The organism is Streptomyces sp. NPDC002564 (assembly GCF_042889645.1).
Taxonomy (GTDB): Bacteria; Actinomycetota; Actinomycetes; order Streptomycetales; family Streptomycetaceae; genus Streptomyces.
Genome location: NZ_JBIARE010000009.1, coordinates 225932 through 282408 on the forward strand (window position 1 = coordinate 225932; position 56477 = coordinate 282408).

The 56477-nt window shown below is 73.0% G+C and carries 51 protein-coding genes and 1 riboswitch (2 of these 52 running past the window's edge); of the genes, 27 read left to right on the forward strand and 24 right to left on the reverse strand.

The window, feature by feature from the left end:
* From ACFYXE_RS29165 to lpdA, 5 genes are all read right to left on the reverse strand, one after another.
* Window positions 1–325 carry the start of an RNA polymerase sigma factor gene (locus tag ACFYXE_RS29165; RefSeq protein ID WP_389317384.1) on the reverse strand. The gene continues 908 nt to the left of window position 1, outside the view, so 325 of the gene's 1233 nt are visible here — the first part of the coding sequence; it begins with the start codon at window positions 323–325; its stop codon lies beyond the left edge, outside the window.
* Window positions 322–738 (reverse strand): YciI family protein, encoded by a 417-nt coding sequence (locus ACFYXE_RS29170; protein ID WP_389317387.1) that lies wholly within the window; start codon window positions 736–738, stop codon window positions 322–324. The genes ACFYXE_RS29165 and ACFYXE_RS29170 overlap by 4 nt, the downstream gene beginning before the upstream one ends.
* A gap of 203 nt (window positions 739–941) precedes the next feature.
* Window positions 942–2471 carry an MFS transporter gene (locus ACFYXE_RS29175; RefSeq protein WP_389317390.1) on the reverse strand — a complete coding sequence of 510 codons (1530 nt, stop codon included), beginning with the start codon at window positions 2469–2471 and terminating at the stop codon, window positions 942–944.
* 344 nt (window positions 2472–2815) lie between these two features.
* Window positions 2816–4987, reverse strand: a complete 2172-nt coding sequence (locus tag ACFYXE_RS29180; protein ID WP_389317394.1) for an MMPL family transporter — start codon at window positions 4985–4987, stop codon at window positions 2816–2818.
* A 129-nt stretch (window positions 4988–5116) separates the two neighbouring features.
* Window positions 5117–6520, reverse strand: a complete 1404-nt coding sequence (gene lpdA, locus ACFYXE_RS29185; protein WP_389317397.1) for a dihydrolipoyl dehydrogenase — start codon at window positions 6518–6520, stop codon at window positions 5117–5119.
* 277 nt (window positions 6521–6797) lie between these two features.
* Here lpdA and ACFYXE_RS29190 point away from each other — a divergent pair, with 277 nt between their 5' ends.
* Window positions 6798–7655: an SAM-dependent methyltransferase gene (locus ACFYXE_RS29190; protein WP_389317400.1), complete on the forward strand. Its 858-nt coding sequence runs from the start codon at window positions 6798–6800 to the stop codon at window positions 7653–7655.
* Window positions 7656–7732: 77 nt separating this feature from the next.
* Window positions 7733–8620, forward strand: a complete 888-nt coding sequence (locus tag ACFYXE_RS29195; RefSeq protein ID WP_389317403.1) for a hypothetical protein — start codon at window positions 7733–7735, stop codon at window positions 8618–8620.
* A gap of 37 nt (window positions 8621–8657) precedes the next feature.
* Here the strand turns inward: ACFYXE_RS29195 and ACFYXE_RS29200 are convergent, their stop codons facing one another.
* On the reverse strand, window positions 8658–9707 hold the full coding sequence (locus ACFYXE_RS29200) for an aldo/keto reductase (RefSeq protein WP_389317406.1): 1050 nt from the start codon (window positions 9705–9707) through the stop codon (window positions 8658–8660).
* Window positions 9708–10009: 302 nt separating this feature from the next.
* On the opposite strand from ACFYXE_RS29200, the gene ACFYXE_RS29205 reads away from it, so the two are divergent.
* Window positions 10010–10939, forward strand: a complete 930-nt coding sequence (locus ACFYXE_RS29205) for a TauD/TfdA dioxygenase family protein (RefSeq protein ID WP_389317410.1) — start codon at window positions 10010–10012, stop codon at window positions 10937–10939.
* On the opposite strand, the gene ACFYXE_RS29210 is transcribed toward ACFYXE_RS29205, so the two are convergent.
* Window positions 10933–11445, reverse strand: a complete 513-nt coding sequence (locus ACFYXE_RS29210) for a GNAT family N-acetyltransferase (protein WP_389317414.1) — start codon at window positions 11443–11445, stop codon at window positions 10933–10935. The genes ACFYXE_RS29205 and ACFYXE_RS29210 overlap by 7 nt on opposite strands.
* Window positions 11442–12182 carry an IclR family transcriptional regulator gene (locus ACFYXE_RS29215; RefSeq protein ID WP_389317417.1) on the reverse strand — a complete coding sequence of 247 codons (741 nt, stop codon included), beginning with the start codon at window positions 12180–12182 and terminating at the stop codon, window positions 11442–11444. Before ACFYXE_RS29215 ends, ACFYXE_RS29210 begins: the two co-directional genes overlap by 4 nt.
* Before the next feature lie 158 nt (window positions 12183–12340).
* Between ACFYXE_RS29215 and ACFYXE_RS29220 the strand changes: the two genes are divergently transcribed.
* Both ACFYXE_RS29220 and ACFYXE_RS29225 read left to right on the forward strand, forming a co-directional pair.
* The gene (locus tag ACFYXE_RS29220; protein WP_389317420.1) at window positions 12341–13504 is read left to right on the forward strand and encodes an acyl-CoA dehydrogenase family protein; all 1164 of its coding nucleotides are present in this window, start codon (window positions 12341–12343) and stop codon (window positions 13502–13504) included.
* Between the two features lie 16 nt (window positions 13505–13520).
* A complete protein-coding gene (locus ACFYXE_RS29225) occupies window positions 13521–14753 on the forward strand; it encodes a CaiB/BaiF CoA transferase family protein (protein WP_389317423.1) in 1233 nt (410 codons plus the stop codon).
* Between the two features lie 126 nt (window positions 14754–14879).
* Here ACFYXE_RS29225 and ACFYXE_RS29230 read toward each other — a convergent pair whose 3' ends face one another.
* From ACFYXE_RS29230 to ACFYXE_RS29245, 4 genes are all read right to left on the reverse strand, one after another.
* Entirely contained in the window at window positions 14880–15641 is a 762-nt protein-coding gene (locus ACFYXE_RS29230) for a cupin domain-containing protein (RefSeq protein WP_389317426.1), read from the reverse strand.
* A 203-nt stretch (window positions 15642–15844) separates the two neighbouring features.
* Window positions 15845–16285, reverse strand: a complete 441-nt coding sequence (locus ACFYXE_RS29235; RefSeq protein WP_361173313.1) for a subtilase-type protease inhibitor — start codon at window positions 16283–16285, stop codon at window positions 15845–15847.
* A 302-nt stretch (window positions 16286–16587) separates the two neighbouring features.
* A complete protein-coding gene (locus ACFYXE_RS29240; RefSeq protein WP_389317431.1) occupies window positions 16588–17775 on the reverse strand; it encodes a diaminopropionate ammonia-lyase in 1188 nt (395 codons plus the stop codon).
* A gap of 49 nt (window positions 17776–17824) precedes the next feature.
* Window positions 17825–18268, reverse strand: a complete 444-nt coding sequence (locus tag ACFYXE_RS29245; protein WP_361173316.1) for a DUF3093 domain-containing protein — start codon at window positions 18266–18268, stop codon at window positions 17825–17827.
* A 186-nt stretch (window positions 18269–18454) separates the two neighbouring features.
* Between ACFYXE_RS29245 and ACFYXE_RS29250 the strand changes: the two genes are divergently transcribed.
* Window positions 18455–21274 carry a hypothetical protein gene (locus ACFYXE_RS29250; protein WP_389317435.1) on the forward strand — a complete coding sequence of 940 codons (2820 nt, stop codon included), beginning with the start codon at window positions 18455–18457 and terminating at the stop codon, window positions 21272–21274.
* Window positions 21275–21370: 96 nt separating this feature from the next.
* Here the strand turns inward: ACFYXE_RS29250 and ACFYXE_RS29255 are convergent, their stop codons facing one another.
* Entirely contained in the window at window positions 21371–22279 is a 909-nt protein-coding gene (locus tag ACFYXE_RS29255; protein ID WP_389317438.1) for a S41 family peptidase, read from the reverse strand.
* 58 nt (window positions 22280–22337) lie between these two features.
* Between ACFYXE_RS29255 and ACFYXE_RS29260 the strand changes: the two genes are divergently transcribed.
* A complete protein-coding gene (locus ACFYXE_RS29260) occupies window positions 22338–22874 on the forward strand; it encodes an ArsR/SmtB family transcription factor (protein WP_389317441.1) in 537 nt (178 codons plus the stop codon).
* 105 nt (window positions 22875–22979) lie between these two features.
* A complete protein-coding gene (locus tag ACFYXE_RS29265) occupies window positions 22980–23477 on the forward strand; it encodes a GNAT family N-acetyltransferase (RefSeq protein ID WP_389317444.1) in 498 nt (165 codons plus the stop codon).
* Here the strand turns inward: ACFYXE_RS29265 and ACFYXE_RS29270 are convergent.
* Both ACFYXE_RS29270 and ACFYXE_RS29275 read right to left on the reverse strand, forming a co-directional pair.
* Entirely contained in the window at window positions 23385–24230 is an 846-nt protein-coding gene (locus ACFYXE_RS29270; protein ID WP_389317447.1) for a slipin family protein, read from the reverse strand. The two genes, ACFYXE_RS29265 and ACFYXE_RS29270, sit on opposite strands and share 93 nt — an antisense overlap.
* 141 nt (window positions 24231–24371) lie before the next feature.
* Window positions 24372–25205 carry a hypothetical protein gene (locus ACFYXE_RS29275; protein ID WP_389317450.1) on the reverse strand — a complete coding sequence of 278 codons (834 nt, stop codon included), beginning with the start codon at window positions 25203–25205 and terminating at the stop codon, window positions 24372–24374.
* Between the two features lie 151 nt (window positions 25206–25356).
* Here ACFYXE_RS29275 and ACFYXE_RS29280 point away from each other — a divergent pair, with 151 nt between their 5' ends.
* Window positions 25357–26088 carry a class I SAM-dependent methyltransferase gene (locus ACFYXE_RS29280; RefSeq protein ID WP_389317453.1) on the forward strand — a complete coding sequence of 244 codons (732 nt, stop codon included), beginning with the start codon at window positions 25357–25359 and terminating at the stop codon, window positions 26086–26088.
* A gap of 26 nt (window positions 26089–26114) precedes the next feature.
* On the opposite strand, the gene ACFYXE_RS29285 is transcribed toward ACFYXE_RS29280, so the two are convergent.
* The gene (locus ACFYXE_RS29285; protein WP_361181211.1) at window positions 26115–26591 is read right to left on the reverse strand and encodes a VOC family protein; all 477 of its coding nucleotides are present in this window, start codon (window positions 26589–26591) and stop codon (window positions 26115–26117) included.
* A gap of 121 nt (window positions 26592–26712) precedes the next feature.
* On the reverse strand, window positions 26713–27495 hold the full coding sequence (locus ACFYXE_RS29290) for an arylamine N-acetyltransferase (RefSeq protein WP_361181210.1): 783 nt from the start codon (window positions 27493–27495) through the stop codon (window positions 26713–26715).
* 506 nt (window positions 27496–28001) lie between these two features.
* On the opposite strand from ACFYXE_RS29290, the gene ACFYXE_RS29295 reads away from it, so the two are divergent.
* Entirely contained in the window at window positions 28002–30221 is a 2220-nt protein-coding gene (locus tag ACFYXE_RS29295) for an MMPL family transporter (protein WP_389317458.1), read from the forward strand.
* Window positions 30222–30370: 149 nt separating this feature from the next.
* Here ACFYXE_RS29295 and ACFYXE_RS29300 read toward each other — a convergent pair whose 3' ends face one another.
* Window positions 30371–31369, reverse strand: a complete 999-nt coding sequence (locus ACFYXE_RS29300) for a DUF3048 domain-containing protein (RefSeq protein WP_389317461.1) — start codon at window positions 31367–31369, stop codon at window positions 30371–30373.
* A gap of 197 nt (window positions 31370–31566) precedes the next feature.
* Between ACFYXE_RS29300 and ACFYXE_RS29305 the strand changes: the two genes are divergently transcribed.
* From ACFYXE_RS29305 to ACFYXE_RS29330, 6 genes are all read left to right on the forward strand, one after another.
* Window positions 31567–32343: a PTS sugar transporter subunit IIA gene (locus tag ACFYXE_RS29305; RefSeq protein ID WP_389317464.1), complete on the forward strand. Its 777-nt coding sequence runs from the start codon at window positions 31567–31569 to the stop codon at window positions 32341–32343.
* A 27-nt stretch (window positions 32344–32370) separates the two neighbouring features.
* The gene (locus ACFYXE_RS29310) at window positions 32371–33939 is read left to right on the forward strand and encodes a PTS ascorbate transporter subunit IIC (RefSeq protein WP_389317467.1); all 1569 of its coding nucleotides are present in this window, start codon (window positions 32371–32373) and stop codon (window positions 33937–33939) included.
* A gap of 151 nt (window positions 33940–34090) precedes the next feature.
* A riboswitch (cobalamin riboswitch) is annotated at window positions 34091–34275 on the forward strand.
* A 29-nt stretch (window positions 34276–34304) separates the two neighbouring features.
* The gene (locus ACFYXE_RS29315; protein WP_389317470.1) at window positions 34305–35015 is read left to right on the forward strand and encodes an energy-coupling factor ABC transporter permease; all 711 of its coding nucleotides are present in this window, start codon (window positions 34305–34307) and stop codon (window positions 35013–35015) included.
* Window positions 35015–35458: an energy-coupling factor ABC transporter substrate-binding protein gene (locus tag ACFYXE_RS29320; RefSeq protein ID WP_389317473.1), complete on the forward strand. Its 444-nt coding sequence runs from the start codon at window positions 35015–35017 to the stop codon at window positions 35456–35458. The genes ACFYXE_RS29315 and ACFYXE_RS29320 overlap by 1 nt, the downstream gene beginning before the upstream one ends.
* A gap of 6 nt (window positions 35459–35464) precedes the next feature.
* Window positions 35465–36214, forward strand: a complete 750-nt coding sequence (cbiQ, locus tag ACFYXE_RS29325; protein WP_389317476.1) for a cobalt ECF transporter T component CbiQ — start codon at window positions 35465–35467, stop codon at window positions 36212–36214.
* On the forward strand, window positions 36211–37116 hold the full coding sequence (locus ACFYXE_RS29330) for an energy-coupling factor ABC transporter ATP-binding protein (RefSeq protein WP_389317479.1): 906 nt from the start codon (window positions 36211–36213) through the stop codon (window positions 37114–37116). The genes cbiQ and ACFYXE_RS29330 overlap by 4 nt, the downstream gene beginning before the upstream one ends.
* A gap of 24 nt (window positions 37117–37140) precedes the next feature.
* Here the strand turns inward: ACFYXE_RS29330 and ACFYXE_RS29335 are convergent, their stop codons facing one another.
* The 4 genes from ACFYXE_RS29335 to cynR form a co-directional block, all read right to left on the reverse strand.
* Window positions 37141–37968: an endo alpha-1,4 polygalactosaminidase gene (locus tag ACFYXE_RS29335; protein WP_389317628.1), complete on the reverse strand. Its 828-nt coding sequence runs from the start codon at window positions 37966–37968 to the stop codon at window positions 37141–37143.
* Between the two features lie 193 nt (window positions 37969–38161).
* The gene (locus ACFYXE_RS29340) at window positions 38162–39043 is read right to left on the reverse strand and encodes an SGNH/GDSL hydrolase family protein (protein ID WP_389317486.1); all 882 of its coding nucleotides are present in this window, start codon (window positions 39041–39043) and stop codon (window positions 38162–38164) included.
* Between the two features lie 317 nt (window positions 39044–39360).
* The gene (locus ACFYXE_RS29345; protein ID WP_389317489.1) at window positions 39361–39876 is read right to left on the reverse strand and encodes a lytic polysaccharide monooxygenase auxiliary activity family 9 protein; all 516 of its coding nucleotides are present in this window, start codon (window positions 39874–39876) and stop codon (window positions 39361–39363) included.
* Window positions 39877–39971: 95 nt separating this feature from the next.
* Entirely contained in the window at window positions 39972–40892 is a 921-nt protein-coding gene (cynR, locus tag ACFYXE_RS29350; protein WP_389317492.1) for a transcriptional regulator CynR, read from the reverse strand.
* Between the two features lie 181 nt (window positions 40893–41073).
* Between cynR and ACFYXE_RS29355 the strand changes: the two genes are divergently transcribed.
* From ACFYXE_RS29355 to secD, 11 genes are all read left to right on the forward strand, one after another.
* A complete protein-coding gene (locus tag ACFYXE_RS29355; RefSeq protein ID WP_389317495.1) occupies window positions 41074–41670 on the forward strand; it encodes a carbonic anhydrase in 597 nt (198 codons plus the stop codon).
* Window positions 41671–41764: 94 nt separating this feature from the next.
* Window positions 41765–42235, forward strand: coding sequence for a cyanase (gene cynS / locus ACFYXE_RS29360; protein ID WP_389317498.1), 471 nt, complete (start codon window positions 41765–41767; stop codon window positions 42233–42235).
* A 384-nt stretch (window positions 42236–42619) separates the two neighbouring features.
* Window positions 42620–43756, forward strand: a complete 1137-nt coding sequence (locus ACFYXE_RS29365; protein WP_389317501.1) for an ABC transporter substrate-binding protein — start codon at window positions 42620–42622, stop codon at window positions 43754–43756.
* Complete coding sequence (locus ACFYXE_RS29370; RefSeq protein ID WP_389317504.1) at window positions 43753–44727, forward strand: carbohydrate ABC transporter permease; 975 nt, start codon at window positions 43753–43755, stop codon at window positions 44725–44727. Before ACFYXE_RS29365 ends, ACFYXE_RS29370 begins: the two co-directional genes overlap by 4 nt.
* 16 nt (window positions 44728–44743) lie before the next feature.
* Window positions 44744–45556, forward strand: coding sequence for a carbohydrate ABC transporter permease (locus tag ACFYXE_RS29375; RefSeq protein WP_389317507.1), 813 nt, complete (start codon window positions 44744–44746; stop codon window positions 45554–45556).
* A gap of 33 nt (window positions 45557–45589) precedes the next feature.
* Complete coding sequence (locus tag ACFYXE_RS29380; RefSeq protein WP_389317510.1) at window positions 45590–48802, forward strand: alpha-mannosidase; 3213 nt, start codon at window positions 45590–45592, stop codon at window positions 48800–48802.
* A gap of 98 nt (window positions 48803–48900) precedes the next feature.
* Window positions 48901–50634, forward strand: a complete 1734-nt coding sequence (locus tag ACFYXE_RS29385) for a class I mannose-6-phosphate isomerase (protein ID WP_389317513.1) — start codon at window positions 48901–48903, stop codon at window positions 50632–50634.
* Window positions 50631–51518, forward strand: coding sequence for an ROK family protein (locus ACFYXE_RS29390; RefSeq protein ID WP_389317516.1), 888 nt, complete (start codon window positions 50631–50633; stop codon window positions 51516–51518). The genes ACFYXE_RS29385 and ACFYXE_RS29390 overlap by 4 nt, the downstream gene beginning before the upstream one ends.
* 49 nt (window positions 51519–51567) lie before the next feature.
* Entirely contained in the window at window positions 51568–52641 is a 1074-nt protein-coding gene (locus ACFYXE_RS29395; RefSeq protein WP_389317518.1) for a LacI family DNA-binding transcriptional regulator, read from the forward strand.
* 119 nt (window positions 52642–52760) lie between these two features.
* Window positions 52761–53159 (forward strand): hypothetical protein, encoded by a 399-nt coding sequence (locus ACFYXE_RS29400; RefSeq protein WP_389317521.1) that lies wholly within the window; start codon window positions 52761–52763, stop codon window positions 53157–53159.
* Between the two features lie 68 nt (window positions 53160–53227).
* Window positions 53228–55570, forward strand: coding sequence for a protein translocase subunit SecD (secD, locus tag ACFYXE_RS29405; protein WP_389317524.1), 2343 nt, complete (start codon window positions 53228–53230; stop codon window positions 55568–55570).
* 48 nt (window positions 55571–55618) lie between these two features.
* Here secD and ACFYXE_RS29410 read toward each other — a convergent pair whose 3' ends face one another.
* Together ACFYXE_RS29410 and ACFYXE_RS29415 are read right to left on the reverse strand one after the other, a co-directional pair.
* Window positions 55619–56260, reverse strand: coding sequence for a TetR family transcriptional regulator (locus tag ACFYXE_RS29410; RefSeq protein ID WP_389317527.1), 642 nt, complete (start codon window positions 56258–56260; stop codon window positions 55619–55621).
* A 64-nt stretch (window positions 56261–56324) separates the two neighbouring features.
* Window positions 56325–56477, reverse strand: partial view of a DUF1206 domain-containing protein gene (locus ACFYXE_RS29415; protein ID WP_389317530.1) — the 3' portion only. The gene runs 690 nt beyond the window's last position; only the last 153 of its 843 coding nucleotides appear in the window; its start codon lies beyond the right edge, outside the window — the gene reads right to left on this strand; it ends in the stop codon at window positions 56325–56327.

A 56477-nucleotide genomic window follows, 5' to 3' on the forward strand; every position in this document is an offset into this window, starting at 1 on the left:
CGTCGTCCGCCGGGGCGCGGCTCTCGCCGGGCGGGGGAGCGGTGAACGCGTCGCGGGGCGTGAGCAGTGCCGCGTCCTCCTCGCGCCGCCGGCGCGCCTCGTCGGCGCGCAGCTGGTCCGTGAGGCGGCGCGAGGCGACCTTGATCAGCCAGCCGCGCGGATTGCCGGGCACTCCCTGCTCCGGCCACTGCCGGGCCGCCGCGAGCAGTGCCTCCTGTACGGCGTCCTCGGCGGCGCCGAAGTGTCCGTACCGGCGCACGAGGGCGCCGAGGACCTGCGGCGCGTGCAGGCGCAGCAGGTCCTCGACGCCCGTCGCGGGTCTCAACACTCGCCTCCCGAGGAGTCCTGCACGGGCCGGATGACCACGGGCGGCTCCACCAGGCCCTCGGGCCCGGGGCACTCCAGGACGCGCCGGGCGATCGCGGTGACCCGCTCCAGGCTCTCGCACTCCAGGAGCCAGTACCCGGCGAGCACTTCCTTGGTCTCGCCGTAGGGGCCGTCGGTGATCACCGGGCGGCCGTCCTTGTCCTTGCTGACGAAACGGGCCTGCGCGGGCTCGGTGAGTCCCTGCGCGTCGATGAGCTCGCCCGACTCGGCGAGATCGTTGGTGACCTCGCCCATGAAGGCGAACATCGCCTGCAGTTCCTTCTCGCTCCACACCGGGCCGTCCTGCGGGGCCTTGCCGGACATGGCCTCGTAGTCGGCCTGCGAGCCCTGGACCATCACCAGATACTTCATGACTTCGCTCCTCGACTGCGCCGTCACCCCTGGTGGGCGACGCTCACAGGGGACGTCGGAGCGGACGGCGCGTTCTCGACAGCCCTTCGGAAAAAGATGTCCGGTGCGGGGCGGCGGAAGAGGGCTGACGTCCCCAGCCTAGCGACGGGAGGCGTCGACTTCCTGGCGGACGGCCAGTGGCCGGGAACCCGTCCGCCCCGGCCTCAGCCCAGGTGGACGGGGGCGGCGCCCTCCGGCGACTGCTGCCGGCCCGCCGTGATGGCCAGGACGGTGACGAGCACGCCCGCGAGGAACATCACGCCCGCTCCGACGAAGGCCATGGTGTAGCCGTGCGTCAGCGCCTCGGCGCCCTTCGCGGCCGCGGCGCGGTCGTGGGTGGCGAGCGCCCGGTAGAACGACGCCGCCGCGTCGGGCAGCCGGTCGTTCGCCGCCGAGGCGGAGACCGTCGACAGGACGGCGAGGCCCAGGGCGCCGCCGATCTGCTGGGCGGTGTTCAGGAGCGCGGAGGCGATGCCCGCGTCCTGGTGGTCGACGCCGCTGACCGCGCCGAGCGTCATCGGGACGAAGCCCATGCCGAGGCCGAGCGCCGTCACGAACATCGCGGGCATCAGGTGCCCGGCGTACGACGAGTCGGGGGTGAGCGTGGCGAACCAGAACATGCCGATCGCCGCGACGAGCAGGCCGGGACCCGCGATGGCGCGCGGGGCGAGCCGGGTGACCAGCTTGGCGCTCAGGGCGGCGGCGACCCCCATCCCCAGGCTGAACGGCAGGTTGGCGAAGCCGGTCTCGACCGCGCTGTAACCGAGGATCAACTGCAGGTAGAGCGTGAGGAAGTAGAACGTGGCGATCATGCCGGCGCCGATGAACAGCATCGTGGCGTAGGAGCCCGAGCGGTTGCGGTCCCGGAAGAGCCGCAGCGGCATCATCGGGTGCGCGGTGCGGCTCTGCACGGCGAGGAAGGCGACGAGGAGGACGGCCGCCAGCGCGAAGCACGTCAGGGTCGGTGCCTCGGTCCAGCCGTGCTCGCCGCCGCGGGTGATGCCGTAGACCAGGGCGATGAGGCCGCCGGTGCCGGTCAGGGTGCCGGGGATGTCGAGGCGGCCCCGGTCGCGTTCGGCCTCCACGAGCGTGCGGGTGCCGGCGAGGACGGCCAGGCCGATGGGGATGTTCACGAAGAACACCCACCGCCAGTCCAGGACGTCGGTCAGGACCCCGCCGAGGAGCAGGCCGACGGTCGCGCCGATGCCGGCCATCGCGGCGTAGACGCCCATCGCCCTGTTGCGCGGCCCGCCCTCCGGGAACGTGGTGGTGATCAGGGACAGGGCGCTGGGCGCCGCGATCGCCGCGCCGACGCCCTGCAGCACCCGTGCGCCGATCAACAGGCCCTCGTTCGGGGCGAGTCCGCCGAGCAGCGAGGCCAGCGTGAACAGCACGATGCCGACCTGGAACATCCGGCGCCGCCCGAAGAGGTCTCCGGCGCGTCCGCCGATGAGCAGCAGGCCGCCGAAGGCGAGCGCGTAGGAGTTGACGATCCAGGCCAGGTTCGCGTCGGACACGTCCAGCGCGGTCTGGATGCTGGGCAGCGCGATGTTGGTGATGGTGCCGTCGAGCACCACCATCAGCTGGGCCGCGGCGATCACGAAGAGGGCGAGGCCCAGGTGCCGGCCGGCGCCGGGTGGCGCGCCGGTCGCGTCCGTCGGTACGGGGGTGACAGCCGTGCTGTCAGCAGACATGAAGAAACTCCAGGGCGAGGTGGCAGGGTTTTCCGGCCGGATGAAATGGCGCTGGTGAACCGCGTCGAGAGCGGGAACACCGCAAGACGTTCCGAGTGGAGCGGCGGCAGGAATGCGGCCGGGAGCGGAACGAATGGAAACCCTAACACCCCCATCACCACTGGTCGGGGCCCTGTGGGGGGAGTTTTTTGATATCGGTCGACGGGCTTGACATTTCCCGTCGATTCCAGGCTACGAGTTTTCCCGGGTTTATGGATTTCGCTTGCTTTTCCCTTGCGGGTGTGAGCACGCGCCTTCTTGTGTCGCGTTTTCGTGCTCACACTTTTCGCGCGTTGGCAAATTCCCTACCGGGTGCGGGGGGACGCGCCGGGTGACTCCGTGCCGGTGTCCGGGGGCGGTGTCGTCCCGCCGGCGCCGCTCCGCCTCCGGTCCCCGTGGCCGGGCCACCAGGCCGCGTGGCCGATCAGGGCCGTCAGCGCCGGGGTGAAGATCATCGCCATGACGAAGGCGGCGATGAGGATGCCGAAGGAGAGGGAGAAACCCATCTGCGAGAGCGTCGAGTTGCCCGCGAGCATGAGCGTCGCGAACGTGCCCGCGAGGATCACGCCCGCCGAGCCGATCGTCGGCCCCGAGTGGCGTACCGCCGTGCCCGCCGCGTCGTGCGGGGTGCGGCCCTCGCGGGCCTCCTCGCGCAGCCGGGACACCATGAGGATGTTGTAGTCCGTGCCGAGCGCGACGACGAACAAGTACATGATCACCGGCAGCATGAACATCAGCCCGGGCTGGCTGCCGATCTGCTGGAAGATCAGCGAGGTGGCACCGAGCGTGGCGCCGAAGCCGAGCGCGACGGACAGCATGAGGTACCAGGGCGCCACCAGGCTGCGCAGCAGCAGGCCGAGGATCACCATGATGGCCAGTGCCGCCACCGGGAAGACCACCGAGTAGTCGCGGTCCACCGCCTTGTTGATGTCCACGTACACCGCCGTCGTGCCGCCGACGAGCGCCTGGGTGCCGGCCGGTGCCTGCTCGTGCGCCGTGGGCCGCAGCCTGTCCTTGACGGTCGCCAGCGCGTCGTCGGAGGCGGGCGGGTCCGAGAGGATCACCGAGTACGAGGCGGTCGTGCGGTCCGGGCTGGGACGCGGCGGCCCCACCTCGCCGACGCCCGGGACGTCCGAGAGCCGCTTGCGGAAGGCGGCGGCCTGCTCGGGCGGCACCGGCCGGTCCGTCGTCGAGCTCAGGTACACCGAGGTCGGGTCGGTGGTGCCCGCGGGGAAGCCCTTCTGGAGGTCGTCCAGGGCGACCATCGACTCCTTGTCCTTGGGCAGCGAGGACCCGGCGAGGTCGAAGTTGGCGCGGTAGCCGAGCGCGCCGAGCGTGAGCGCGCCCATGAACAGCGCCGACACCAGCGCCCACACGGCGGGCTTGCGGGCGATGGCCGCGCCGAGCCGGGCGAACCCGGTGCCGTGCGGCTCGCGCTGCCAGGACTTCGAGGGCCAGAACACCTTCGTGCCCAGGAGCGACACCACGGCGGGGACCAGGGTGAGACCGGCGAGCAGCGTCACGAACACGGCGATGGCCAGGGCCGGGCCCATCGACCGCAGCATGCCCAGCGAGGACAGCGTCAGCGCGGCGAAGGCGACGATGACCGCGCCCGCCGCGGACGTGATGGCCTCGCCGACCCGCTCCACGGCGTGCACCATGCCGCTCTTGGGATCCTCGCCCGCCCGCAGCGCCTCCCGGTAGCGGAAGAGCAGGAACAGGATGTAGTCCGTGCCGACGCCGAACAGGACGACGGTCAGCAGCTCCTGGATGGAGGAGTCGGCCTTCATGTCGAAGGCCTTGTTGGCGGAGGCGATCAGGCCGGTGGCCATCGGCGAGATCAGACCGATCAGGACGACGGGCAGCAGCGCGATGATGGGGCTGCGGAAGATGACCAGCAGCAGCACGACGATGATCACGATCGTGCCGACGCCGACGAGCAGACCGGCCCGCTCGGACGCGTCGCTCTCGTCGAGGGCCTGCGCGGCGGAACCGGTGATCCCGGCCGTCAGACCGGTGCCCTTCAGCTCCGGCTTCAGGTCGTCCCGCAGCGTCTTCACCGCGTCCTGCTGGGCGGTGTCCTCCGGGTCGGTGATCTTCGGCATGGCGACGACCGAGGTCTGCACCAGCTTGTTCGGCGACACCTCGCCCGGCACGACGGCCTGCACCTCGGGGACCTTCCGGTCCTGGAGCTCCCGGGAGACGCGGCCCACCGCGGCGGAGTCGGCGGCCGTCAGCTTCCCGCCGTCGGAGCGCTGGAAGACGATGATCGCGCCGATGTTCTGCTGCTTGGGGAAGTCCTTCTCCTGCACGTCGGCGGCGCGGATGGACTCGTAGTGGTCCGGAAGGAAACTCGCCTCGTCGCTGCTGGAGGTGAGCTTCGGCGCCAGCGAGATCACCGCACCGGCCGCCACCACCCACGCCAGGATGATCCACCAGGGGCGGCGCACCACGAATCGGCCCAGGCCAGAGAACATCGGCTACTGCCTCTCCTCGCCCCCGAGGCACATCAGTCGTGTTCGCAAGGATCGGCCGGACCGGACGGCCCCGCCACTCGAGCCGACCCGTTCGGGTCGCTCGGGCACGGCGGGGCCGCCCGGGACGCCTCAGAAGTTGATCATGTGTCCGGCCAGGCCGTGCACGGCCTCCTTGACGGCCTCGCCCAGCGTCGGGTGCGCGTGGACGTTGCGCGCCACCTCGTGGACCGTCAGGTCCCACTGCTGGGCCAGGGTGAGCTCCGGCAGCAGCTCGGTCACGTCCGGGCCGATCAGGTGGGCGCCGATGATCTCGCCGTACCGCGCGTCGCTGATGATCTTGACGAAGCCGACGGTGTCGCCGAGGCCGTGCGCCTTGCCGTTCGCCTGGAAGGGGAACTTGGCGACCTTGACGTCGAAACCCTTCTCCTTGGCCTGCGCCTCGGTCCAGCCGAGGCTGGCGATCTGCGGCTGCGAGTAGGTCGCGCGCGGGATCATCGGGTAGTCGAGCTCCATCGTCTCGGCGTCCGCGAGGGTCTCCGCGGCCACGACCCCCATCGACTCGGCGGTGTGCGCCAGCATCAGCTTCGCGGTCACGTCACCGATGGCGTAGATGTGCGGCACGTTCGTCCGGCAGCGGCCGTCGACCTCGATCGCGCCGCGCTCGGTGAGGGCCACGCCGGTCGCCTCCAGGCCGAAGCCCGTGACGTTCGGTGCGAAGCCGATGGCCTGCAGGACCTTGTCGGCCTCCAGGACCTGCTCCTTGCCGTCCTTGCCCGTGACGGTCACCCGCACCTTCGCGCCGGACTCGTCGATCGACTCGACGCGCGTCGAGGTCAGCACGTCGATGCCGAGCTTGCGGTACTGCTTGGCCAGCTCCTTGGAGACGTCCGCGTCCTCCAGCGGCGCGACGCGGTCGAGGAACTCGACGATCGTGACCTTCACGCCGTAGTTGTGCAGGACGTACGCGAACTCGATGCCGATCGCGCCCGCGCCGGCGATCACGATGGACTCCGGCAGCGAGTCGGAGAGGATCTGCTCCTCGTACGTCACGACGCGCTCGCTGCGGCTCGTGCCGGGCAGCAGGCGGGGCGTGGCGCCGGTCGCGATGACGCAGTGGTCGAAGCCGATCGTGGTGGTCGTACCGTCGGACTTCGCCACCTGCAGCGTGTTCGCGTCCTGGAAGGTGCCCCGGCCGTCGAACTCCGTGATGCCGTTCTTCTTCATCAGGAAGTGGACGCCCTTGACGCGGCCGTCCGCGACCGTACGGCTGCGGTTGAACGCGTCGCCGTAGTCGAAGGTCACCTGACCGTCGACCTTGATGCCGTACGTCTTCTGCTCATGCGTGAAGAGGTGGGCCAGCTCGGCGTTGCGCAGCAGCGCCTTCGTCGGGATGCAGCCGACGTTGAGGCAGACACCGCCCCAGTACTTCTCCTCGACCACGGCCACCCGCTTGCCCAGCTGGGCGGCGCGAATGGCGGCTACGTAGCCGCCGGGTCCTGCTCCGAGCACGACGACGTCGAAGCGGTCTTCCATGGGGAGGTCCTCTCTGGGTGGTACGGATCCGGTGGTGCGGATGGCTCTCTGACACGATCATCCGTCATGCGCGGGGCCCGGCGGGCCGCGGGTGGGACACACCACACTCCGCCCCCCGGAGCATGTGCGAGGAAGGCTTCCGGTTACCGCCCCAATCCCCCTTTCCCGCAAGCGTGTTGGAGATTTCCCGGACGGTTCACCCGAACGTGGATCACCGGATAGTGTCCCGGCAAGGAACACGTTCCGTCAGGGCCACGGGAGAGGTGGAGAGCGCGCTGTGGAGAGTGAGAACCAGCCCGAGACGATGTCCATTCCCTACGACGTGCCGACCTCGGCCCGCGGGTACGGGTGGATGCTGGGCGGCAAGGACAACTACGAGGTCGACCGCAAGTTCATGCTCTCCACCGTGCCCTCGTTCCCCGAGGTCGTCGACATCTGCCGACAGAACCGGGAATTCCTCTACCGCGCGGTGCGCCACCTGACGCGCGAGGAGGGCATCCGCCAGTTCATCGACATGGGCTGCGGGCTGCCCACCGACAACAACGTCCACCAGGTCGCCCAGCGCTTCGCGCCGGACGCCCGTGTCGTCTACGTGGACATCGACCCGATCGTCCTCGCGCACGGCCGCGCGCTGCTCGCCGACGACTCCTCGACGACGGTCATCATGGCCGACATGCGCGACCAGGACGCGATCCTGGACCACCCCGACGTGGCACGCCTCATCGACTTCGACGAGCCCGTCGCCTCGCTCTTCCTGTCCGTGGGGCACCACCTCGTCGACGCCGACGACCCGCGCCGCGTCCTGCGCACCATCGTCGACCGCGCGGCGCCCGGCAGCTTCGTCGGCTTCTCGCAGGTCATCTGCGAGGACCCGGTCCGGGGCGCGACGATGACCGAGCACATCGCCGGCGGCGGCGTGCCGTGGCAGACGCGCACGCCCGCCGAGGTCGACGTGCTCCTGGAGGGCCTGGAGCCGGTGGCACCCGGCGTGGTGAACCTCGTCGACTGGCGTCCCGACCCCGACCAGCCGCCGCTCGCGCCGGTCGACCCCGACCTGGTGCCCTACCTCGGCGCGACGGCCACCAACAAGGAGATCTACGAGTACGGGGGAGTGCTCCGCAAGCCGGGGGCGTAGGTCCGCGGGTGCGGGCCGCACGGCGGGGCGTCCGAAACGTTCAAGCCGGGGGCCCGCGCCGGTGCCATGGTGGCCCCATGACCGCAGATCTCTCCGCCGCCGCCTCGTTCATGGCCACGCACGCCCGACTCCTCGACCGCCGGCGCTTCGCCCTGCTGCTCGGCGCCGCCGACACCGACGCGGTGCTCGCCGCCGTCGACGGCTACCGCAACCCGGACGGCGGGTACGGCTGGGGCCTGGAACCCGACCTGCGCGCGCCCGAGAGCCAGCCCGCGGGCGCGCTGCACGCCTTCGAGGTCTTCGAGGACATCGCTCCCGTGACCACCCCGCACGCGGTGCGGCTCTGCGACTGGCTGGAGTCCGTCTCTCTGCCCGACGGCGGGCTGCCGTTCGCCCTGCCCGTCGCCGACCCCAGCGGCTGCGCGCCGTTCTGGGCGCAGGCCGACCCGAAGACGTCCACGCTGCAGAGCACGGCGTTCGCGGCCGGCGTCGCCCTGCGGGTCGCCGCGCACGACCCGGCCGTCGCCGCCCACCCCTGGCTCGACCGGGCCACCCGGTACTGCCTGGCCGCCGTCGAGGCGATCGGCGACCGGCCGCACGCGATCGAGCTGTCGTTCGCGATCCGGTTCCTCGACGCCGCGTCCGACACCCGCGCGGAGGCCGGCGGCCTGCTGGACAGCCTGCGCCGGTTCATCCCCGACGACGGACTGCTGCCCGTCGCGGGCGGCGCGGCGGACGAAGTGATCCGTCCCCTCGACGCGGCCCCCGACCCCGGCCGTCCCGCCCGCGGTCTGTACGACCCGGCCGTCATCGACGCGGAACTCACCCGGCTGGCCGCCGGGCAGCAGGACGACGGCGGCTGGCGCGTCGACTTCGCCAGCTACTCCCCGTCCGCGTCCCTGGAATGGCGTGGCTACCGGACGGTGGGCGCGGTCTCGCTGCTCCGGCGCAACGCCCGCCTCTGAGCCGACGGCCGGGAGGCCCGGGGCGGGCGGGGGCGCCTCAGGCCGCCGGCCGCTCGGCCGTCGTGCGGCGGCGGAGGGCCGGGTCGGTCAGGGCCGGTGGGGTCCAGGCGCCGTCCGGCGGATAGAGGTCCGTGCCGGGCGGGACGATGGCGTCGATGCGGTCGAGGGCCGCGTCGTCCAGGGTCACCGAGGCGCCCTTGAGCGTGGCGCGGAGCTGCTCCATCGTGCGCGGACCGATGATCACCGACGTGACGGCGGGGTGGGCGAGCGGGAAGGCGGTCGCCAACTCCGGCAGCGTGCAGCCGACTTCCCCGGCCACGGCCACGAGCTGCTCGACGGCCGCCAGCTTCGCCGCGGTCCGCGGCGCGGACGGATCGAAGCGGTCCGGGTTGAGGGTCGGGCGCCCCGAGCTCAGGTCGAGGTCCTGGCCCTCGCGGTAGCGCCCGGTCAGGAAGCCCGAGGCCAGCGGGCTCCAGGTCAGCATCCCCATGCCCAGGCGCCGCGTCACCGGCAGCACGTGCCGCTCGATGCCCCGGGCGAGCAGCGAGTAGGGCGACTGCTCGGTGCGGAACCGCTGCAGCCCGCGCCGGTCCGCGACGTGGTGCGCCTCGACGATCTCGTCCGCCGGGAACGTGGAGCAGCCGAACGCCCTGATCTTGCCCTGGCGCACCAGGTCGGTCAGGGCGGAGAGCGTCTCCTCGACGTCCGTCGTGTGGTCGGGACGGTGCACCTGGTACAGGTCGATCCAGTCCGTACCGAGCCGCCGCAGACTGTCCTCGACCTCGCGCACGATCCAACGCCGGGAGTTGCCGCCCCGGTTGGGCCCGTCGCCCATCGGGAAGTGGACCTTGGTCGCGAGGATCACGTCGTCGCGCCGCCCCCGCAGCGCCTTCCCGACGATCGTCTCCGACTCCCCGGCCGAGTACATGTCCGCCGTGTCGACGAAGTTGATGCCCTCGTCCAGCGCGGCGTGGATGATCCTCGCGCAGTCCTCGTGGTCCCCATTGCCGACGAAGCCGAACATCATCGTGCCGAGGCAGTAGGTACTGACCTCCATGCCGGTCCCGCCCAGAACGCGGTAGCGCATACAACTCTCCTCGGATCCCACCGTCGTGAACGGCGTGACCTTACGGGCTGGAGTGCGCTCCAGGGCAAGCGGTTCGGCGGACCCGCACGGTGGGCCGCCCCAGGTGGGCGCGCCAAGGGGTGGTTGACCGGGAGCCCGGCCGCGCCCCACAATGACGACCATGATCCAGCACCTGACCGCCGCCGTACGGACGTTCGACGTTCCGTGGCGGTGCGGGTGTGAGCGATCGGGCCGCTAGCTGTCGGTACGGAGCCCGCTCCGCACGTCCGCCCCACCCGTTCCGCCTCCGAAGGATCACACCCATGACGGTCACCACCCCCGCCTCCCTGCGTCCCGCGCAGGTCCCCGCCGACGGCATGTACGAAGGCCGCCGCACCCTGCGCCGCCTGCCCGACGGCTGGCAGGAGCGCCCCTACGAACTCCTCGACGTGGTGCCCCAGGGCCGCGTCATCGGCGCCGAGATCCGCGGTGTCGACCTCGCGCGCGAGCTGACGCCCGCGCTGCGCGCGGAGTTGAACCGCGCCCTGCTGGAGTGGAAGGTGCTCTTCTTCCGCGGCGCCGACCTCACCTCGGACCAGCAGCGCGCCTTCGCCCTCAACTGGGGCGAGCTGGAGAACAATCCGCTGCTCGCGCGCGGCTCCGCCGACGACGTCGCCCGGTTCGAGAAGGGCGGCGACGCCACCCCCACGTACGAGAACGTCTGGCACACCGACGTCACCTTCCGCGAACGGCCCGCGCTGGGCGCCGTGTTGCAGGTGCGCGAGGTGCCGCCGTTCGGCGGCGACACCATGTGGGCCGACATGGCGGCCGCCTACGACAACCTCCCCGACACCGTCAAGGTGCGCATCGACGACGCACAGGCCGTGCACGACTTCATCCCCGGCTTCGCCCGCTTCTACGGCCCCGAGAAGCTCGCCCCGCTCCAGGACCGCTTCCCGCCCGTCACCCACCCCGTGGTGCGCACGCACCCGGAGACCGGGCGGCGGATGCTCTTCGTCAACACCTCCTTCACCACGCACATCGTCGGCATGGAGCGCGCGGAGAGCGACCGGCTGCTCGGCTACCTCGTGCGCCAGGCGCACGTGCCGGAGTACCAGGTGCGCTTCCGCTGGCAGGCCGGGGACGTCGCCTTCTGGGACAACCGCGCCACGCAGCACTACGCGGTCGACGACTACGCGCCGCACCGCCGGGTCGCCGAGCGCGTCGCCATCGCGGGCGACCGGCCCTACTGACCCCGGCCCGGCGCCGACTGCCAGCGGACCTCGCCGTCCTGGACCACGTCCGTGGCGGCGAGACCCGCGGCCCGCGCGACGGCCGCGGACGCCGCGTGACCGGGGTGCACGTGCGCGACCACCGTGCGCACCGACCGCTCCGCCAGCCATGCCACCAGGCCCCGCGCGGCCTCCGACGCGAAACCGTGCCCCTGCCACGGCGTGCCGACCACCCAGGCGATCTCCGCGGACCCGTCCGCGCCGACGGTCGCCTGGACCGTGCCGATCAGGCACGCCCGTTCCCCGTCCCGGAGCTTCAGCACCCAGTTGCACCAGGAGACCCCCGGTTCGGGGGAGCCCGCGAGCATGCGCCGGTAGCGGGCGCGGAGAGCGTCGGCGTCGTCGGGGGCGCCGCCGATGAAGGTGTGCAGCGCGGGATCGCCCAGGACGGCGGCCATCTCCTCGGCGTGCCCGACGCGCAGCGGCAGGAGGTCGAGGCGGGCCGTGCGGATCTCGGTGGGGATCATGGACGCATTGTGCCGAGCCGCGCGGCGACGGCGGAAGCCGCCCCCACGAGCGCGTCGGCGATCTCCGGCAGCCGCTTCGCGGTGCGCGAGGTGGGGCCCGCCACCGCGATCACCCCGCGGAGCTGCCCGCCGACCAGGACGGGCCGCGCCGCGGCGGTCACGTCCGGCAGCGTCTCGCCGCGGTTGAAGGCCACGCCCGTGGCACGGACCTCGGCCAGTTCCGCCAGCGCCGCCCGGCACGCGTCGGGGTCGTGGATCAGCGCACGCACATAGCTCTCCCGCCACGCCTGCGCCCGGTGGGCGAGGAGCACCTTGCCCGCGCTCGGCGGGAAGAGCGGGCGGCGGGTGCGCAGCGGCGCCGAATAGCGGATGAGCTGCCGTGACTCGGCGGCGGTCGCGTACACCAGGGAGTCGCCCACGGCGGTGCCGAGCATGGCCGTCTCGCCGAAGCGGTCCCGCAGCGCCTCCAGCGCGGGCAGCGCGGCACCCGCGAGGTCCTGCGCGGGGCGCGGCAGCAGACTCCCGAGGGCCGGTCCCAGCCGGTAGACGCCGTCCGTCTCGACCAGATAGCCGGTCGAGACGAGCCCCTTCACCAGGCCGAACACCGACGACTTGGGGGCACCGAGGACGTCGGCGAGCTCCTGCATGCGGGCGCCGCCGCGCCGCGCGACGCACTCCAGGATGCCCGTCACCCGGCTGACGGTCCGGTGCTCCTTGGGCGCGGCCCCTTCGCTCACGGTCCGACTCCCCTTCGACGGGCGGCTGGTAACCGGCGGGTGCCGCGCGACGGTCGGTGGCCGCGCGGCAGGGACGCCCTTGACCGCTCGATCATACGGCTCCTAGCCTCACGCATATCCGGCTCGGCAATCGTATATACGAACTGGGGCAGTGATCCATGGACTTCGCGCCGACCGAGGAGCAGGAGGACATCCGCCGCGCCGTCGCGGGACTCGCCGCCCGGTTCCCCGACACGTACTGGGCGGACCACGACGAACGGGCGGCGTTTCCCCAGGAGTTCTACGACGCGTTCGCCGACGGCGGCTGGCTCGGCATCGCCATCCCCGAGGAGTACGGCGGGGGCGGGCTCGGCATCCAGGAAGCCGCCCTGCTCCTGGAGGAGATCGCCGCATCCGGCGCCGGCATGAACGGCTGCAGCGCCCTGCACCTGACCATCTTCGGCCTCAACACCCTGGTGAAGCACGGCAGCCCGCGCCTGCGCGAGGAGATCCTGCCGCGCGCCGCCGACGGCTCGCTGCACGTCTGCTTCGGCGTCACCGAACCCGACGCGGGCACGGACACCACCCGCATCGGCACCGTCGCCCGCCGCGACGGCGACACCTACGTGATCAGCGGCCGCAAGGTCTGGATCACCAAGGCGGGCCACTCCCAGAAGATGGTCCTCATCACCCGCACGGCGCCCCGCGACGCGCAACGGCCCACCGACGGCATGACGCTGTTCCTCGTCGACATCGACTCCGACGCGGTCCGGCTGCGGGCCATCCCGAAGATGGGCCGCAACGCCGTCGCCTCCTACGAAGTCGACATCGACGAGCTGCGGGTGCCCGCGAACTGCCGCATCGGGGAGGAGGGCCACGGCTTCCGCCATCTCCTCGACGGCCTGAACCCGGAGCGGATCCTGCTCGCCCACGAAGCGGTCGGCATCGGCAGGGCGGCCCTGCGGCACGCCGTCGACCACGCCCGCACACGGGTCGTCTTCGACCGTCCCATCGGCCGGAACCAGGGCATCGCCTTCCCGCTCGCCGAGGCCGCCACCCGCCTCGACGCCGCCGCGCTCATGGCGCGCAACGCCGCCTGGCGCTACGACCGGGGCCTGCCCTGCGGCAAGGAGGCCAACATGGCCAAGTGGCTCTGCGCCGACGCGGGGTACCGGGCGTCCGACCAGGCCGTGCAGACGCTCGGCGGCATGGGGTACGCCAAGGAGTTCCACGTCGAGCGGTACTTCCGGGAGGCGCGGCTGCTGCGCCTGGCCCCGGTCAGCCAGGAAATGATCCTCTCCTACGTCGCCCGTCACGTGCTGGGTCTGCCCAGGTCCTACTGATGAAGAGGTCCTCCCGATGACGACACCCTCCACCGCCCCCACCGGCGCCCTCGCCGGGATCAGGGTGCTCGACCTGTCCCGGGTCCTCGCCGGCCCCTACTGCGCGCAGATGCTCGCCGACCACGGGGCGGACGTCATCAAGGTCGAGCCCCCGGCCGGTGACGAGACCCGCGGCTGGGGGCCGCCGTTCGTCGCGCCGGACACCTCCGCCTACTACCAGAACCTCAACCGCGGCAAGAAGAACATCGTCGTCGACCTCGCCGCACCCGAGGGGCGGGAGATCCTCGACACCCTGCTGGGCGGGGCCGACGTCCTCGTCGAGAACTTCAAGGCGGGCACCCTCGCCAAGTGGGGCCTCCCCGACGACGAGGTGCGCCGCCGCTTCCCCGCCCTCGTGCACTGCCGCATCACCGGCTTCGGCACCGACGGGCCGCTCGGCGGACGGCCCGGCTACGACGCGGTCCTCCAGGCGTACGGCGGACTGATGAGCGTGAACGGCGAGGCCGACGGGCCGCCACTGCGCGTCGGCGTACCGGTCGTCGACCAGGTCACCGGGATCCTCGCCTTCTCCGGCATCCTGCTCGCCCTGCACGAACGCCACCGCTCCGGGCTCGGCCAGCTCGTCGACTGCACGCTCCTGGACACCGCGGTCAGCCTGTTGCACCCGCACTCGGCGTCCTGGCTCGCCGACGGCACCGTGCCCCGCCGCACCGGCTCCGCGCACCCCAGCATCGCCCCCTACGACTCCTTCGCGACCGCCGACGGGCCGCTGTTCGTCGCGGTTGGCAACGACCGGCAGTTCACCGCGTTCACGGACGTCCTGGGGGTGCCGGAGCTCGCCGCCGACCCGCGCTTCCGGACCAACCCGGACCGCGTACGCCATCAGAAGGAGCTGCGCGCCGCCCTGGAGCAGCCTGTCGCGGCCCGGCCCCGCGCGGAACTCGCCGCGCTCCTGACGGCCCGGGGCATCCCCGCCTCACCCGTGCACGACGTCGCCGAGGCGCTGACGTCCCCGCAGGTGCGCCACCGCGGGCTGGTCGTCGAGGGCGGCTCCTACCGGGGGCTCGCCTCGCCGGTGTCCCTCTCCCGGACACCCGCGCGGGTGCGCCCCGAGGTGCGGGGCGCGGGGGCGGACACCCGCGAGATCCTCGCGGAGGGCGGGCTCGACGGCCGGGCTGTCGAGGAGGCCGTGGCGTGCGGTGTCGTCCGCGCGCCGGACGGGCCGGGGCCCGAGGGCGGCCCGGCATGATCCGGAGGCCGCCGACCCGTCGCGACCTGCTCAACTACGCCCCGCGCGCCTGACGTTCACCCGGCGGCCCCGACGTTACGCCGCAGGACCGCCCGCCGCCCGGGACACGACGGAGACGCAGGGCGCTCACGCCACGTCGTAGACGTCGAGCCGCCCGCACATCCCGAACCGGCCCCGCTCGACGGGCTGTTCTGCGCGGACCACGGCGTGCGCCAGGTAGTCGGCCTCGCCGCGCTCCAGCCGGTCGAGCTGCGCGGCGGTCGTCCCGGCCGCCGCCGCGGCGCCCGCCCGCCACCGCTCCCGCCACTGCGCAGCGAGCGGCCGGACCAGGGCGAGCGCCGCCCGGTGGAAGGCCGCCAGCGGCTCCGGGTCGCCGGCCTCGGTGGCCGCGCGGAGCGCCGTGAAACCCTCGACGGCCAGGTCGCGACGGCGGCGGGCCGCCGCCGCCAGGTCCGCCTCGTTCCCGTCAGCGGGCAGGGTGACGGCGGCGCGATAGGCGGCCGGGTCGGCGAGCAGGCGCGGCGGCAGGGTCAGGACGGCGTCCCCGGCCTCCGGGAGCCCGCAGTTCTGCATGAGGACGTGGAGGGTCAGTTCGCCGTCGCTGACCAGACGGTGGATGGTGCCCGGCGTGAACCAGACCAGGGCGCCGGGGGAGAGGGGCGTTTGCCGGAAGCCGTCGGCGGTCAGGGTCTGCACGGAGCCGCTCCCGCCGGTCACCGCGTACCCCTCCGAACAGGTCAGGTGCAGATGGGGAGTTCCGCCGCGCAGGCCGTCGGCGGCCGGCCAGTCGTAGACGCGCAGCCGCGACACCCCGATACCACCGGGGAGGCCTGCGTAGGGGCTGGGGCGGGGGGCTTCCCGCGGTGCGGGCGCGGCGGGCTGGTTCACCGTGGACTCCTCGCGACGTCGGCCGACGGGCGGCTGCTTCTGGGGCGGCGGCGCCGGCGGTCCGGCCACCGCCGTGGCGACGGGGACGACACTACGGCCCCCGGTGTCACCCGACACCGGGGGCCGCCCCGCGTTCCGGCCGCCTTCCCCCACGAAAGGTGACCGGAACTTCCCTTTTTGAGTGTGGTTCAGAGGTGGTTCCGTCAGAAGGTCAGCGCGGCACCCTGCCCGAGGCCGGCCTGCATCTCGCAGCGGTTGCCGAAGGTGGCGGACCAGCTGACGTGCCGGCCGTTCCAGACGCCGCCGACGCTCACGGTGACCGGACGCCACTCCTTGGTACACGCCACGGTGGGCTCCGCGGTCACGAGCATGCCGAACTGGCCGTTGACCTTGGTGAGTTCGGCACACGCGGCGGCGGCCGCCGGGTGGGTGCCCGCCGGGCGCGGCGCGCAGGTGAGCGTCACGGCGCGTTCCACCGTGGCGGAGGCGGCGTCCTCGCCCTGGCCGACCGTGAACACCAGGGCGGTGGGCGCGTAGAGGCTCTTGGTCTGCGGGGCCTGGGCCTGCGCGGTGCCTGCTGTCGCGGCGAGGACGCAGGCGGCCGCCGCGGTGGCGGTTCCCACGGCCTTGAGGGTGCGACGCATGGTGAACTCTCCTTCGAGTCGATGCGGTTGGTGACTGCGGTGAGGAGTCTTGCCGGTGCGGAGAGTGAGTGCCATGCGGATGGTCGATTTCCGGATGTGGGCGTCCGGTGAGCGGACTCGCACGATCGTTCGGGCAGCTCAGGGGCTGTGGGAGCGCTTCCGTTCCGACTGTCCAGTATGTGGACAGGTGGCATTGGTATAAGTCGGAACCAACTGCTGACCTGCGGGAATGGAAAATTGGTTCGCGCTTCGACGATCTGTATCGACCGGAAATCACCCCTGAACGGACCGCCGCATACGCTTTATTGACGTGCTGTTCGCTCCGCGGACCCCGGATTGGCATCCGTTCCCTCGGTGCTGATGAGGACGAGGGTGGCGTGCGCGTCGAGGCCCAGAGCCGCTCGCCGCTCGGCACGGCCCGCTCCGGTGAGGGCGGCGCGGACACCGGCCAGGGCCGCGGCCCCGCACGGGCCCGCGGCGACGCCCGATTCCGCCAGGTCACGCACGGCCGTCGCGGCGGCCGCGTCCGTGACCGCGGTCGCCGCGTCCAGACCGGCCCGCAGCACCGGCCAGGCGAGGGCGGAGGGCGTGCCGCAGTTCAGCCCGGCCATGGCCGTCACGCCGGTCGGCACGCTCGTGAGCCGCCCCGTGCGCAGGCTCTCCAGCACGCAGGCGGCCCCCACGGGCTCCACCGCGAGCAGAGCGGGCGCGGCCCGCCCGGACGGCCTGTCCCCGGACGCGGGCGCGCGCGATCCCCGGCTGCGGTAGTGCGTCACGGCGGCCTGGGCGAGCGATCCCACGCCCACCGGGACGGCGACCAGGCCGGCCGACGGCGCCCCCACCGCCTCCAGTTGGGCGTCGACCTCGGCGAACAGGGTCGCGTATCCCTCGACGATCAGCGAGGGAATCTCCTCGTACCCGTCCCACGCCATGTCCTGGACGAGGACCGCACCCGGCGCCGCGGCCGCCGCCCTGGCCCCGCTCACCGCCGCGTCGTACGACCCGGGTACGGCGGTGACCTCGGCGCCCTCGCCCCGGATGGCCGCCACTGCCGCCGGGTGCACGCCGTCCGGGACGAAGACGTGGGCCCGGCGGCCGAGTTGCCGGGCCAGCCGGGCCACGGCCCGTCCGTGGTTGCCGTCGGTGGCGGTGACCAACCGGACGGGGCGGTCGTCCACGGAGCGCGCGGTGCCGTCGTTCGCGCGGGGCGCGAGGATCCGGTCGATCGCCCAGGACGCGCCGAGCGCCTTGAAGGCGGGCAGCCCCAGCCGGGCGGACTCGTCCTTCACGAAGACGCGCGCCACCGCGAGTTCCCGGGCGAGGGCGGGCAGTTCGTGCAGTGCCGTAGGGGCGTAGCCGGGCAGCGCGGCGTGGAAGCGCCGGGCGTCCGGCGGGGGAGCGGCGCAGGTCCAGGCGCGCGCGGCGGGCCGGGCGTACCAGGGGAGGGGCGAGGGGGATCCGGTCGCGGGGCCGGTCTCTTGATCGATCACGGGACCAGCGTGCGGCCCGGCCCGGGTCCGGTCCAGTGCGCGCCGCCGGTCAGCCCCGGGAGAACGCCAGCACCGCCGCCAGGTTCATGGGCTGCCGCGTCGACACATAGACATAGGGCGCGCCGCCCCAGGCGTTCCGCAACTCGATGCGCAGCGCGGTCGGGACGTAGGAGCGCAGGAGCAGCAGCGCGTACGGATTGGCGCGGACGGTGCGCCACTCGAACGCCTCCCGCTCGTCGAGGATCTCCGTCGCGCCCAGGGCCTCGATGGGGATGGTCCGCCCGCCGACGACGAGAGAGCCCGGCGTCACGAGAATGCGCACGCTGCCGTGCAGATGGACGAGCACGGCGGACACGGAGATGCCGACGGCCGCCGCCGTCACCGCGGCGATCGGGCCGAAGGGGATCGCCCCCAGGGCGAGGCCGAATCCGCCCAGCGCGACAAGCCCCCACCAGGAGCGGGGGACGCTGAGCCGCTCTTCGTAGATGTGCATGCACGCATCCTGGCAGGCGGGCACGCGGCGGGCGGCGCTGGGTTGGTGTCCGGCGCGCCCCATCTGCGCGGCTCCGTCGAACTTTTGGCGCCCGCACAGGTCGGGAGGCAACTATGGGCCATGGATTTCCGTCATCCAAGGAAAAAGCGGGGCACGTGAGTTCGGATGCGTGCCCCGATTCATGTGATGACGAGGAGAGACACGTTGAGAGGTGTCGCACGAGTGGCGACCGCCGCGCTGGCGGTGCTCGCGCTCACGGCGGTGGCGCCGGGCGCGGCCCACGCCGGACCGGCCACCGACCCCCCGGTGTCCGCACCGCCCCCGGTCCCCGCGGCGGCGGGCAGTGACGGCGAGGGGCTGCCCGAAGGCTGGCGCACGGCGGGTGAGGGCAACGGGAAAGAGCTCGTGTGGGCCTCGCCCGACCCGGTGCCGGTGGGGAACGCGCGGGTCGAGTTCTACTCCGGAAACCGGCTCCTCGGACGGCCGGTGGCCGCGCAGGACCGGCGGTCCTTCCGGCTGCCGCTGAACGGGGCGCGCATCGGCCCCGCCGAGGAGCTGAAGGTCCTGGCCGCCGGGCGCCGCCTCGACGAGGACGGCGCCGATGCGCAGGCGCGCGGCCCGCGGCCCGCCCCGGGCGCGCAGGCCGCTCCGCGCCCGCCGACGAATGCCGTCGACCCGGGCGTGCCGGGCCGCTACCGCACGGTCAAGGGCACGTACACGCTTGACTCCGTGCGGCTGCCCGGCTTCCCGGAGCCTGTGGAGATGCGGGCCGACGTGGTCGGTCCCGCCGACGCGCCGGGGAAGCGGCCGCTGGCGCTGTTCCTGCACGGCCGCCACTACACGTGCTACGGCACGGGCGACGCGCAGGAGATGGGCTGGCCCTGCACGGGCGGCACGAAGCCGGTCCCCAGCCAGTCGGGTTACCAGCGTGCCCAGAAGCTGCTGGCCTCGCAGGGGTACGTCACGGTGTCCATCGCCGCGAACGGCATCAACGGCCAGGACGACCTGGCCGAGGACGGCGGCGCGCAGGCCCGATCGTCGCTGGTCCGCCAGCACTTGGCCCGCTGGGCGGAGTGGGCGCAGAAGCCGTCCACCGCTCCGGCCGCGGTGCGCGCGCTCGCCCCCGCCGACCTCTCCCGTGTCCTGCTGGTCGGGCACTCCCGCGGCGGCGAGGGCGTCAACCGGGCCGCGCTCGACAGCCTCACCCCGCCGCCCGCCGACCAGGACGGCTATCGCGGGCCGGTGCGCTGGAAGATCCGCGGCAACGTGCTGATAGGCCCGACCGTCTTCGGTCAGAACCCGGTGCCCGACGTGCCCTCCGCGACGATCCTGCCGGGCTGCGACGGAGACGTCTCCGACCTCCAGGGCGAGATCTACGTGGACGGGACGCGCGGCGTCAGCCGCGGCGCCGCCCTGCACAGCGCGGTGTACATGGTGGGCGCCAACCACAACTTCTTCAACAGCGAGTGGACCCCGGGGCAGTCGAAGGCCCCCTCCGAGGACGACTTCTCGTCCGACGACACCACGGACCGCGTCTGCTCCAAGGGCACCGCGACACGGCTGAGCGCCACCCAGCAGCAGGCCGCCGGCGCGACCTACATAGCGGCGGCGGCCCGGTTGTTCGTCGGCGGCGACGACCGGGTGCGCCCCCTCCTCGACGGCTCGAACCGCCGCGCCGCGTCGGCGGGCCCCGCCCGGGTGCTGACCCACGCGGTCGGCGCCCACCGTACGCAGGCCCTGCTGCCGAGCGCGTCGACCAAGGTCACGGGCGGCCGGCTGTGCGCCCAGGTGGACCCCCGCGACTCCCGCGCCTGCCTGCCCTCCGGCACGAACGGCGCCTCGCCCCACTTCGCGGGCTGGGAGGTCTCGCCCGAGCCCGGCCGTGACGCGGTGGCGCTGCGCTGGACGCGGGCGGGTGAACCGGCGCGGATCAGCCCGGCGCGCCCGTTCTCCCTGTCCGGCGCCAAGGACGTGGCGCTGCGCGTCATCGTGCCGCCCAACAGCACGGGCACCCGCCTCGACGTCTCACTCGTCGACGCCGCGGGCAAGCGGGCCAGGCTCGGCGGCGTCCGCGTCGACGGCCTCCCCGGCACCGGGCGCACCGCCTCCTACTGGGGTCGCGAGGTCCGCGTCCCGCTGTCGCCGTCGCTCCGCGACAAGCTCGACCTCACCCGGGTGAAGACCCTGGAGCTGACCCCGCGCACCCGCTCGGGCAAGGCCTGGCTGATGGACGCATGGGGCCGGCGCCCGGGCACCCCGGCCGTGCAGCCGGTCGCGCTGCCGCGCGTCGACATCGGCCGGCTGACGGTCGAGGAAGGCGACTCCGGAGTGCGCACGTACAACGTGCCGGTGCGCGTCTCGGGCCGGGGCAGCGGAACGGTCCGGCTGTTCGTTCCCGATCCGGGCACGGGCGCGAGCACGCACCGGACGGTGAAGGTCAGTCCGGGCACCCGTGTCGACGTGCCGGTCCAGGTGCGCGGGGACACCCGCTACGGCTACGACGTGCGGTACGACGCGCTGGCCAAGGCGGTGCGCGGCGCGGTGGTCGGCTCGCACCACGGCGGGGTGACGGCGAAGAACGACGATCCCATGCCGAAGGTGACGCTCGTACCCGTCAAGGACCGGGTCACCGAGGGCAAGACGCTGCGCTGGCGGATGACGCTGGCGGAGTCCGTCGACGTCGACGTGATGGGGGTCTTCGACTTCCGGCCGGTCGACGGCGGCAAGGAGCTCTCGACGCTGGACGTGGACCCGCGCTGGCTGAGGGCCCAGTTCGGTGCGAAGCCCCGTCCGGAGCGGAAACTGTCCACGGTGGCGAAGGACATGGGCCTGTTCGTGACCGTGCCCGCCGGGAAGAGGACCGTCGAGGTGAGCGTGCCCACCATCAAGGACGCGGTGCGTGAGCCGGACGAGTTCGTGAAGGGCCGGCTCTCCGTGTACGACGACCGCTGGAACCCGCAGCCGGACGGCCCGACGGTCAAGGGAACGGTGCGCGACGCTTCGTAGCGGGAGCGATCTCGCCCAGTGAAGGCAGGCGCCTGAGGGCAGGCGCCCGGTGACGGAGGGGTCCCTCTCCTCCGCCCGCGGCGTCCGCCCTCCGCGTCACTCCGTGAGCCGCGCCCGGGCCAGGGAGGCCGCCTGCTCGACCGCGTCACCCGCCGCGCACGGCACGTCGGGACGTACGCCCGTGCCCTCCCAGTTGGTGCCCGAGACGGGATTGACCGCCCGGCCCACCGGGATGGACGCCTCCACGTGGGGATGCACGGTCCAGCCCCCGCGCGGATGGGCCCCGCCGACGGTCGTCTCGCCGACGACGACGGCCCGCCCCAACTGTTGGAGGTCGTAGGCCAGTTCCTCGGCCGCCGAGAAGGTCGTGCCGCTGGTCAGGACGTAGAGCGGCTTGCTGCCGCCGAACCGGGCGCCGGGCACGTGCGCCGGACTCCAGGACTGCTCGACACGCTCGCCCTCGCGCCAGTACATGGAATTGAGATGGGTGCGCTCGTCGAGCAGGTACCCGCACACGAACGCGACCGCGTCCGGGTCGCCGCCCGTGTTGGCGCGCAGGTCGATGATCAGTGCCCCGGCGCGTGCGACCAGATGGAACGCGGCGCTCAGCACCTCCGCCGACCAGTCCAACGGGAAGAGCTTCGAGGACAGTTCGACGAGGGCGACCCCGCCCTCCCGCAACTCCACCCGGGGGACGCCGCCCAGCGTGGCGTCGAACTCCTCGCGCATCGCCGCCAGGACGGCGGCGCCCTGCTCCTCCGGCACCGGCTGGGCGTGGTGCTTGAGCCGCAGGTGCCGGTCGCCGTTGAGCGACTGCAGGTCGTCCGTGACCAGTCGGGCCAGTTCGGCGGGGTCCGTGACGTCGTACGCCCCGTCGGCCAGGCGGCGCCGCAGGAGCGGGGCGAGCTCCTCGGCGATCTCGGGGAACGTGTAGTGATCCAGCAGGAGTTGGGCGGTCTGCTCGACGGCGGCGGTGAGGGCGGGCTGCTGTGTGGCGGTGGTCATGACAGGGGAGTAGAGCAGCCCACTTCCCAAAGCGTCAAGAACATTGGACACTTGATGCATGTCCGAGGAGAAGAACCCGCCCCAGTCGCCCCCGCGGAGCCCGGTGTTCGAGGTCGAGTCGCCGGAGCAGCACGCCGCCCTGGCCCATCCCCTGCGCCAGCGGCTCCTCTTCGTGCTGAACCAGCAGCCGTCCACCATCAGCCAGTTGGCGGCACAGCTGGCCACCGGCAAGGGGAACGTGTCCCATCACCTCAAGGTGCTGCGCACCGCCGGACTCGTGCACGTCGCCGAGACCCGCAAGGTCAGGGGCGGCACCGAGCAGTACTACCAGCGTTCGGCCGAGCGTCTGTCCGTCGCCGAGCCGCAGGCCGCGGGGACCGCCGCGATGCTCGGCGCGGTGGCCCAGGAACTGGACCGGTCTCCGCAGACGGCCCTCTCCCTGCGCCACGTGCGCCTCAGCGCCGAGAAGGCGCGGGAGCTCGCCGAGACGCTCGTCCGCCTGGTCGACGAGGCGGCGGACGAACCGGACGAGCCGTCGGTGCACGGGGTGCTCGTGGCGCTGTACGAGCAGGTGCGGCCGACGGGCACCGACTGACCGGCCGGCCGCCGGACCGGCGGGCCGCACCGAAAGGCCACACCGGCGGGGCCGCACCGACAGGCCGGTGCGGCCCCGCGCGCCGTCGCTCCGTATGGTTCTGCCATGACCACCCCCTCAACAGGCCCTGAACTGCAGCTTCTTCGGCCCGATCATGCACCCGCGCTGCTCTCCTTCGAGGAGGCGAACCGCGCCTACTTCGCCGCCGTGGTCCCCGACCGCGGGGACGCCTACTTCCGCGACTTCGAGGCCCGCCACGCGGCCCTGCTCGCCGAGCAGGCCACGGGGGACTGCTTCTTCCATGTGCTCGTCGGCGACGGGGGAGAGATCCTCGGGCGGGTCAACCTCGTCGACGTGGCGGACGGCGGCGCCGAGCTCGGCTACCGGATCGCGGAGAAGGCCACGGGGCGCGGGCTCGCGACCCGTGCCGTCCGACAGGTCTGCGACCTCGCCGTCACCGCGTACGGCCTGACCGGGCTGCGCGCCGGGACGACCTTCGACAACCCCGGCTCACACGCCGTGCTGCTGCGCACCGGATTCGTGCCCGGCGGCGAGATCCGGCTTGACGGCCGGCGCGGGACCCGGTACTCCCTGGCGCTCTGACGCCCGCTCCAGGAAGCGCAGGAGTTCGACGGGGAAGGGCAGTACGAGGGTGGAGTTCTTCTCGGCGGCGACGGCCACGACGGTCTGCAGGAGCCGGAGTTGGAGCGCGGCCGGTTCCTCCGCCATTTCATGGGCGGCCTCGGCGAGCTTCTTGGAGGCCTGCAGTTCGGCGTCGGCGTTGATGACCCGGGCCCGCCGCTCGCGGTCGGCCTCGGCCTGGCGGGCCATCGAGCGCTTCATGGTCTCCGGCAGGGACACGTCCTTGATCTCGACCCGGTCGATCTGCACGCCCCAGCCGATCGCCGGGGAGTCGATCATCAGCTCAAGGCCCTGGTTCAACTGCTCACGGTTGGACAGCAGATCGTCCAGGTCGCTCTTGCCGATGATGGACCGCAAGGACGTCTGCGCCATCTGCGACACCGCGAACCGGTAGTCCTCCACCTCCACCACCGCGTTGGCGGGGTCGACGACCTTGAAGTAGATGACCGCGTCCACCCGGACCGTGACGTTGTCCCGCGTGATGCCGTCCTGCGCGGGCACCGGCATCGTCACGATCTGCATGTTGACCTTGCGCATCCGGTCGATGCCCGGGACCACCATGGTGAGCCCGGGGCCGCGCACACTGCCCGCGAGCCGGCCGAGGCGGAACACGACGCCCCGCTCGTACTGCTTGATCACGCGCGCCGCCGCCATCGCGTAGAGCAGACAGGCGGAGCCGACCGCTGCGCCCGCCGTCAGCAGTTCCTGGACCATGGCGCGACCCCCTGACGTCCGAGTCGACCAGTTATTCAACGATATGCCCGAATGTGCCTCTGGGGCGAGCCTTCGGACGTCAGGGTTCGCGCGGTCCGGCATCAGTGCGTGCGGTCCGATGTCAGTGCGTGCGCTCCGATGTCACGCCGTACGCGGGCGCGACTCGTGCAGCCGCGTGTGGTAGCGGCCCTCGGCCTCGTGCCCGGCGGGGTCCTCGCCGGCGAGGGTCACCTGACGGAGCGCCTCGGCGCGCTCCTCGGGGCTGGTGAAGAGCCGCTGCGTGTAGGTGCGGGAGGTGTCCGTGACGGTGTCGAGGCCGTGCGCGGCCAGGGTGTCCGCGATGGGCCCGTACGGCACGGTCCGCAGGACGAAGGCGCTCACCCAGACCGGCAGCCGGGCGCTGTCGAGCAGGGCGTCGAAGGTGCGGTGCGTGATGTACCCGATCCCGCCGGTGACCGTGATCAGGCCGGTCCGGGCGACGGCGCGGCGCAGCTCCTGGCTGGGCGGGTGCCGTTCGAGGTTCTCCGCATACGCCTCGTCTAGCAGGCCCGCGTCCAGGGCGTAGCGGGTGGCGTTCTCCGCCGTGTCCAGGCCGATCACCGGCGAGGCGTCCGCGCGCCGCCTGGAGGCGTAGAACTCCTTGTCCCGCTCGACGAGTTCGGCCGGCGTGAGCGCCGCGGCCTCGTCCGAGGTGTAGTGCGCGTAGAGGTCGGCGAGCGTCAGGTCGTGGTTGAGCAGCGCCGCGTTGATCCCGTAGGAGCAGCACACGTCGAGGACCGTCACCGACCCCTCCGCCCCGGCCAGCCGGGCGCGCAGGTCGCGGGTGCGGCGGAAGACGGCCTGGGCGTGCTGCGGTATCTCGTACTCGTAGGGCGCCAGTGTCCGGAAGTAGGTGCGCGGGTCCGGCCGGTCGTAGATGTCGTCGAAACGGGTCTTGCCCGATGCGGTCCTTGTCCTGTGCCGGTCTGTGGCCATGGGGCACCTCCGGGAGCGGGGAACGGGTCTGGGGCTGACGTGCAGCTCTACCCGACCGGTGCACCCCCCGGTAGACCTCGTGGCGGTATCCGGCCACCGCACCGGCCCGCCGGGCGCCCCCGCGGACGCCCTTCTGGCTACCCTGAAGCCGATGTTCTCCTCCCAGGGTCCCACGCTGCGTGAGCTCGCCGTTCAGGCTCTCTCCTCCACCGAGCACGGGTACGACCTGCTCGCCCCGAAGTTCGACCGCACGCCCTTTCGTACGCCTGGCCGGTTCTTGGGGGCGGCGGCGGACGCCTTGCGCCCCCTCGGCCCCTTCGTGTCCGGCCTCGACGTGTGCTGCGGGACGGGTGCGGGCGTCGAGGCGCTGCTGCCGCTGTGCCGGGAGCGCGTGACGGGCGTGGACTTCAGCGCGGGGATGCTGGCGGCCGCCGAGCGGGCGGTGCCGGGGCCCGGTCCGGACGGTCCCGCGGTCGAGTGGGTGCGGGCCGACGCCCGGGCCCTGCCGTTCGCCGGCGGCTTCGACCTGGCCGTGAGCTTCGGGGCGTTCGGTCACTTCCTGCCCGCCGAGCGGCCCGCCCTCTTCGCCGGGGTGCACCGGGCGCTGCGCCCCGGCGGGATCTTCGCGTTCCCGATCGGCGCCCCGCAGTCCTTCGCCTCGCCCTGGTACTGGGCGCTGCTCGGCTTCGACGGCGTGATGCGCGCGCGGAACCTGCTGTGGCGCCCGCCGTTCGTCATGTACTACCGGACCTTCCCGCTCGGCGGGGTGCGCGCGGATCTCGTCGGCGCCGGGTTCGACGTGCGGCTGCGGCCCCTGGAGGAATTCGGGCGGGGCCGCGACGGCAGTCCCCGGTGGCGCCTGGTGGTGGCCACGAAGGCGTAGGGGCGCCACGGGGGTGCGGGCGGGGGCTAGGCGGTGCCGTCGGCCGCCGCCTGGAGCGCCGCCACGTCCAGCTTCTTCATGCCGAGCATCGCCTGCATGGCCCGCTGCGCACGCTCCGGGTCCGGGTCGGTGATCAGCTCGCCGAGCACGGCGGGCACGACCTGCCAGGACAGGCCGTACTTGTCCTTGAGCCACCCGCAGGGGCCCTCCTCGCCGCCCTCGGACAGCTTCGTCCAGTAGTGGTCGACCTCTTCCTGGTCGGCGCAGTCGATCTGGAAGGAGACGGCCTCGTCGAAGGTGAACTCCGGGCCGCCGTTGATCGCCGTGTAGGGCTGGCCGTCGAGGACGAAGTCCACGGTCAGGACGGTGCCGGCCGGGCGCGGGGCGCCTTCGCCGTAGTACGAGACGTTCTTGATCCCCGAGTTCGGGAAGACCGAGACGTAGAACGTCGCCGCCTCCTCGCTCTGCAGGTCGAACCAGAGGTTGGGCGTGATCCTGGGCATGGCGCTCTCCTGTCGCGTACGCGGCGGTCCTGTCCGCCCTTCATGTCTGCCTATGTGGACCGTCGCACCGCCGGGAACTCATCGCCACACGGTGACCGTTCCGGGTGGCCGGTGGGCCGGGTCAGCCGCCCTCCCGCACCCGCGGTTCACGGTCCAGGGTGATGCCGAACCGGTCGGCGTACGCCGCGAGCACCTCCGCCTCCGAGGCGAGCTCGGTGGTCTGCCGCTCGCCCTTGACGGTGGTGGTCAGGGTGCGGCCGCCGAGGGTCACCCGGCCGTCCTCGGTGAGCAGGGAGCACACCAGGGAGCGGGTGAAGTGGGAGTCCGGCGAGGTGCGGTGGTACCAGGCCCCCGCCCTGAAGTCGGCCAGCGCGCGCGGCCGCAGGTCGAGGAGGTACTGAGGCTTGCCGTCCTTGAGGACCTGGAGGTCCCCCTCCGCGGCCCCGACGAGGCGGAACGTGCCGCCGGGGTCGACCTGCTCGTCCGGGTCGCCGAACGCGAGCGGCAGGTGGCTGTGCGCGCCGAAGCCGACGTCCGCGAGCAGGTCGCCGCCGTCCTCGGTGCGTACGCGCAGGGCCAGGTGGTCATAGGGGATGCCGGGCCGCGCGTCGTCGTCGTACACCCGCGCCTGCAGGAGCGTCACGTCGAAGCCGAGCGCGGCGAGCAGGGCGGCGAACGCGCCGTTGAGTTCGTAGCAGAAGCCGCCCCTGCGGGCGTCCACGACCTTCGTCACCAGGGCCTTGTCGGTCAGCTCGATGTCCTGGCCGAGGTGGATCGAGAGATTCTCGAAGGGCACGCCGCGCAGATGTGCCAGGTGCAGGTCGCGCAGGGCCTGCGCGGTCGGGGCGGCGGGGCGGTCGGCGCCGATGCGCCGCAGGTAGGCGTCGATGCGTTCGGTGTCCATGGCCCCAGTCTGGTGGGCGCCGCGGACCCCGGCCACGGCCCCGGGACGGCCCCGGCACCGGCCGTGGGTCCTAGGACCCGGGGCGGAGGAGGGAGGACCGGACGCGGGAGCGCTCGGCGGCCTCCCGGCAGGCCTCGACGGCGACTTTCGGCCACCGGCCGTAAACCGCGCTCGGACGGACATGTGCGTGTGGGGTGCAGACATGTGTCCGGAGCTGGGAGTAGATGGAAGGGGAGTGGATGGTTCCGCGCCAATGATGTCGGAACTGTTGACACGTGACTGCACCCTGTGGCCTAGAAACGGAGATCGGGTCTCCTCCCAGGGGATGACTCCGCGCCCGACGCAGTACAGCGACCGTGGGCCGATAGTCCGGCTTGCAGGCGGACTTGTGTCCCGCATTCGGCAGTGAGGATGGAAACCGATCCTGCTGGACCCGCTGACGTGCGCCGATCGCACCGGCAGAGGGTCGTCCGCGCCTGCCGAATCCGACGGGAGTCCCTTTCGCCGTGGCTACGTTCCTGTACAAACTAGGCCGCCTCGCCTTCCGGCGACGCCGCTATGTGGCGCTGCTGTGGGTGGTGCTGCTGGCGGGGGCCGGCTTTGCCGCCTCGGCCGCTCCCGCCCCGCCCGAAGACTCCTTCTCGATGCCGGGAACCGAGTCGCAGAAGGCCTTCGACCTGCTTGAGAAGCGCTTCCCCGACGCCAGCGCCGACGGTGCCAGCGCCCGAGTCGTGATCCGCGCCCCCGAGGGCGAGAAGATCGACGACGCTTCGTCCAAGGCCGAGGTCGAGAAGCTGGTCGCGGCCATCGGCAAGGGCTCGCAGGTCGCGAGCGTCGACGACCCCTACAAGGCCAAGACGGTCAGCAAGGACGGCAGCACCGCCTACACCGCGGTCACCTACAAGGTCGCCGCCACCGAGCTCACCGACAAGGCCCGGGACGCGCTGACCGACGCGACCGACAAGACCCGTGACGCGGGCTTCACGGTCGAGACCGGCGGCGACGCCGTCATGGCCGAGCAGGAGATGGGCGGCAGCGCCGAACTCATCGGCATCGCGATCTCCGCGGTGGTCCTGATCCTCACCTTCGGCTCGCTGGTCGCCGCGGGCATGCCGCTGCTCACCGCGATCATCGGCGTCGGCATCGGCATCTCCGGCATCGGCGCCCTCGGCAGCGTGCTCGACCTCTCCGCCACCACCTCCACGCTCGCGATGATGATCGGCCTCGCCGTCGGCATCGACTACGCCCTCTTCATCGTCTCCCGCTACCGCGCGGAGATAGCCGAGGGCCGTACCCCCGAGGAAGCGGCGGGCCGGGCCACCGGCACCGCGGGCTCCGCCGTGGTGTTCGCCGGGCTCACCGTCGTCGTCGCCCTCTCGGGCCTCGCGATCGTCAACATCCCGATCCTCACCAAGATGGGCCTCGCCGCGGCGGCGACCGTCGTGATCGCCGTCCTCATCGCGCTCACCATGATCCCCGCGCTCCTCGGCTTCGCCGGCCGCAAGGTGCTGCGCCGCAAGGACCGCAAGAAGCCCGCCGGTTCGCTGATCGACCCGAACGCCAAGCCGAAGCTCGGCACCCGCTGGGCGCGCTTCGTGCTGCGTCACCCGCTGTCCGTGCTCCTGGTCGCCGTCCTCGGCCTCGGTGCCGTGGCCGTCCCGGCCGCCAGCCTGGAGCTCGGCCTGCCCGACGAGGGCACGTCGGCGCCGGACAGCACTCAGCGCAAGGCCTACGACATGCTGTCCGAGTCCTTCGGCGCAGGATTCAACGGCCCGCTGATGGTCACCATCAGCAAGGACACCGACGTGGCGGGCGCCGCCAAGACCGTCGGCGACGCGATCGGCAAGATCGACGGCGTCGCCGCCGTGACCCCGGCCCAGGCCAACAAGGCCGGCGACACCGCGATCATGAACGTCGTCCCGAAGACCGGGCCGAGCGACCACAAGACCGAGGAACTGGTCAAGTCGATCCGCTCGACCGCGGACGGCCTTGGGTCGGACACCGGCTCCGAGATCCTGGTCACCGGCCAGACCGCGATGACCATCGACTTCTCGCAGACCCTGGACGACGCGCTCCTGCCCTACCTCGGGCTCGTGGTCGGCCTGGCGTTCCTGCTCCTGATGCTCGTCTTCCGATCGATCCTGGTCCCGCTCAAGGCCGCGCTCGGCTTCCTGCTCTCGGTGGCCGCCGCGCTCGGCGCCGTGGTCGCGGTCTTCCAGTGGGGCTGGCTCGCGGACATCGTGGGCGTCGACCAGCCGGGCCCCATCATGTCGATGATGCCGATCTTCATGATCGGTGTGGTCTTCGGCCTGGCGATGGACTACGAGGTCTTCCTCGTGACCCGGATGCGCGAGGCGTACGTCCACGGGGCGCGCCCCGGCGAGTCGGTCGTGACCGGCTTCACCCACGGCGGGCGGGTCGTGGCCGCGGCCGCGATCATCATGATCAGCGTCTTCTCCGGCTTCATCATGGAGAACGACGACATGATCAAGATGATGGGCTTCGGCCTGGCCATCGCCGTCCTCTTCGACGCCTTCGTCGTCCGCATGGCCATCGTGCCCGCCGTCCTCGCCCTGCTCGGCAAGGCGGCCTGGTGGCTGCCGCGCTGGCTGGACAAGGCGCTGCCGAACGTGGACGTGGAGGGCGAGCAGCTGCACAAGAACCTCGGCGACACCGTGACGCCCGACGCGGAGACCGACCGGGAGCTCGAGCCCGTGGGTCGGTGACCCACCGCCCCCTCCGGTGACGGGCCGGCCGGGACACCACCCCGCAGGGGAGTGTCCCGGCCGGCCCGTTTTGCGTGACCCGGCCCGCCCTCACGGAGGCGGGCCGGGTCACGCCGTCGCGGTGCGCCGCGGGCCGTCGGGCGCCCGGGTCAGCGGTCCGCGAAGACCATCCAGACCTGGCCCGGCGCGAACGGCATCGGCTCGCCGTTCGGCCGGGTGAAGGTGGTGCCACCGGTCGCCGCGGACCGCTTCCAGCGCGTCGCGTAGGCCTTGCCGTCCCGCAGCACGGTGGCCTTGCCGCTGCCGACCGTCTCGATGTACGGGGTGACCGCGCCGTTGACGTCCTTGAAGCGCGACGGGCGCATGGTCACGTGCTGGATCACGATGGTGCGGGCACCGAGCTGCGCCCCCGCCGTGCTGCGCGCGGGAGCGCCGTCGAAGGACGCCAGCCAGCGGCCCTCCCGCGGCGACCAGCGGAAGGAGTGGCTCGCCGAGGCGTATCTGACGGTCCGCACGTCGGCGCGGGTGCCGCCCTGCGGGGCCGCGCCGAACCGGAAGCCGATGTCGTTCGGCCGGTCCGCCTTCGGCGCCGACCGCAGCAGCGCCTTCGGACGCAGGAACAGGTTGTGCGGCGCGGCGCGGCCGCCCTCACGGAAGTAGGCGCCGGGAACCCGGCCGTGCGGGCGGGCGTACAGCGGCGAGTCCCTGAGCGTCTTCTGCAGCGCGCTGCGCACGCCGGAGTAGGCGAGCGCGGGGCGGCCGAACTGGCGCAGGAGCTCCACGTCGGACTCGCGGGCGCTGCGCACCGGTCCGACCGCGCGCGGGTACTTGCTGGAGTACACGCCCATCAGGCGGCTCATGCCGCCCTCGACCTTCTCCACGTAGACGATGTCGGCCTGGTCGAGGCCGGTGTGCGGCCGGGCTCCCCGGGCGTTGTCGAACTTCACGGCGAGGACCGGCCCCTGATCGGCCGTGAGACCGGTGAACGGCGAGGTGCGCGGCGCGGGAGCGTCCTCCCTGGCCGGTGCCGGGGCCGGTGCGCTCGCCCAGGAGGGGGCACCCACGGTGAGCGTCGCCGTGGCGACCAGCGCGAGCACTTTCGCGCCGAGGCGGGTGCGGCGGGTGGCCCGGACTGTCGTTGCTGCCATCTAGGCGTCTCCATTCGTGACGGAACCGGTCGTTGCACACCGGCAGGCGCACATCTACCTCCCGGGGCCGTACCGCCAACCGCCGCTGGGGCCATCCACCCTGGTCACGTCACTCTTTCCGGGGGCACCCCGCGTGGCTGCGCCCCGAACGGCGGCGCCGACGTGCCGGGCCCCGCACGTCGGAGACAATCATGGGCATGGCAGCGCTGACCGAGATCCTCCCCGTGGAAGCCGTGCTCCTCGACGCCCCGGCGGCGAACTGGCGCGAGGCCGTCCGGCGCGCCGGCGACCTGATGGTCGCCACCGGTGCCGCCACCGACACGTACACCGCGGAGATGATCGAGAACGTCCAGGAGAACGGGCCCTACATCGTCATCGCGCCGGGGCTCGCCTTCGCCCACGCCCGCCCCTCGCCCGCCGTCCTGCGCACCGGCATGTCCTGGGTGCGCCTCGCGGCCCCGGTCGCGTTCGGGCACGACACCAACGACCCCGTCGAGCTGGTGGTCGGCCTCGCCGCGAAGGACGCCTCCGAGCACACCGCGGCGATGGGCGCCCTGGCCCGGCTGCTCGCCGACCCCGGCACGGCCCGTGCGCTGCGCGAGGCGACGACGCCCGCCCAGGTGCACGCCCTCCTCGGCGATGGCCCCGCGCCCGCCCGGCCGCGCGGACGGGCCGCGCGCGGCGGGGACCTGCACAAGATCCTGACGGTCTGCGGCAACGGCGTCGGCACGAGCCTGTTCCTCAAGCAGACCGTCGAGGGCGTCCTGGACCGCTGGGGATGGGGCCGGTACGTCACCGTGGAGGCGACGGACACCATCTCGGCCAAGGGCAAGGCCGACGAGGCCGTCGCCATCCTCACCTCGCGGGAGATCGCCAGGACCCTCGGTGACGTGGGCGTCCCGGTGAAGGTCGTCGAGGACTTCACCAGCGCGGCGGAGGCCGACCGCGTGCTCAGGGACACCTACGACGTCTGACGGCCCCGCGCCCAGGAGGGAACCACCATGGACTGGCTCGTGTCGATCGCCGAGTTCCTCGTCAACGAGATCCTCAGCCAACCCGCGTACCTCATCGGCCTCATCACGGCCGCGGGTCTGATCGCGCTCAAGAAGACCGCCGGGCAGATCGTCGGCGGCGCCATCAAGGCGACGCTCGGCTTCCTGCTCATCGGGGCCGGCGCGACGCTCGTCGTCGGCGCCCTCGCCCCGCTCGGCGAGATGATCCAGGGCGCCACCGGGGCGCACGGAGTGATCCCCACCAACGAGGCGATCGTCGGCATCGCGCAGGAGCAGTACGGCGCCCGCGTCGCCTGGCTGATGATCCTCGGCTTCGCCGTCAGCCTGCTCCTGGCCCGCTTCACCCCGCTGCGCTATGTCTTCCTGACCGGGCATCACATGCTGTTCATGGCGACCCTGTTGACGATGGTGCTGGCCATCGCGGGCCAGGCGTCATGGGTCGTGGTCGTCGTCGGCGGCGTACTGCTCGGCATCCTGCTGGTCGCCATGCCCGCCTTCGCGCACCCCTGGACCAAGCGTGTCACCGGCAACGACAGCGTCGCGATCGGCCACTTCGGCACGGCCGGGTACATCGCGGCGGGCGCGACCGGACAGCTGGTGGGCAAGCGCAGCCGCAGCACCGAGGAGATGAACCTCCCCGAGGGCCTGCGCTTCCTGCGCGACTCGATGGTCGCCACCGCCCTGTCCATGGTGCTCATCTACCTGATCATGTCGCTGGTCTTCCTCGGCAAGGTGGGCAAGGCGGCGGCCTTCAAGGCCTTCGGCGAGAACGGCGCGGCGGGCGCGACCGGCGTCGGCGACTACGTCATGCAGTCCGTCATGCAGGGCCTGCAGTTCGGCATCGCCGTCGCCGTGATCCTCTTCGGCGTCCGCACGATCCTCGGCGAACTCGTGCCCGCCTTCCAGGGCATCGCGCAGAAGCTCGTGCCCGGAGCCCTGCCCTCCCTGGACGCGCCCATCGTCTTCCCCTATGCACAGAACGCCGTCCTGATCGGCTTCATCGCCAGCTTCATCGGGGGTCTCGTCAGCCTCGGGCTGCTGGCCTGGGTCTTCCACCCGGCCCTCGGGCTCGCGCTCGTGCTGCCCGGCCTGGTCCCGCACTTCTTCACCGGCGGCGCGGCCGGGGTCTACGGCAACGCGACCGGTGGCCGCCGCGGCGCCGCACTCGGCGCCTTCCTCAACGGCGTCCTCATCACCTTCCTGCCCGCCCTGCTCCTGAAGGTCCTCGGCGCCTTCGGGGACGAGAACACCACCTTCGGCGACGCCGACTTCGGCTGGTTCGGCACCCTCATCGGCTATGCGGCGAAGGCGGGCGAAACCGGCGGGATCGTCCTGATGCTGCTGATCGGCGCGGCCGTCCTGCTCGGCGCGATCGTCGTGCAGAAGCGGGTCGTGGAGACCGGCTGGGACCCCGGCGCCCGCCGCGACGCGCTGCTCCCCGCCGACCGGGCGCTCACCCCGGCCGCCGCTCCCGCCGGTTCCCCCGTCGCGTACGCGAAGATCGCACCCCCGCGCGGCGCCCCGAAGCCGCCCCCGCCGCCGGACGACGGCGCCTGACCACGGACCGCGCGGACCTGCTCCGACCACGCGCGCACCTGCTCCGAACCGGCGCGCACCCGCTCTGAACAGGGGCGCACGCGGTGGTACACGCGCTCGCGTGTGACATCACGGCGCAGCGGCCGCAAGTTGTCAGCAGATCAGTTGAGCACTAATGTCACCACGCCTTGGTGCACGGGAAATCCGGTGTGATGCCGGTGCGGCCCTCGCCACTGTGATCGGGAAGTCCGGCTCCAGCCCTCGCGGCAGCCACTGGGTACTCGCGTACCCGGGAAGGCGGAGTCCGGTCGGTAAGACCCGTCAGCCAGGAGACCGGCCAAGGCACGTTGTCCATCCACGAGGTGCTGGAGAGGGTCTGCTGAGCCATGCACATAGCCGAGGGTTTCCTCCCACCCGCGCACGCGATCGCCTGGGGCGTCGCGTCCGCGCCGTTCGTCGTCCACGGAGTCCGCTCCCTGACCCGTGAGGTCAAGGAACACCCGGAGAGCACCCTGCTCCTGGGTGCCTCCGGAGCCTTCACCTTTGTCCTTTCCGCACTGAAGATCCCGTCCGTGACGGGCAGTTGCTCCCACCCGACCGGAACCGGGCTCGGTGCGATCCTGTTCCGGCCGCCCATCATGACGGTGCTCGGCACCATCACCCTGCTCTTCCAGGCGCTGCTGCTCGCCCACGGCGGGCTCACCACGCTGGGCGCCAACGTGTTCTCGATGGCGATCGTCGGACCCTGGGCCGGATACGCGGTCTACCGGCTCCTCAAGCGGTACGACGTGCCGCTCATGGTCGCCGTGTTCTTCGGCGCGTTCGTCGCCGACCTGTCCACGTACTGCGTCACCAGCGTCCAGCTGGCCCTGGCCTTCCCCGACCCCAGCAGCGGCTTCCTCGGCGCGCTGGGCAAGTTCGGCGGCATCTTCGCCGTCACGCAGATCCCGCTGGCGGTCAGCGAGGGACTGCTCACCGTCCTCGTGATGCGGCTGCTCGTGCAGTCCAGCAAGGGCGAGCTCACCCGGCTCGGCGTGCTGCTGCAGCGCAAGCAGGCGGACGCCACCACCAGGACCGAGACGGGGGCCAGCGCCTGATGAACAAGAACGCAAAGATCAACATCCTGCTCGTCGTGATCGTCGCCGCTCTCGCGGTGCTGCCCCTCGCGCTCGGCCTCGGGGACGACGAGAAGGAGCCGTTCGCCGGCGCCGACGCGCAGGCCGAGACGGCCATCACCGAGATCAAGCCGGACTACGAGCCGTGGTTCTCGCCGCTGTACGAACCCCCGTCCGGCGAGATCGAGTCCGCGCTCTTCGCCCTCCAGGCGGCCATCGGAGCGGGCGTCCTCGCGTACTACTTCGGCCTGCGCAAGGGCCGCCGTCAGGGCGCCGAGCAGGCCGCCCGCACCGAAGAGGCGCCCCCCGGGGAGGCGCTCGGCGACCAGGCCGCCGAGCCGGACGGCGACGGCGCGCACCAGCCCGTCGGTGCCCGGCGGTCGGCCGATGCCGGCGGCGCCGGGTCCGGCACCGGGCAGGTCTGATCCGGCGTGCTGCCCATCGACGCGGCGGCGCACAGCAGTCGCTGGCGCCGCCGGCACCCGGTCGACAAGGCGGTGCTCGGGCTCGGACTCACCGTCCTCGCCATCTCGCTGCCGCCCTGGCCGGGCGCCGCCCTCGTGCTGGTCACCGCCGTCACCGTGCTGCTCGGCCCGGCGGGCGTACCGCCCCGCAAACTGTGGCGCGCCTACCGCGTGCCGCTCGGTTTCTGCGTGACGGGAGCACTGACCCTGCTCGTCCAACTCGGCGGCCCCGACGGGTTCGTGGCCTTCGCCGAAGGCGGCCCGGCCCGCGCGGGAGGCCTGCTCCTGCGGACCTCCGCCGCCTCGCTCGGGGTGCTCCTCTTCGCCTTCACCACACCGATGTCGGACCTGCTGCCCCGGCTGGTGAAGGCGGGTGTCCCCGCGCCGGTCGTGGACGTGGCGCTCGTGACGTACCGGATGAGCTTCCTGCTCCTGGACTCCATGGGCCGCATCCGGCAGGCGCAGGCCGCCCGGCTCGGCCACACCACCCGCGCGGCCACCTGGCGCTCCCTGGCCGGTCTCGGCGCCACCGCGTTCGTGCGCGCCTTCGACCGGGCCGGCCGGCTGCAGGCCGGGCTCGCGGGCCGCGGCTACGACGGCACCCTGCGGGTCCTGGTGCCCGAGGCCCGGGTCTCGCGGCCCTTCGTGACCGCGGCCGCGGCGCTCCTCGTGGGCCTGGTGGCCCTCACCCTCGTCCTGGAAAGGTTCCTGCCATGAGCGAGCCGACAGCTCTGCGCGAGCCGGGCGCTCCCGACGGGCCGGGCGGGCCCGTGGTCGCCCTGCGCGCCGCGTCCTACGCCTACGAGGACGGGCCCACCGTGCTCAGCGGCCTGGACTTCGACGTCGTCGAGGGGCGGGCGCTCGCGCTGCTCGGCCGCAACGGCAGCGGCAAGACGACCCTCATGCGGCTCCTCAGCGGCGGACTGCGCCCGGCCGGGGGCTCCCTGACCCTGGACGGCGCTCCCGTCACGTACGACCGCAGGGGCCTGACCCGGCTGCGGACGACCGTGCAGCTGGTCGTGCAGGACCCGGACGACCAGCTCTTCGCGGCCTCGGTCGAGCAGGACGTGTCGTTCGGACCGCTCAACCTCGGCCTGCCGGACCCCGAGGTCAGGGCCCGGGTCGCGGAGGCACTCGCGGCCCTGGACATCGTCGCGCTCGCGGACCGCCCCACCCACCTGCTCTCCTACGGGCAGCGGAAGCGGACCGCCATCGCCGGTGCCGTGGCCATGCGTCCGCGCGTGCTGATCCTCGACGAACCGACCGCCGGGCTCGACCCCGACGGGCAGGAGCGGCTGCTCGCCACCCTGCAGCGGCTGCGGGACGCCGGGACCACCGTGGTGATGGCCACCCACGACGTGGATCTCGCCCTGCGCTGGGCCGACGACGCGGCGCTGCTCACGCCCTCCGGGGTGCGCACCGGGCCGGTGGAGCGGATGCTGGCCCGGCGCGACCTGCTGGCGCAGGCCGGGCTGCACCTGCCCTGGGGCATCGCCGTCGGTGAGCTGCTGCGCACCCACGGCCTGGCCACCGGCGAGGACCCGCGCACCGCCGAGGAGTTGGCGGCTCTGGCGGCCGGAACGCACACGGGCGCGCCGGGCGCCGCGGGTGAGAGCTGATCCCGGCAGCGGCGCACCGCGCGCTCAGCAGTGCCGGTACACGTGGCCTTCCTCGCCCTCGGGCCGCACGTCACGGTCGCGGAGCGTGATCGAGAGCTTCTTGCCGTACGTGCGGCAGGCGGCGTCGAAGTCCTTCGCCACGTACTCGATGTCGAAGACCTTGCCGCGGTACGCGGACGCGTAGTCCTGGCACTCCTTGTACTGCGCGCACTCCTCGGCCACGGCGAAGTCGAAGCCGATGTCCCTCCGCCGGTCCAGCAGGTCGGTGGTGTTCTTCTGGGCGATGGCCAGGCCCCGGTGGTGCGCGCGCCGGGCGAGGAGCCGGGCGAAGTCGGCGGCGTCGTCGGCGGTCAGCAGGTCGTCGGAGCGTTCGTAGGAGTCGAGGTTGTCGGGCTCCACCGCGTCGTACCCCGCCTTCGCGCAGCCGTCGATCCACCCGCCGACGATCTCCGCGAGGGCCGCGCGCTTCTTCGCGGTGGAGATGTCGAGCAGCGGCTCGTCCCAGTCCTCGTCGACGACGGTCTCGCCGTCGTCGTCCCGCAGGATCAGGTCGTCGTGCTCGCGCTCCCACCAGCGGGTCGCCTCCTTGCCCGGCTGGGCCTGGAAGGCGTTGACGTAACAGATGTTGTAGAGGCCCGGCACCGGGTCGGCGGAGCGGTCGCGCGAGACGGCGCGGACCTTCGACGGGGGCCGGTAGGGGCCGCCCAGCTGGTAGTCGAAGGCCGCGTCGACGGGCGGCTGCCGGACCTCGCCGCGGGCGGGGCGCGCCGTGGAGGTGCCGGACCCGGTGTCGCCGTCGCCGCCGTCGCCGGAACAGCCGGCGACGAGGGCGAGGAGCAGGGTGCCGCCCAGGGCGGCCCGTGCGGACCGCCCGGCCGCCGCGCGCCGTGCGGGGCCGGTCGGCCGCCGCGGGGAAGTCCTGCCGCTCCGTGCGGAAGGTGTCTCGTCGGTCCGCACGGAGCGGTTCTTGCTGGTACGCCACTTGGTCCCGGTCACCCGACAAGGATCTCAGGGCCCGCCGCCGGACCGCGCGGCGGGACGCGGCTCAGGACAGGTTCAGGACCTTGGCGGTCTCCTTGGCCATGCCGGCCTCACCGGCGGCGTTGGGGTGGACGGGGACGAAGTTGGTGCCGAACAGGACCGGTTCGATCCAGCGCTCGCTCGCCGGCCGGCAGGCGTCGTGCGCGTCGGAGGCGGCGGCCAGGTCGACGAAGGTCGTCCCGGTCTCGGCGGCGGCCCGCTGCGCGGCGCCGTTCAGATGGGCTTGCAGGTCGCGCAGGTAGGGCACGTCGCCCTCCGCGATGGGCAGCTTGGCGAAGCAGCCGGGCACCGCCTTCGCGGGGGTGATCCACGGGTAGCCGAGGATCGCGACGCGGGCCTTCGGCGACCTGGCCCTGATCTCGTTGAGCGACGCCCTGATCGCCGGGTACGTCTTGGTCTCGACCTGGTCCTTGAAGGTGGAGCCGTAGCGGTCCTTGCAGGGGCTGCCCTTGCCGCCCGTGAGGATCCCGGCGCTGCCGCAGGAGAGGATCGCGTTGATGAACGTGCTGTTGTCGTTGCCGCCGATGGTGAGCGTCACCAGCTCCGTGTCGCTCTTGAGCGCGTCGAACTGCGGGGCGACACCCGGGTACTGGGACTGCGTGAAGTCCTTGGTCTGGGCGCCGCCGCAGGTGACGTCGGTGAGCTTGGCGCCGGTCTTCGCGGCCAGCAGGTGCGGGTAGTTCAGGAGCGTGCGGGCACACGGCAGGGGCGCCGTCGGATCGAGGGGGAGGACACCCGATCCGGCGCTGTAGCTGTCGCCGAGGGCGACGTAGCGGGTGGGCGCCTCGGCGTCGGCGGCGGCCGGTCCCGCGCCGAGACCGAGGGCCGCGATTCCGGTGACGGCGGCGAGCGCCGCGACGGTGCGATGCTGTGCGGGCATGCGCATGAGGGTTCTCCTCCGTGCGGGGGGATGTGGGGGGTGCGGGGTGGGGCTCGTGCAAGGTAGTTCACGCTTTAACGCCTCACTACGTGCGGAGATGCGCATCCGGAGGCATCCGGGGGAGTCGTCTTGGCAGGCGGGTGACAAGCGGGGGCGAGGGGCGGCGCCGAGGTGCCGTTCAGGGCGGGGCCGCACCCCGAAACGCCCGTCCCGCCGGACCGAGGACGGTCCGGCGGGACGGGCGAGGCGGCGTGTGTGGGGGGACCGCCTTCGGTTCCGCGGAAGGGTGGAGCCGGGCGGGTGCCGGTGCTCGATGCCCGGCGTCAGCCCTTGATGTTGACGTCGATGCAGGCGTAGAACGCGTTGGCCGTGTCCGCGATGTTCCACACCGCGAGGACCTTCTGCTTGCCCGTGAGCCCGCCGAAGTCGACCTTGTGCGTGACGGTCTCGCCCGGCTGGGCGCCGCCGTCGTCGACCTCGGCGATCTTGTTGCCGCCGACGAAGTACTGCCAGGTGCTGGTGCTGTGACGTGCCGTCAGCTTCCAGCTGAAGTCCTGGGAGGAGCCGACGTCGGTCACCTGCCAGTTCTTGCTGTCGTCGTCGAGCTCGGCGAACCGCGAGTTTCCGCCGCTGCACGTCGTCTGGCCCTTGGGGCCCTCGACGCTCTGCGGCTCATGGGTGATGTCGCCGCAGGCCACGGTGCCGGCCGCACACTGCGCCTGGCGGCTCGGGGGTGCGTTGACGTAGCCGTGGGCGCCGGCCGGTGAGACCGAGGTCAGGACGAGTACGGGCGCGAAGCCCGCTCCGACGATCGCGGCCAGTTTCCGCTTCGAACGCATCTGTGCTCCCTCTGGGGTGGGGGGTGAGGGGGAAGAGACGACCGGGCGCCTCGGTCGACTCATTGGCCTAGACCTTACTGATTGTCGGAACTCCGTCAACCCTTCAATTGATGTTCGTGGGGCGGAAGTTGCGTCCGGGTCCACTCGTGGATCAGCTCGGTGAAGGCCCGCGCGGCGGCGCTGCGATAGCCGTTTTCGCGGGTCAGCAGGGTGACCGTGCGGGTCGGCAGGGCGGGGTCGAGGGGGATGGCGTGCAGTCCGGGGCGTTCACGGGTGAGGGCGTCGGGCAGGACCGTGGCCAGCGGGGTGTGCCGGACGATCTCGGTGAGCGCGTTGATCGAGGTGGCCTCCACGGCGACGTCCGGCCGCACGGCGTGCCGGGTGAAATGGGCGTCGATGTGCACGCGGGTGGCGAAGTCGCCGCTGAGCAGGGCGAGTCGGGTCGTGGCGAGCTCGCCGAGGGGGAGGGGGGTGGCGCGCGCGGCCCGGGGGTGGAGGTCGCCCACGACGAGGTTCAGGTGCTCGGTGAACAGGTCGGTGGCGGACAGGCCCGGCAGGTGGGCGCCGTGGAAGGCGATGCCGAGGTCGAGCTCGTCGGTCAGGAGGGCCGGTTCGATGCGGTCCTGCGGCAGCTCCCGCAGGTGCAGGGCGATCCCCGGGTGGCGCTCGTGGAGCAGGGCGGTGAGCGGCCCGACGAGGTACGCGGTGAAGGTGGGCGTCACGGCCAGGCGCAGGGTGCCGCGGGACAGGTCGGTCACGTCGTGCACGGCGCGCTCGGCGGCGGCCAGGTCCTGCAGGGCCCGTCGCGCGAGGGGGAGGTAGGCGGCGCCGGCGTCCGTGAGGCGCACGGCCCGGCCGCCGCGGTCGAGGAGGGGGGTGCCGATCGCGCGCTCCAGCTGCCGGATCTGCTGGGAGAGCGTCGGCTGGGAGATGTGCAGCTCCTCGGCCGCGCGCGTGAAGTTGCCGTGCTCGGCCACGGCGAGCAGGTAGCGCAGATGACGCAGTTCAGGGGCCATGTTCCAACTATAGATGGCATCGATGGAAGGCATGGCTACTACGTCTTGGACGCTATAGGTCCAGCTCGGGCAGGGTGGATCTCGTCGCCCCACCGGGGCGGACTCCGCGGCTCCGGGCCGCGGACCTGACGGCCCTTTCCGGGCCGGACCTCTGTCGAAGCCCCCATCGAAGGGAGTGGCCATGCGAGACCTCGCGGCGGGAGTGAGACGCTTCCAGCGGGACGTCTTCCCGGCGAAGGCCGAGCTGTTCGCGGACCTTGCCGACCGCCACACGCCGGACACGCTGTTCATCGGCTGCTCGGACGCCCGCGTGGTGCCCGAGCTGATCACGCAGCGGGAGCCGGGTGAACTGTTCGTGGTGCGCACCGCGGGCAACCTCGTGCCGGCCCACGCGCCGCACGCCGACGGGATCGCCGCCAGCGTCGAGTACGCGGTGTCCGTCCTGCGGGTCACGGACGTCGTCGTGTGCGGCCACTCGGCCTGCGGCGCGATGACCGCCCTCGCCGAGCGCCACGACCTGACCGGCGCCCCGGCCGTCGCCGGCTGGCTGCACCACGCCGATGCCGCCGTGGCCCGCACCGCCGACTCCGCGACCGGCGCGGACCGGGTGGCCGCCCTGGTCCGCGAGAACGTCCTCGCCCAGCTCACCCACCTGGCCACCTACCCCTCGGTGGCCCGCGCGCGGGCCCGCGGAGATCTCGCGCTGCACGGCTGGGTCTACGACATCGCCACCGGCGCCGTCGAGAACCTCACCGAGGTCACCGCCCCGGCGGCCTGACCTCCGCCCCACCCGTGCCGTTCCCCCCACGTCCACCAGCCCTTCCTGCGGCCTCCCTCTGCACCTCGAACCGTTCCCGAAAGGACGACTCACCATGATCCACGCCCAGTTCGACCCCACCGCCCGGCAGAACCTCGCCGTCGTCGCCGTCGAGGCCAAGGTGCGCAAGAACCTGTCCTGGGAGCAGATCGCCGACACCACCGGCCTGTCCGTCGCCTTCGTGACCGCCGCGGTCCTCGGCCAGCACGCCCTGCCCGAGCCCGCCGCCCACGCCGTCGCCGAACTGCTCGGCCTGGACGCTGACGCCGCGACCCTGCTGCAGACCATCCCGACCCGCGGATCGATCCCCGGCGGCATCCCCACCGACCCCACCATCTACCGCTTCTACGAGATGCTCCAGGTCTACGGCACCACCCTGAAGGCCCTGGTCCACGAGCAGTTCGGCGACGGCATCATCAGCGCGATCAACTTCCGCCTCGACGTCCGGAAGGTCGCCGACCCCGAGGGCGGCGAGCGTGCGGTGATCACGCTGGACGGCAAGTACCTGCCGACCAAGCCGTTCTGACCCGTCCGACGCCCGGCGGCGACCGGAGGGCGGGTGAACACCCCTGGTTTCACTCGTAGTTGGAAAGTGAACGGTTCGCGACCCATTGACATCGGGTCTGCCCGAGGTGAAGCTCCAAGACGCCCGTGTTAACGCTAACAACGGGCTGAGGCACACCTGTGGGAGTCATCCATGTCAGGTAGTCGTCACCCTTCGCCCGCCGCACCGGGCTTACCAGGCACGCCGGTCCGGGCCCCGCGGCCGCGGCCCCGGCCGTCCCTGGCCCGCCGCACGCTGCTCCTCGCCACTGCCGCAGGCGGGCTCACCACCGCCTGCGGCAGCGCCGAGGGACGGCCGCCGGGCGAGGTCGCCGTCCTCGGGGACAGCGCCGAGTGGGGCAAGCCCATGGCGGCCGCCGGCGCGGCCATGAAGTCGGTGGCCGCGGTCCGCCTGGTGCCCCAGGTCAACCCGTCCCTGGAGTCCTTCGAGCAGATCGTGAAGTCCTCGCTGCGGACCAGCAGGACCCCGGACATGCTCAAGTACTGGTCGGGCTACCGGCTCCAGGACCTGGCCCGTACCGGCGGCATCACCGACCTGACCCGGCAGTGGGACGCGGCCGCCGCCAAGGGCTGGGTCGACGCCTCCCTGCGCGACGCGTTCACCTACCGGCACCGCGTCTACGGCCTGCCGATGAACCTCGCGTACTGGGTGTTCTTCCACAACCCCGAGGTCTTCCGCGAGCACCGCCTGCGCGCCCCCAGGACCTGGGACGAATTCCTCGCCGTCTGCGGGCGCCTGAAGAAGGCCGGTGTCACCCCGCTGCACGGCACGGCCGACGGGCGCTGGCCCTCCTTCATCTGGTTCCAGGAGATCCTCAGCCGCCAGGACCCGCGCTTCTACCGGGACCTGATGAACGGCCGGGAGCGCTACACCGACCCGCGGGCCGAACGCGCGCTGCGCACCATCGCGTCGTTCTTCGACCGCGACTGGTTCACGCCCATGGACATGAACCACCCCGACGCGGCCGCCGCCCTGCTGCACGGCAAGGTCGGCATGGTGCCCTGCGGCACCTGGCTCGGCTCCACCCTCGCGGCGGCGGGCGGCACACCGGGCAAGAACCTCGGCGCGTTCGTGCTGCCCATGGCCGACCCGAAGGTGCGCCCCAGCGTCATCTTCGAGTCCAGCGCCCTCGTCGCCACCGTCAAGGGACCCGACCACCCCGAGGCGCTGAAGGCCACCAGGGCCTGGCTGCACCCCGGCGTCATGAAGGCCTTCTCGCACACCCTCCAGGACGGCTGCCCCAACCCGGAGGTGGCGCCCGCCAACCCGGTCATCGGCAGCCTCGCCGCAAAGGTGCGCGGCGACAGGCTGTGGCTCCTCAACCGCTTCTGGGAACAGGGCCCGCCCGAACTCGTCGAGGCGACCGTCGACGACCTCGCCGGATTCCTCCTGAACCCCTCCTCGTACCGCGCGACGCTGCGCACCATGCAGGACCGCGCCGACGAGGCATGGCGGGTGTGGCGGGAGGCGGAGCGGACATGACCGGCACCACGGCCCCCGCGCGGCGCGCCACGAAGCCGGTACGCGCCCGGCGCCGGATCCCCACCCGCACCCCGCACCAGGCCGCACGGCCGGGCGGCGGCAGGCTCGGCGGCCCCCTCGCCGCGCTGCCCTGGACGCTGCCCGCCTTCGCCTTCGTCGGCGTGCTCCTGGTGTATCCGTTCTTCCGCAGCATCTACGGCAGCTTCTTCGAGGACAACGGCTTCACCAGCAGCTTCACCGGCCTCGACAACTACACGCGGCTCGCCGACGACCCCGTCTTCGGCCGCTCGCTCGTCAACACCCTGATGTGGGTGGCGGGCACGCTGCTGCTGCCCGTCCTGGCGGGACTGCTCATCGCGGTCGCCACCCACCGGATGCGGTTCGGCGGCATCGCCCGGCTGATCATCGTCCTGCCGTACGCGATCTCGGCCGCCGCCACCGCCGTCCTGTGGAACGTCATGCTGACGTCCGACGGCGCGGTCAACCAGGTGCTGCGCGGCATCGGCCTGGACGGCTGGACGCAGACCTGGCTCCTGGAGTGGCCGCAGAACACCCTCGCGATGATCGTCGCGAGCACCTGGCAGGCCACCGGACTGAACGTGGTCCTCTTCGCCATCGGGCTCCGCGCCATCCCGCGCGAGACCGTCGAGGCCGCGGAACTGGACGGCGCGAGCGGCTGGCGCATGTTCCGGCACATCACCCTGCCGCAGCTGCGGTCCGTGACCGTCGTGGTCGTCGGCATGGCCGTCGTGAACAGCCTCAAGGCCTTCGACATGATCTGGATCCTGACCAAGGGCGGCCCGTCCCGCTCCTCGGAAACCCTCGCGCTGAGCATGTACCGCGAGGCGTTCCGGCTGTTCCACGTGGGCTACGGCTCGGCGATCGCCCTCGTCCTCTCGGTGATCGTCGTCGCCTCGTCCTGGCTGTACCTGCGCCACCAGATGCCCGACACCGGCACGGCCGCGGGCTGAGGAAGGGAGGGGACCCATGGGACGCACGGTGCGCAACGCCTTCGTCGCCGGGTGCGTGGTGCTCTGGCTGGTCCCGCTGTACCTGCTGGTCGTGAACGCCCTGACCCCCGTGACCGCGTACGAGGGCAGGCCCGACTGGACCTTCCAGGGCTTCGCGCTCGTGGACAACGTCAGGACCGCGTGGGACGTGGCGGGCATCGGCGACAGCTTCCGGGCCTCGCTCCTGTACGCCGTCGTGTGCGGTCTGGCCGCCGTCCTGGTCGCCGCCATGGCGGCGTTCGCCGTGGTCGTCCTGCCGATCCCGAGGCCCGCCCTCTGGTTCTGGCTGATCTACTCCGGGACCCTGTTCCCGCTGCAGATGTTCCTCGCCCCGCTCTTCGGCCTGTACGCGGACGCCGACCTGTACGACACGCGGCTCGGCCTCATGCTCGTCTACACGGCCTGGGCGGTGCCCTTCGCGTTCTTCCTGATCCGCAATCAGCTGGCGGCCATGCCACCCGAGCTGACGGAAGCGGCCCTCATCGACGGAGCCTCCTTCCGGCGGATCTTCTGGCGCATCCACGTGCCGCTGATGAAGGCGGGCCTCGGCGCCGCCTTCCTCTTCCAGTTCACGGCCGTCTGGAACGACCTCCTCCTCGGTCTCACCCTCAGCCGCAGCCCCGACGTCCAGCCCGTCATGGCGGCCCTGAGCACCCTCAGCAACGCCTACGCCTCGACGGGCCCGCCCGTCATCCTGGCCGGCGCGCTGATCGTCTCGGTGCCGACCCTCGTCCTCTTCCTGGTGTTCCGCGGCCTGTTCCTGCGCGGCATCACCGCATCCGCCCGCTGACCCGACACACCCCCTTCCCCGGGAGAGATCCGCATGACGACACGGGCTCTGGTCCGCACCACCGACTGGGACAACGACCGGATCCGCGCCGGCCTGCGCGCCCGAGTGGTCAGTGCGGAGGGCACGCTGGCGGACGGCACCGCCCTGCGGCTCACCGAGGAACCCCTGCTGCGGCACGCCGACGACGGCACGCTCCTGCAGTCCCTGCGCGTCGAGCCCGCGGGCGACGCCCCGGTCCCCGGCGCGCTGGCGGTCCGCACCGCGTCCGGCGCGGCCCTGCGCGCCGAGCGCATCCCGGGCCCCGGCCGCTCCGTACGGCTGCTGCTGCCCGCCGTCGACACCGCCACCCGCGTCACCGTCGGGCCGCCCGGCGGACGGGACGGCATCGACGTACCACTGACCCCGCAGCGGCACTGGACCCTGCACCTGGTCCACCACTCCCACCTCGACATCGGCTACACCGACCCGCAGGGCCAGGTCCTCGCCGAGCACCTGTCGTTCCTCGACTCCTGCCTGGAGCTGACCCGGGCCACCGACGACTGGCCCGCCGAGTCGCGGTTCCGCTGGTGCGTGGAGTCGCTGTGGTCGTTCCAGCAGTGGGCTCGGGCCCGGCCCGCCGAACAGGTCGACGCCTTCGTCCGCAGGGTCCGCGAAGGCCGGATAGAACTGACCGCGCTGCCCTTCAACCTGCACACCGAGACCTGCTCCACCGACGAGCTGCATGAACTCCTGCGCCTGGCCCGCACCGTCCGCGACCACCACGGCGTCGACCTCACCTCCGCCATGCAGACCGACGTGCCCGGCGCCGTCGTCGGACTCGTCGACGCCCTCGCCGCGGCAGGCGTCAAGTACCTGTCGGTGGCGCACAACTGGGCGGGACGCTCGGTGCCCCACCTCGTCGGCGGCGAGAAGCTGCCCCGGCTCTTCCGCTGGCGCGCGCCCAGCGGCAACAGCGTTCTGGTGTGGGTCACCGACACCCCGCACGGCCTCGCCTACATGGAGGGCCCGCTGCTCGGCTTCGACACCGACTACGCCGACGTCGACGACCTGCTGCCCGCCTACCTGACCTCGCTCGCCACCCACCCCTACCCCTACCCGGGCGGCATCTTCGGCTGGCCCATGGACCGGACGGAGGTCAAGCGCGAACCCTACCCCTGGGACATCCTGCACCTGCGCGTCCAGGGCAAGTTCGGCGACAACGCACCGCCGCGCCGCATCATCGCCGACACCGTCCGCCGCTGGAACGACACCTGGGCCTTCCCCCGGCTGCGGCTCTCCCGCAACGAGGACTTCTTCACCGACGCCGAGGCCAGGCTCGGCGGCGAGATCCGCACCTTCGAGGGCGACTGGACCGACTGGTGGGTCGACGGGGTCGGCTCGGGGGCGCGCCCGCTGTCCCTGGCCAGGACCGCCCAGTCCGTGGTCGCCGACGCCCAGACCATCGGCACGTTCGCCGCCCTCCTCGGCGCCACGGGGGCCGAGGACGACAGCAGGGACGCCGCCGGGGTCTACGAAGCGGTGTCGCTCTTCGACGAGCACACCTGGGGCGCCGGCGACCCGTGGACCCACGGCGACGAGGGCGGCCACTCCGGCGAGCAGCAGTGGCACTGGAAGTACGGACAGGCGCTCCGTGCCCACGACGACGGCAACGCGCTGCTCGCCCGCGCGAGCGCCCGCCTCGGGCAGCGGCTCGGCGCGCCACCGGACGCCGCGGCCTCGTACCACGTCGTCAACACCTGCTCCTGGCCGCGCACCGACGTCGTGCCCGTCTTCCTGCCGGAGAGCACCGTGCCGCTGGAGCGGCCGGTCGCCGTGCGCGACGCCCGCGACGGACGGCTCCTGCCGCACGAGGAGCGGCCGCAGACCAATGACGACCACCGCGACGCGGGACGGTTCCTCCTCGTCCGCGTCGACGACGTGCCGCCCGCCGGATCGGTGCGCCTGGACGTCGTCGACGCGGCCGCCGACGCCCCGCGGGCCGTCGGGGGCGGGACGGCGAGGTCGGCCACCGGCTGGAACCCGACGGGCGGCACCGAACGCGAGGACCCCGCGGACGCGGCGGCCGCGGCACACGCACGCGCCGACCCGACCCTGCTGGAGAACGAGCACTTCGCCGTCCGCGTCGATCTCGCGCGCGCGTGCGTCGCGTCGGTCCTCGACAAGCGGACCGGCCGCGAACTCGTCCGCGAGGACGCCATCGTCGGCTTCAACGCCTACGTCCACGACAGCTACACCACCGCCGGGGCCTTCAACCACAACTCCAGCCGCACCACCGCATCGGACCGCCTCGAACACCTCGGCGCCCGCGCCGTCGCACCGCCCGCCGCACTCATCGCCCGCCGCTCCACCGTCACCGCCGAATCCCTCACGTACGAGACCCGCCCGGCCGGCGCCAACCGGCTGCGCACCACGCTCACCCTGCGCCACGGCGTGCCCCGCCTCGACATCGAGAACCGCCTGGACAAGGACGCCCGCCCGGGAAAGGAGAGCGCCTACTTCGCCTTCCCCTTCGCCTTCGACCACCCGGTGGTCCGCATGGAGGCCTCGGGCGGCGTCACCGGCGGCGGCCTGCCGGTGGTGCCCGGCTCGGCACTGCACATGCGGGCCGTGCGCCGCTGGGTCACCCTGGCCGACGACGACCTGACGGTGGCCTGGTCCACACAGGACGCGCCGCTCGTGCAGTTCGGCAACATCGCCCTGCCGTACGCGCCGTTCCCGAAGACGATGGACCACGACGAGCCCGCCACCGTCTACTCGTGGATCCACAACAACCTGTGGGACACCAACTTCCCCGGCGAGCAAGGCTTCGAGTTCACCTTCCGGTACAGCCTGGCCAGCGGCTCCGGCGCCCGCGACGTCGGCGGGCTCGGCCCGCGGACGGCCGCCGCCTGGAGTCGCCCGATGCGCGCCGTCCGAGCCAGGGGGGACTCGGGCGGCGCGCCGGACCGACACTCCTTCGTCGGCATCGGCGACCCGCGGGTCCGGCTGGTCGGCGCCACCACCCCGCGACCCGGCCTCGTCCTGCTGCGCCTCCAGTCGTTCGCGGAGCAGCCGCTGACCTGCCGGATCCGCGCCCACTTCCCGGTCGCCGCCGCCCACCGCGCCGACTTCCTCGGCGTCCCCGCCGAGCAACTGCCGTGCGCGGACGGCGAGATGACGCTGGAGGTGCCGACGCTCGGTACCCCGGCGGTGCTCCTCACCCGCCCCGGCCCGCCCCGTCCCGCGACCGCCTCCGGCCACCCCTGACGGCAGCCCGGAGAAACGCCCCGTACGACCGCACGTCCCAGTCCGACCGCACATCCCGTACGACCGCACTTCCCGTACGACCGCGCGAAGGAGAACGTGTGTACCGGCTCGACCCGCGCTACGCCCCCGCGCCGGGGGCGGTCCTCGCCACCGGCTGGCAGGCCGTCGCCGCCCAACTGCCCCCAGGACCCGTGACCGTCGCCGTGGACGGCCCGCCGACGGTGGACTGGGCGCGACTCGCCACCAGGCTGACCGGGGAACTGACCGCGCGCGGCACCCCGGTGCGCACCCTCGACCTGCGCGCCCACCACGCCCCGCCCGCCGAGGTGCGCCGCCGCACCACGGCCGCAGGCGACGCGGACGACCCCTACTTCGCGAGGCTCGCCGAGGCCTCCCTGCGCGACCTCTTCGACGAACTGCCGCGCCCCGCACCGCCGACGTCCGCCGAGGTGCTGCTCGTCCACGGCCCCGGCGCCGCCCTGCTGCCGCACGACCTGCTCTGGTACGCCGATCTGCCCAAGCGCCACGCCGAGGCCGCCGTGGCATCCGGCGCGGGCGACAACCTCGGGCTCCCGGGGGAGCGGGCGGACCTGCGGCGGCTGTTCTACGCCGACTGGCCCGTCCTGGACCGCCACCGCGACGCCCTGGCGGCCCGCCTCGACGCCTGGCTCGACGTCCAAGACTACGACCGGCCCACCTACCTCGACGGAGCGGGACTGCGCGCCACCCTCGCCGGCCTCGCCCGACGCCCCCTGCGCACCCGGCCCTACTTCAACTCCACGCCCTGGGGCGGCCATTGGGCCCAACGGCGGCTCGGCTTCGACCCCGCGGCCCGCAACACCGCCCTCGGCTACGAACTCATCGCCCCCGAGGCGGGCGTCCTCATCGGCCCGCACCCCGGTCAACAGGTGGAGATCCCCTTCCAGCTGCTCTGCGTCCTGCACCCCGACGCGCTCCTCGGGCCCGAGGTGGCCGCCCGGTTCGGCACCTCGTTCCCCATCCGCTTCGACTACCTCGACACGGTCGGCGGCGGCAACCTCTCCGTGCACTGCCACCCCAAGGCGCGGTACATGAAGGAGCGGTTCGGCTGGTCCTACACCCAGCACGAGACGTACTACCTGACGCTCGGCGGCCCGGCGTCCCGCGTCTTCCTCGGCCTGCGCGAGGACGCCGACCTGGACCTCTTCCGCAAGGAGATCGAGGAGGCCGCGCACGACGGCGTCCCCATGGACCCCGCCGACCACGTCCTGACCTTCCCCGCCGAACAGGGCCGCCTCTTCATGATCCCGGCGGGCACCCCGCACGCCAGCGGCGCCGGGAACGTCGTCCTGGAGATCAGCGCCACCCCCTACCTCTACTCCCTGCGCTTCTACGACTGGCTGCGCCCCGACGCCGACGGCCGGTCCCGCCCGCTGCCCTACGAACACGGCCTCGCCAACCTGGAGACCGGGCGCCGGGGCGACGCCGTCGCGCGGGACCTCGTCCAGGAACCGCGCACCCTGCGCACGGGCGAGGGCTGGCGCGAGGAACTCCTGGGCGCGCTGGACGAGATGTTCTACGAGGTGCGCCGCCACACCCTCGACGCCGGCGCCGTCCTCGACGACGCCACCCGGGGCCGCTTCCACGTCCTGAACGTGGTGGAGGGCGAGGGCGTCCTCGTGCACACGGAGGCGGGGGAGCGGCACGTGCTGTCCCGCGCGGAGACGCTGACCGTGCCCGCCGCGGTCGGGCCGTACCGGCTGGCGGCGGTGGGCGAGACGCCGGTCAGGGTCGTCAAGGCGCTGGTCCGCCCGGAGCCGCCCGCGGGAACCGGTCCGGGAGGCGACAGATGAGACCCGTGCTCGAACTCGGCGGCACCCATGTGACCGCCGCCCTCGCCGACCCCGTCGCCGCGACCGTGCTGCGGCGGGTGCGCAGGCCCGTGCGCGCCCGCGGCACCGCGGAGCACGTCCTCGGCGCGCTGGTGCGCTGCGCCGGTGAACTCGACGCCCCGGCCGGACAGGTGTGGGGCGTCGCCGTCCCCGGACCGTTCGAGTACGAGAAGGGGGTCGCGCGGTTCGAAGGCGTCGGCAAATTCGACGACCTGTACGGCATCGACGTACGCGCGGTGCTGCTCGACGGGGTGTGGCCGCGCCCGGCGGAGACCGTGTTCCTCAACGACGCGCACGCCTTCCTGCTCGGCGAGTGGCGGGCGGGCGCGGCCCGCGGCCACGACCGGTGCGTGGGCATCACCCTCGGCACCGGCGTCGGGTCGGCCTTCCTGGTCGCCGGAGACGCCCGGCACGACGGGCCCGGCATCCCGCCCCAGGGCCGCATCGACCTCGTCGAGGCGGCCGGCCGGCCCCTGGAGGACACGGTGTCGCGCCGGGCGATCCTCGGCCGCTACCTCGCGGACTACGCCGACCCGTCCGGCGCGGACGCGGCCCGGGACCTGGACGTGAGCGACGTCGCGGAACGGGCGCGGGCGGGGGAGCGGCGGGCCCGGCAGGTCCTCGACGAGGCCTTCACGACGCTCGGCGCCGCGCTCGCGCCGCGCCTGCGCGACTTCGGCGCGACCGTCCTCGTCGTCGGCGGCGCCATGGCCGGCTCCTGGGACCTGCTGCGCCCCGCGCTGCGTGCCGGGCTGGGGGATACTCCCGTGACGCTGCGCCCCGCGGGGCTCGGCGCGGACGCGGCGCTCGTCGGGGCGGCGACGTACGCGGCCGCCGTGCCCTGAGCCGCCGCGCCCGGCAGAGCGCCGGACGGAACGGAAGGACGTCCGCACCATGACCGGACCGCACGAGCCGCGCGGCGGCTCCGCCCGCGACCCCAAGAGCGGCCGGCCCACTCTGCGGGACGTCGCCGAGCGGGCCGGGGTCAGCGCGATGACGGCCTCCCGGGTGCTGCGCGACGACCCGCAGGTGCTGCCCGCCACCCGGGCCCGGGTGCGGGCGGCGGCGGCCGCGCTCGGCTACCGCCCCAACGAGGTCGCGCGCAGCCTCCGGCTCGGCCGCGGTGCCGGCCTGGTGGGCCTGGTCGTCACCAACCTCGCCAACCCCTTCTACTCGCGGCTGGCCCTCGGCGTGGACTCCGTGGTCGCCGAGCACGGCTTGAAGACGGTCATCGGCAACACCGGGCAGGATCCGGACGCCGAACGGGACCTGACGGCCGATCTGCTGGCCCGCCGCGTCGACGGCATCATCGCCGTCCCGGCCGGCGCCGATCAGCGCCATCTCGCCGCGGCGGCGGCCGGCGGGGTGCCGGTCGTCCTCGCCAGCCGCCCGCCCGAGGGGTTCGCGGCGGACTGCGTGCTGGTCGACGACTTCGGCGGCGCCCGGGACGCGACGGCCCGGCTCCTGGCGCGCGGCCACCGCCGCATCGGCTTCCTCGGCTCGCCCCCCGCCGTCCACACCGGCGCCGAACGGCTCCGGGGGTACGCGGCGGCACTGGCCCGCGCCGGTCTCGGCGTCGACCCGCGGTACGTGCGCCGGGGCCAGACCGAGCCGGACCAGGCCACCCGCGCCGCCGCCGAACTCCTCGCCCTGCCCGACCCGCCCACCGCGCTGTTCTGCTCCAACAACCGCAACACCATCGGGGCGTTCCGGGCGCTGCGGGCCGCGGCACCCGGCGGCGGCGCCGGTATCGCCCTCGCGGGCTTCGACGACTTCGAGTTGGCCGACGCGCTCGGCCTGCCCCTCACGCTCGTCGCGTACGACAGCGACGAACTCGGGCGCGCGGCGGGCCGGCTGCTCGCCGACCGCCTGCACGTCCGAAGCCCCGGCACGGCACCCGGCGCAGCCCGGCCGCAGCCGCCTCGCCAGATCGTCGTCCCCACCAGCCTGGTCGAATACGGAACTTGACGCCCCAGCACGCCGGGCCATCTTTCCGTCCGCGGAACCGACCCGGGGTTCTCGTACGTTGGGCAGGGCGGGGGCACGCCGTGCGCGCCCGACGGGCACGGAGACACCTGGGGGGACGCGTGGCGCAGCAGAGCCGTTCCGCGCGCCTTGCCGCGTCCGCGCTGTCGCTCGTCGTCACGGTCCTCGCCCTGTTCGCCCCGTCCGCCGCGGCCCACGGGACACCGGCCGACGCGCCCCTGCCCCGGCACACCGCGGTGGCGCACGCCCAGCAGCCCGCCGTCCCGCACGACGTCCCGGGCCTGCACGTCGCGCTCACGCACCGGCCCGACGCACCTCTGCCCGGACCGGAGCCCGCGGGCCCGGCGCCCACGGCCGCCGCCGCGGCTCCGCACCGGGCCCTGGGCGGACCCGACACCCATGGAACCGGCGCGCCCGCGCCGCCCCGCCGCCCCCGCGCGGCCACCGCCCCGCGCGGACCACCCCCGCCGATGAGTACGCAGCCCCTTCCTGACGCCTGACCGGCGCACACCGCATCCGCGACGCCCGGTCACGCGTTCTTCCGCCCTGCCCTCATCGTGGAGAACCCATGTTCCGCGCGCCCTTGTGGCGGGCGATCGTCGCGCTCGCGGCCGTCGCCCTGTCCGTGTACATCGCTCTCACCCAGTCCGCCCGCCTCGGCCTCGACCTGCGCGGCGGCACCCAGATCGTCCTGGAGACCAGGAACTCGCCCACCGTCAAGGCCGACACCGCGTCCACCGACCGCGCCCTGGAGGTCCTCAGACAGCGCGTCGACGCGCTCGGCGTCTCCGAACCCGGCATCGCACGCTCCGGGGAGAAGCGCATCATCGTCGAACTCCCCGGCGTGCGGGACCCGCGCAAGGCCGCCGAGGTCATCGGCCGCACCGCCCAGCTCACGGTCCACCCGGTGACGGGCGAATCCGCGCGGAAGGCGAGCACCGGGCCCGCCGCCGACGGGTCCCGCACCCTGCCCGACCCGGAACGGACGGGCAACCACCTCACGCTCGGCCCCACCGCGCTGACCGGCGAAGGCGTCAAGGACGCCGAGGCGCTGCTCGACCAGCAGACCCTGTCCGGCTGGACGGTCTCCCTCGACTTCCGCAAGGGAGCCGGCGACACCTGGGCCCGGGTCACCGGCGAGGCGGCCTGCGCACCCCAGGGCGCACCCGGACGTCGCGTCGCCATCGTCCTCGACGACAAGATCATCTCGGCGCCGGGCGTCAACGAGGGCGTGGCCTGCGGGACCGGCATCACGGGCGGCACCACACAGATCACCGGCGGCTTCGGCCAGACCGAGGCCCGCGACCTCGCCGCACTCGTCAAGGGCGGCGCGCTGCCGGTGCCCGTCGACGTCGTCGAGCAGCGCACGGTCGGCCCGACGCTCGGCGCCGACGCCATCGAGGCCAGCGCGCAGGCCGCCGTCATCGGCATCGTCCTGACCGCACTGTTCATCACCGCCGTCTACCGGCTCCTGGGCGCCCTCGCCGCGCTCGCCCTCGTGCTCTACGGCCTGATCTCCTACGCCGCCCTCGTCGCGCTCGACGCCACCTTGACGCTGCCCGGGCTCGCCGGATTCGTCCTGGCCATCGGCATGGCCGTCGACGCCAACGTGCTCGTCTTCGAACGGGCCAGGGAGGAGTACCTCGCCGTCCGCTCGCCGGACCTCGCCAAGCCGGTCCGCACCGGCTTCGCCAAGGCGTGGAGCGCGGTCGTCGACTCGAACGTGACGACGCTGCTCGCCGCCGGACTGCTGTTCTTCTTCGCCGCCGGGCCGGTCAAGGGATTCGGCATCACCCTGTGCGTCGGCGTTCTCGCGTCGATGGTCACCGCGCTGGTCATCACCCGCGTCCTCGCCGACTTCGCGGTCGCCCGGAGCTTCGTGCGCAAGCGGCCCGGACTGACGGGCATCGCCTCGACGGGCCGGGTCCGCGGCTGGCTGGCGCGCCGCGACCCCGACCTGCTGCGCCACCGGCGCCGCTGGCTCGGCGCCAGCGCCCTGCTGGTCGTGGTGGCCCTCGCGGGCATCGTGCTGCGCGGCCTGGAGTTCGGCGTCGAGTTCACGGGCGGACGGCTCGTGGAGTACAGCACCAGCAGGCCGGTCGACGCGGACACGGCCCGCACCGCCGTGTCCGACGCGGGATTCCCGCGCGCGGTCGTGCAGGAGTCCGGGGACGGCGACATCACCGTGCGCACGGAACGCCAGACCGATGCCGAACAGCAGCGCGTCAGGGCCGCGCTGGAGAAGCCCGGCGGCACCGTCACCGTCGAGCGCGACGAGCTGATCGGCCCGAGCCTCGGCAGCGAACTGCGGCAGAAGGCGCTCATCGCCCTGGGGATCGCCGTCGCCGCCCAGTTGATCTACCTCAGTGTGCGGTTCCGCTGGACCCTCGCGGCGGCGGCCGTGTCGGCGATGGTCCACGACGTGCTGCTCGTGGTGGGCCTCTTCGCCTGGCTCGGCAAGCCCGTCGACAGCGTCTTCCTGGCCGCGCTGCTCACCGTGATCGGCTACTCCGTCAACGACACGGTGGTCGTCTTCGACCGCGTGCGCGAGGCGCGCCGCCGCCACCCGCGCGGCGACCTGGCGGCCCTCGCCAACCGCGCCGTCGTCCAGACGCTGCCGCGCACCGTGAACACGGGCATGGGCGCGCTGTTCATCCTCACCGCCCTCGCCGTGCTCGGCGGCGACTCGCTCGCGGACTTCTCGCTGGCGCTGATCGCGGGAGTCCTGGTCGGCATGGCGTCGACCGTCTTCACCGCCGTGCCGATCGCCGTCGCGCTCGAGCACCGCAACCCGGCGCCGCCGCCCGCACGGCGGCCGGGCCGCTCCGGCGGTACGGGCGACGTCCCGGACGGATACAGCCCGTTGGAGGCGCGGCGCAGGAAGGAGCGGGGGACCGGGGCGGTCGTCTGACCGCCCGGCCGGGGCCAGGAGCGGCAGCCGCTCCTGGCCCGCGCGGTGTCAGGTGCGCCCGGCGTCCAGCGCCGGGGCGATCACGTCGAAGGCCCGGTCGAGCAGCTCGGCCGGGTCCTCGGCGCCCTCGGTCGTGCTCCACCGCTGCAGCACGGTGTCGAACGCGGTGAGCGCCATGCCCGCCGCGAGCCGCGGATAGAGGTCTGCATCGGGGTCGAGCCCGGTGCGGCGCCCCACCTCCTGCGTCAGATCGCCCCGCCACTGCGCCTGGCGCTCCAGGAAGCGGGCCAGCAGCGCGGGCGTACGCAGGATCAGCTGCACCACGCGCAGCGCGCGCTCCGAGTGGGAGGAGCAGGCGGCGAGCGGGACGCGGACGGCGTGCAGCAACGCCACCGAGGGCGGCTCGTCCACGGGCCGCTCCGCGAGCTCCGCGCGCATGCCGTCGCCCATGTCGGCCAGGAACTGGACGACGACGTCCTCCTTGGACCCGAAGTACCGGAAGAACGTCCGGCGGGACACACCGGCGGCGGTGACGATCTCGTCGATCGTCACCGCCTCGTACCCCTTGAGGGCCAGTAGCTGCAGCGCGGACTCGGTCAGTTCGTCCGAGACGAGGCGGCGCTTGCGCTCGGCCAGGGTCAGGTGGGGGCGGGAGGTCACCGGGCCATCGTACCTTCGGCTGCTCGGCATGCCGTGCGTGGCGCTCAGGGGCACGGTGGCACCGGGTGACAGCGGTGGCGTGAGGCCTTCCGCGTCAGAACTTGCGCCAGCGGGCGTTCGCCCAGGAGAAGAGGCCGAAGGTGGCGAGGCCCAGAGCGATCAGGGCGAGCAGCCACGGGCCGCCGGTGGTGTCCGCGAAGGACCGCAGGGTGTTGTCCATGCCCTTGGCCTCACCGGGTTCGTGCTG

Coding starts and splice junctions, on each gene's coding strand:
- ACFYXE_RS29390 (WP_389317516.1), top strand. CDS start 50,631: ATGAGACCCGTGCTCGAACTCGGCGGCACCCATGTGACCGCCGCCCTC.
- ACFYXE_RS29290 (WP_361181210.1), bottom strand. CDS start 27,495: ATGGACACCGAACGCATCGACGCCTACCTGCGGCGCATCGGCGCCGAC.
- cynS (WP_389317498.1), top strand. CDS start 41,765: ATGATCCACGCCCAGTTCGACCCCACCGCCCGGCAGAACCTCGCCGTC.
- cynR (WP_389317492.1), bottom strand. CDS start 40,892: ATGGCCCCTGAACTGCGTCATCTGCGCTACCTGCTCGCCGTGGCCGAG.
- ACFYXE_RS29410 (WP_389317527.1), bottom strand. CDS start 56,260: ATGCCGAGCAGCCGAAGGTACGATGGCCCGGTGACCTCCCGCCCCCAC.
- ACFYXE_RS29200 (WP_389317406.1), bottom strand. CDS start 9,707: ATGCGCTACCGCGTTCTGGGCGGGACCGGCATGGAGGTCAGTACCTAC.
- ACFYXE_RS29375 (WP_389317507.1), top strand. CDS start 44,744: ATGGGACGCACGGTGCGCAACGCCTTCGTCGCCGGGTGCGTGGTGCTC.
- ACFYXE_RS29300 (WP_389317461.1), bottom strand. CDS start 31,369: ATGGCAGCAACGACAGTCCGGGCCACCCGCCGCACCCGCCTCGGCGCG.
- ACFYXE_RS29395 (WP_389317518.1), top strand. CDS start 51,568: ATGACCGGACCGCACGAGCCGCGCGGCGGCTCCGCCCGCGACCCCAAG.
- ACFYXE_RS29210 (WP_389317414.1), bottom strand. CDS start 11,445: ATGATCCCCACCGAGATCCGCACGGCCCGCCTCGACCTCCTGCCGCTG.
- ACFYXE_RS29275 (WP_389317450.1), bottom strand. CDS start 25,205: ATGGCCACAGACCGGCACAGGACAAGGACCGCATCGGGCAAGACCCGT.
- ACFYXE_RS29225 (WP_389317423.1), top strand. CDS start 13,521: ATGACGACACCCTCCACCGCCCCCACCGGCGCCCTCGCCGGGATCAGG.
- ACFYXE_RS29220 (WP_389317420.1), top strand. CDS start 12,341: ATGGACTTCGCGCCGACCGAGGAGCAGGAGGACATCCGCCGCGCCGTC.
- ACFYXE_RS29175 (WP_389317390.1), bottom strand. CDS start 2,471: ATGTCTGCTGACAGCACGGCTGTCACCCCCGTACCGACGGACGCGACC.
- ACFYXE_RS29255 (WP_389317438.1), bottom strand. CDS start 22,279: ATGACCACCGCCACACAGCAGCCCGCCCTCACCGCCGCCGTCGAGCAG.
- ACFYXE_RS29235 (WP_361173313.1), bottom strand. CDS start 16,285: ATGCGTCGCACCCTCAAGGCCGTGGGAACCGCCACCGCGGCGGCCGCC.
- ACFYXE_RS29310 (WP_389317467.1), top strand. CDS start 32,371: ATGGACTGGCTCGTGTCGATCGCCGAGTTCCTCGTCAACGAGATCCTC.
- ACFYXE_RS29365 (WP_389317501.1), top strand. CDS start 42,620: ATGGCGGCCGCCGGCGCGGCCATGAAGTCGGTGGCCGCGGTCCGCCTG.
- ACFYXE_RS29265 (WP_389317444.1), top strand. CDS start 22,980: ATGACCACCCCCTCAACAGGCCCTGAACTGCAGCTTCTTCGGCCCGAT.
- ACFYXE_RS29205 (WP_389317410.1), top strand. CDS start 10,010: ATGACGGTCACCACCCCCGCCTCCCTGCGTCCCGCGCAGGTCCCCGCC.
- ACFYXE_RS29345 (WP_389317489.1), bottom strand. CDS start 39,876: ATGCGTTCGAAGCGGAAACTGGCCGCGATCGTCGGAGCGGGCTTCGCG.
- ACFYXE_RS29340 (WP_389317486.1), bottom strand. CDS start 39,043: ATGCGCATGCCCGCACAGCATCGCACCGTCGCGGCGCTCGCCGCCGTC.
- ACFYXE_RS29250 (WP_389317435.1), top strand. CDS start 18,455: ATGACGAGGAGAGACACGTTGAGAGGTGTCGCACGAGTGGCGACCGCC.
- secD (WP_389317524.1), top strand. CDS start 53,228: ATGTTCCGCGCGCCCTTGTGGCGGGCGATCGTCGCGCTCGCGGCCGTC.
- ACFYXE_RS29315 (WP_389317470.1), top strand. CDS start 34,305: ATGCACATAGCCGAGGGTTTCCTCCCACCCGCGCACGCGATCGCCTGG.
- ACFYXE_RS29355 (WP_389317495.1), top strand. CDS start 41,074: ATGCGAGACCTCGCGGCGGGAGTGAGACGCTTCCAGCGGGACGTCTTC.
- ACFYXE_RS29285 (WP_361181211.1), bottom strand. CDS start 26,591: ATGCCCAGGATCACGCCCAACCTCTGGTTCGACCTGCAGAGCGAGGAG.
- lpdA (WP_389317397.1), bottom strand. CDS start 6,520: ATGGAAGACCGCTTCGACGTCGTCGTGCTCGGAGCAGGACCCGGCGGC.
- ACFYXE_RS29260 (WP_389317441.1), top strand. CDS start 22,338: ATGTCCGAGGAGAAGAACCCGCCCCAGTCGCCCCCGCGGAGCCCGGTG.
- ACFYXE_RS29330 (WP_389317479.1), top strand. CDS start 36,211: ATGAGCGAGCCGACAGCTCTGCGCGAGCCGGGCGCTCCCGACGGGCCG.
- ACFYXE_RS29370 (WP_389317504.1), top strand. CDS start 43,753: ATGACCGGCACCACGGCCCCCGCGCGGCGCGCCACGAAGCCGGTACGC.
- ACFYXE_RS29245 (WP_361173316.1), bottom strand. CDS start 18,268: ATGCACATCTACGAAGAGCGGCTCAGCGTCCCCCGCTCCTGGTGGGGG.
- ACFYXE_RS29180 (WP_389317394.1), bottom strand. CDS start 4,987: ATGTTCTCTGGCCTGGGCCGATTCGTGGTGCGCCGCCCCTGGTGGATC.
- ACFYXE_RS29380 (WP_389317510.1), top strand. CDS start 45,590: ATGACGACACGGGCTCTGGTCCGCACCACCGACTGGGACAACGACCGG.
- ACFYXE_RS29170 (WP_389317387.1), bottom strand. CDS start 738: ATGAAGTATCTGGTGATGGTCCAGGGCTCGCAGGCCGACTACGAGGCC.
- ACFYXE_RS29280 (WP_389317453.1), top strand. CDS start 25,357: ATGTTCTCCTCCCAGGGTCCCACGCTGCGTGAGCTCGCCGTTCAGGCT.
- ACFYXE_RS29305 (WP_389317464.1), top strand. CDS start 31,567: ATGGCAGCGCTGACCGAGATCCTCCCCGTGGAAGCCGTGCTCCTCGAC.
- ACFYXE_RS29320 (WP_389317473.1), top strand. CDS start 35,015: ATGAACAAGAACGCAAAGATCAACATCCTGCTCGTCGTGATCGTCGCC.
- ACFYXE_RS29270 (WP_389317447.1), bottom strand. CDS start 24,230: ATGGTCCAGGAACTGCTGACGGCGGGCGCAGCGGTCGGCTCCGCCTGT.
- ACFYXE_RS29195 (WP_389317403.1), top strand. CDS start 7,733: ATGACCGCAGATCTCTCCGCCGCCGCCTCGTTCATGGCCACGCACGCC.